Source organism: Gordonia lacunae (genome assembly GCF_002149015.1).
In the GTDB taxonomy this organism is placed as follows: Bacteria; Actinomycetota; Actinomycetes; order Mycobacteriales; family Mycobacteriaceae; genus Gordonia; species Gordonia lacunae.
The window spans coordinates 1-57,671 of record NZ_NGFO01000009.1 but is presented as its reverse complement, the minus strand read 5'-3'; the positions used below and the strand labels follow the sequence as shown (position 1 = coordinate 57,671).

General features: G+C 68.0%; 54 protein-coding genes and 1 tRNA gene (1 of these 55 running past the window's edge). 31 read left to right on the top strand and 24 right to left on the bottom strand.

The features are described 5' to 3' along the window. A protein-coding gene (locus tag CA982_RS09730; RefSeq protein WP_086535135.1) for a limonene-1,2-epoxide hydrolase family protein crosses the window boundary here: on the top strand, window positions 1–246 show its 3' portion. The gene continues 216 nt to the left of window position 1, outside the view; 246 of the gene's 462 nt are visible here — the last part of the coding sequence; its start codon lies off the left edge, out of view; the stop codon is at window positions 244–246. A 16-nt stretch (window positions 247–262) separates the two neighbouring features. On the opposite strand, the gene arsC is transcribed toward CA982_RS09730, so the two are convergent. The 4 genes from arsC to CA982_RS09710 all read right to left on the bottom strand — a co-directional run bounded on the left by arsC (window position 263) and on the right by CA982_RS09710 (window position 3,886). After that, window positions 263–604, bottom strand: coding sequence for an arsenate reductase (glutaredoxin) (gene arsC / locus CA982_RS09725; protein ID WP_086535134.1), 342 nt, complete (start codon window positions 602–604; stop codon window positions 263–265). 99 nt (window positions 605–703) lie between these two features. After that, window positions 704–1,546 carry a catechol 1,2-dioxygenase gene (gene catA, locus CA982_RS09720; RefSeq protein WP_086535133.1) on the bottom strand — a complete coding sequence of 281 codons (843 nt, stop codon included), beginning with the start codon at window positions 1,544–1,546 and terminating at the stop codon, window positions 704–706. A gap of 52 nt (window positions 1,547–1,598) precedes the next feature. Beyond that, window positions 1,599–3,236: a 4-hydroxyphenylacetate 3-hydroxylase family protein gene (locus CA982_RS09715; RefSeq protein WP_086535229.1), complete on the bottom strand. Its 1,638-nt coding sequence runs from the start codon at window positions 3,234–3,236 to the stop codon at window positions 1,599–1,601. A 74-nt stretch (window positions 3,237–3,310) separates the two neighbouring features. Continuing rightward, window positions 3,311–3,886: a flavin reductase family protein gene (locus CA982_RS09710; protein ID WP_086535132.1), complete on the bottom strand. Its 576-nt coding sequence runs from the start codon at window positions 3,884–3,886 to the stop codon at window positions 3,311–3,313. Between the two features lie 274 nt (window positions 3,887–4,160). Between CA982_RS09710 and CA982_RS09705 the strand changes: the two genes are divergently transcribed. Then, window positions 4,161–5,093: an AraC family transcriptional regulator gene (locus tag CA982_RS09705; protein WP_462686311.1), complete on the top strand. Its 933-nt coding sequence runs from the start codon at window positions 4,161–4,163 to the stop codon at window positions 5,091–5,093. A gap of 201 nt (window positions 5,094–5,294) precedes the next feature. Here the strand turns inward: CA982_RS09705 and CA982_RS09700 are convergent, their stop codons facing one another. Together CA982_RS09700 and glmU are read right to left on the bottom strand one after the other, a co-directional pair. Beyond that, a complete protein-coding gene (locus CA982_RS09700; RefSeq protein ID WP_086535130.1) occupies window positions 5,295–6,272 on the bottom strand; it encodes a ribose-phosphate diphosphokinase in 978 nt (325 codons plus the stop codon). 57 nt (window positions 6,273–6,329) lie between these two features. Next, window positions 6,330–7,790, bottom strand: coding sequence for a bifunctional UDP-N-acetylglucosamine diphosphorylase/glucosamine-1-phosphate N-acetyltransferase GlmU (gene glmU / locus CA982_RS09695; protein ID WP_086535228.1), 1,461 nt, complete (start codon window positions 7,788–7,790; stop codon window positions 6,330–6,332). A 327-nt stretch (window positions 7,791–8,117) separates the two neighbouring features. Here glmU and fabG point away from each other — a divergent pair, with 327 nt between their 5' ends. Together fabG and CA982_RS09685 are read left to right on the top strand one after the other, a co-directional pair. After that, window positions 8,118–8,873 (top strand): 3-oxoacyl-ACP reductase FabG, encoded by a 756-nt coding sequence (gene fabG, locus CA982_RS09690; protein WP_086535129.1) that lies wholly within the window; start codon window positions 8,118–8,120, stop codon window positions 8,871–8,873. A 114-nt stretch (window positions 8,874–8,987) separates the two neighbouring features. Beyond that, a tRNA-Gln gene (locus CA982_RS09685) sits at window positions 8,988–9,059 on the top strand. Window positions 9,060–9,124: 65 nt separating this feature from the next. On the opposite strand, the gene CA982_RS09680 is transcribed toward CA982_RS09685, so the two are convergent. After that, a complete protein-coding gene (locus tag CA982_RS09680; protein ID WP_086535128.1) occupies window positions 9,125–10,465 on the bottom strand; it encodes an NtaA/DmoA family FMN-dependent monooxygenase in 1,341 nt (446 codons plus the stop codon). After that, window positions 10,462–11,634: an LLM class flavin-dependent oxidoreductase gene (locus CA982_RS09675; RefSeq protein ID WP_086535127.1), complete on the bottom strand. Its 1,173-nt coding sequence runs from the start codon at window positions 11,632–11,634 to the stop codon at window positions 10,462–10,464. The genes CA982_RS09680 and CA982_RS09675 overlap by 4 nt, the downstream gene beginning before the upstream one ends. A gap of 188 nt (window positions 11,635–11,822) precedes the next feature. On the opposite strand from CA982_RS09675, the gene CA982_RS09670 reads away from it, so the two are divergent. From CA982_RS09670 to CA982_RS09660, 3 genes are all read left to right on the top strand, one after another. Next, a complete protein-coding gene (locus CA982_RS09670) occupies window positions 11,823–12,983 on the top strand; it encodes an LLM class flavin-dependent oxidoreductase (protein WP_244176193.1) in 1,161 nt (386 codons plus the stop codon). Window position 12,984: 1 nt separating this feature from the next. After that, a complete protein-coding gene (locus tag CA982_RS09665) occupies window positions 12,985–13,179 on the top strand; it encodes a hypothetical protein (RefSeq protein ID WP_086535125.1) in 195 nt (64 codons plus the stop codon). 75 nt (window positions 13,180–13,254) lie between these two features. Beyond that, the gene (locus tag CA982_RS09660) at window positions 13,255–13,764 is read left to right on the top strand and encodes a pyridoxamine 5'-phosphate oxidase family protein (RefSeq protein ID WP_086535227.1); all 510 of its coding nucleotides are present in this window, start codon (window positions 13,255–13,257) and stop codon (window positions 13,762–13,764) included. 281 nt (window positions 13,765–14,045) lie between these two features. Here CA982_RS09660 and CA982_RS09650 read toward each other — a convergent pair whose 3' ends face one another. From CA982_RS09650 to CA982_RS09635, 4 genes are read right to left on the bottom strand one after another with little or no spacing between them, the layout of a single operon-like run. After that, window positions 14,046–15,056 (bottom strand): glycine betaine ABC transporter substrate-binding protein, encoded by a 1,011-nt coding sequence (locus tag CA982_RS09650; RefSeq protein ID WP_086535123.1) that lies wholly within the window; start codon window positions 15,054–15,056, stop codon window positions 14,046–14,048. Further along, window positions 15,053–15,871, bottom strand: a complete 819-nt coding sequence (locus CA982_RS09645) for an ABC transporter permease (protein ID WP_086535122.1) — start codon at window positions 15,869–15,871, stop codon at window positions 15,053–15,055. Before CA982_RS09645 ends, CA982_RS09650 begins: the two co-directional genes overlap by 4 nt. Then, window positions 15,868–17,199, bottom strand: coding sequence for an ATP-binding cassette domain-containing protein (locus tag CA982_RS09640; protein ID WP_086535121.1), 1,332 nt, complete (start codon window positions 17,197–17,199; stop codon window positions 15,868–15,870). Before CA982_RS09640 ends, CA982_RS09645 begins: the two co-directional genes overlap by 4 nt. Then, a complete protein-coding gene (locus CA982_RS09635) occupies window positions 17,196–17,840 on the bottom strand; it encodes an ABC transporter permease (RefSeq protein ID WP_086535120.1) in 645 nt (214 codons plus the stop codon). Before CA982_RS09635 ends, CA982_RS09640 begins: the two co-directional genes overlap by 4 nt. Window positions 17,841–17,975: 135 nt before the next feature. Here CA982_RS09635 and CA982_RS09630 point away from each other — a divergent pair, with 135 nt between their 5' ends. The 3 genes from CA982_RS09630 (at window position 17,976) to CA982_RS09620 (ending at window position 21,047) form a co-directional block, all read left to right on the top strand. Then, window positions 17,976–18,626: a vitamin K epoxide reductase family protein gene (locus tag CA982_RS09630; protein WP_086535119.1), complete on the top strand. Its 651-nt coding sequence runs from the start codon at window positions 17,976–17,978 to the stop codon at window positions 18,624–18,626. Between the two features lie 20 nt (window positions 18,627–18,646). Beyond that, window positions 18,647–19,348, top strand: a complete 702-nt coding sequence (locus CA982_RS09625) for a TetR/AcrR family transcriptional regulator (RefSeq protein WP_086535118.1) — start codon at window positions 18,647–18,649, stop codon at window positions 19,346–19,348. 115 nt (window positions 19,349–19,463) lie between these two features. Next, window positions 19,464–21,047, top strand: a complete 1,584-nt coding sequence (locus CA982_RS09620) for a cation:proton antiporter family protein (RefSeq protein WP_086535117.1) — start codon at window positions 19,464–19,466, stop codon at window positions 21,045–21,047. Window positions 21,048–21,086: 39 nt separating this feature from the next. Here the strand turns inward: CA982_RS09620 and CA982_RS09615 are convergent, their stop codons facing one another. After that, window positions 21,087–21,662: a GNAT family N-acetyltransferase gene (locus CA982_RS09615; protein WP_086535116.1), complete on the bottom strand. Its 576-nt coding sequence runs from the start codon at window positions 21,660–21,662 to the stop codon at window positions 21,087–21,089. Between the two features lie 90 nt (window positions 21,663–21,752). Between CA982_RS09615 and mfd the strand changes: the two genes are divergently transcribed. Both mfd and CA982_RS09605 read left to right on the top strand, forming a co-directional pair. Next, window positions 21,753–25,334 carry a transcription-repair coupling factor gene (gene mfd / locus CA982_RS09610; protein ID WP_086535115.1) on the top strand — a complete coding sequence of 1,194 codons (3,582 nt, stop codon included), beginning with the start codon at window positions 21,753–21,755 and terminating at the stop codon, window positions 25,332–25,334. Window positions 25,335–25,460: 126 nt separating this feature from the next. After that, window positions 25,461–26,369, top strand: coding sequence for a nucleoside triphosphate pyrophosphohydrolase (locus CA982_RS09605; RefSeq protein WP_086535114.1), 909 nt, complete (start codon window positions 25,461–25,463; stop codon window positions 26,367–26,369). A 151-nt stretch (window positions 26,370–26,520) separates the two neighbouring features. On the opposite strand, the gene CA982_RS09600 is transcribed toward CA982_RS09605, so the two are convergent. The 3 genes from CA982_RS09600 to CA982_RS09590 are packed head-to-tail and all read right to left on the bottom strand — an operon-like array spanning window position 26,521 to window position 30,076. Further along, complete coding sequence (locus tag CA982_RS09600; RefSeq protein ID WP_086535113.1) at window positions 26,521–27,855, bottom strand: amidohydrolase family protein; 1,335 nt, start codon at window positions 27,853–27,855, stop codon at window positions 26,521–26,523. Next, window positions 27,852–28,856 carry an isopenicillin N synthase family dioxygenase gene (locus CA982_RS09595; RefSeq protein ID WP_086535112.1) on the bottom strand — a complete coding sequence of 335 codons (1,005 nt, stop codon included), beginning with the start codon at window positions 28,854–28,856 and terminating at the stop codon, window positions 27,852–27,854. The genes CA982_RS09600 and CA982_RS09595 overlap by 4 nt, the downstream gene beginning before the upstream one ends. Window positions 28,857–28,897: 41 nt before the next feature. Continuing rightward, on the bottom strand, window positions 28,898–30,076 hold the full coding sequence (locus CA982_RS09590) for a nitrate ABC transporter substrate-binding protein (protein ID WP_086535111.1): 1,179 nt from the start codon (window positions 30,074–30,076) through the stop codon (window positions 28,898–28,900). Window positions 30,077–30,374: 298 nt separating this feature from the next. Between CA982_RS09590 and CA982_RS09585 the strand changes: the two genes are divergently transcribed. From CA982_RS09585 to CA982_RS09570, 4 genes are read left to right on the top strand one after another with little or no spacing between them, the layout of a single operon-like run. Next, window positions 30,375–31,154, top strand: coding sequence for an ABC transporter ATP-binding protein (locus CA982_RS09585; RefSeq protein ID WP_086535110.1), 780 nt, complete (start codon window positions 30,375–30,377; stop codon window positions 31,152–31,154). Beyond that, the gene (locus CA982_RS09580; protein WP_208617922.1) at window positions 31,151–32,035 is read left to right on the top strand and encodes an ABC transporter permease; all 885 of its coding nucleotides are present in this window, start codon (window positions 31,151–31,153) and stop codon (window positions 32,033–32,035) included. The genes CA982_RS09585 and CA982_RS09580 overlap by 4 nt, the downstream gene beginning before the upstream one ends. A 48-nt stretch (window positions 32,036–32,083) precedes the next feature. After that, entirely contained in the window at window positions 32,084–33,115 is a 1,032-nt protein-coding gene (locus tag CA982_RS09575) for an isopenicillin N synthase family dioxygenase (RefSeq protein ID WP_086535109.1), read from the top strand. A gap of 51 nt (window positions 33,116–33,166) precedes the next feature. Beyond that, on the top strand, window positions 33,167–33,817 hold the full coding sequence (locus CA982_RS09570) for a GntR family transcriptional regulator (protein ID WP_086535108.1): 651 nt from the start codon (window positions 33,167–33,169) through the stop codon (window positions 33,815–33,817). A 21-nt stretch (window positions 33,818–33,838) separates the two neighbouring features. On the opposite strand, the gene efeB is transcribed toward CA982_RS09570, so the two are convergent. Genes efeB through efeU form a run of 3 tightly spaced genes read right to left on the bottom strand, consistent with a single transcriptional unit; the run spans window position 33,839 to window position 37,265 of the window. Next, window positions 33,839–35,164, bottom strand: a complete 1,326-nt coding sequence (gene efeB, locus CA982_RS09565; RefSeq protein ID WP_086535107.1) for an iron uptake transporter deferrochelatase/peroxidase subunit — start codon at window positions 35,162–35,164, stop codon at window positions 33,839–33,841. Next, window positions 35,161–36,369 (bottom strand): iron uptake system protein EfeO, encoded by a 1,209-nt coding sequence (gene efeO, locus CA982_RS09560; RefSeq protein ID WP_086535106.1) that lies wholly within the window; start codon window positions 36,367–36,369, stop codon window positions 35,161–35,163. Before efeO ends, efeB begins: the two co-directional genes overlap by 4 nt. Further along, window positions 36,366–37,265 carry an iron uptake transporter permease EfeU gene (gene efeU / locus CA982_RS09555; RefSeq protein WP_086535225.1) on the bottom strand — a complete coding sequence of 300 codons (900 nt, stop codon included), beginning with the start codon at window positions 37,263–37,265 and terminating at the stop codon, window positions 36,366–36,368. The genes efeO and efeU overlap by 4 nt, the downstream gene beginning before the upstream one ends. 320 nt (window positions 37,266–37,585) lie before the next feature. Here efeU and CA982_RS09550 point away from each other — a divergent pair, with 320 nt between their 5' ends. From CA982_RS09550 to CA982_RS26680, 11 genes are all read left to right on the top strand, one after another. Then, a complete protein-coding gene (locus CA982_RS09550) occupies window positions 37,586–38,992 on the top strand; it encodes a sulfatase family protein (protein ID WP_086535105.1) in 1,407 nt (468 codons plus the stop codon). Between the two features lie 142 nt (window positions 38,993–39,134). Beyond that, window positions 39,135–39,944 (top strand): trehalose 2-sulfotransferase, encoded by an 810-nt coding sequence (gene stf0 / locus CA982_RS09545; RefSeq protein WP_086535104.1) that lies wholly within the window; start codon window positions 39,135–39,137, stop codon window positions 39,942–39,944. Next, complete coding sequence (gene cysD / locus CA982_RS09540) at window positions 39,941–40,930, top strand: sulfate adenylyltransferase subunit CysD (protein ID WP_425269063.1); 990 nt, start codon at window positions 39,941–39,943, stop codon at window positions 40,928–40,930. Before stf0 ends, cysD begins: the two co-directional genes overlap by 4 nt. Next, complete coding sequence (cysC, locus tag CA982_RS09535) at window positions 40,930–42,852, top strand: adenylyl-sulfate kinase (RefSeq protein WP_086535103.1); 1,923 nt, start codon at window positions 40,930–40,932, stop codon at window positions 42,850–42,852. The genes cysD and cysC overlap by 1 nt, the downstream gene beginning before the upstream one ends. After that, window positions 42,849–43,778: a formylglycine-generating enzyme family protein gene (locus CA982_RS09530; protein WP_086535102.1), complete on the top strand. Its 930-nt coding sequence runs from the start codon at window positions 42,849–42,851 to the stop codon at window positions 43,776–43,778. The genes cysC and CA982_RS09530 overlap by 4 nt, the downstream gene beginning before the upstream one ends. A 307-nt stretch (window positions 43,779–44,085) precedes the next feature. Beyond that, complete coding sequence (locus tag CA982_RS09525) at window positions 44,086–44,874, top strand: lytic transglycosylase domain-containing protein (RefSeq protein WP_086535101.1); 789 nt, start codon at window positions 44,086–44,088, stop codon at window positions 44,872–44,874. Window positions 44,875–45,058: 184 nt separating this feature from the next. Then, window positions 45,059–46,342: a phosphopyruvate hydratase gene (eno, locus tag CA982_RS09520; RefSeq protein ID WP_086535100.1), complete on the top strand. Its 1,284-nt coding sequence runs from the start codon at window positions 45,059–45,061 to the stop codon at window positions 46,340–46,342. Window positions 46,343–46,354: 12 nt separating this feature from the next. Then, on the top strand, window positions 46,355–47,026 hold the full coding sequence (locus tag CA982_RS09515; protein WP_086535099.1) for a septum formation initiator family protein: 672 nt from the start codon (window positions 46,355–46,357) through the stop codon (window positions 47,024–47,026). Beyond that, window positions 47,023–47,577, top strand: a complete 555-nt coding sequence (locus CA982_RS09510; protein WP_086535098.1) for a DUF501 domain-containing protein — start codon at window positions 47,023–47,025, stop codon at window positions 47,575–47,577. Before CA982_RS09515 ends, CA982_RS09510 begins: the two co-directional genes overlap by 4 nt. After that, window positions 47,574–48,521, top strand: coding sequence for a Ppx/GppA phosphatase family protein (locus tag CA982_RS09505; protein ID WP_086535097.1), 948 nt, complete (start codon window positions 47,574–47,576; stop codon window positions 48,519–48,521). Before CA982_RS09510 ends, CA982_RS09505 begins: the two co-directional genes overlap by 4 nt. 30 nt (window positions 48,522–48,551) lie before the next feature. Continuing rightward, window positions 48,552–48,728, top strand: coding sequence for a hypothetical protein (locus CA982_RS26680; protein WP_167383349.1), 177 nt, complete (start codon window positions 48,552–48,554; stop codon window positions 48,726–48,728). Between the two features lie 81 nt (window positions 48,729–48,809). Here CA982_RS26680 and CA982_RS09500 read toward each other — a convergent pair whose 3' ends face one another. From CA982_RS09500 to CA982_RS09485, 4 genes are all read right to left on the bottom strand, one after another. Further along, window positions 48,810–49,307 (bottom strand): DUF4395 domain-containing protein, encoded by a 498-nt coding sequence (locus CA982_RS09500; protein WP_086535096.1) that lies wholly within the window; start codon window positions 49,305–49,307, stop codon window positions 48,810–48,812. 102 nt (window positions 49,308–49,409) lie between these two features. Further along, on the bottom strand, window positions 49,410–49,898 hold the full coding sequence (locus tag CA982_RS09495) for a hypothetical protein (RefSeq protein WP_086535095.1): 489 nt from the start codon (window positions 49,896–49,898) through the stop codon (window positions 49,410–49,412). 105 nt (window positions 49,899–50,003) lie between these two features. Then, entirely contained in the window at window positions 50,004–51,218 is a 1,215-nt protein-coding gene (locus CA982_RS09490; RefSeq protein WP_086535094.1) for a fatty acid desaturase family protein, read from the bottom strand. A 70-nt stretch (window positions 51,219–51,288) separates the two neighbouring features. Then, window positions 51,289–52,410, bottom strand: a complete 1,122-nt coding sequence (locus tag CA982_RS09485) for a ferredoxin reductase (RefSeq protein ID WP_086535093.1) — start codon at window positions 52,408–52,410, stop codon at window positions 51,289–51,291. A gap of 160 nt (window positions 52,411–52,570) precedes the next feature. Here CA982_RS09485 and CA982_RS09480 point away from each other — a divergent pair, with 160 nt between their 5' ends. From CA982_RS09480 to CA982_RS09465, 4 genes are all read left to right on the top strand, one after another. Then, entirely contained in the window at window positions 52,571–53,233 is a 663-nt protein-coding gene (locus CA982_RS09480; RefSeq protein WP_086535223.1) for a TetR family transcriptional regulator, read from the top strand. Window positions 53,234–53,425: 192 nt separating this feature from the next. Continuing rightward, a complete protein-coding gene (locus CA982_RS09475; RefSeq protein ID WP_086535092.1) occupies window positions 53,426–54,604 on the top strand; it encodes an LLM class flavin-dependent oxidoreductase in 1,179 nt (392 codons plus the stop codon). Between the two features lie 52 nt (window positions 54,605–54,656). Then, entirely contained in the window at window positions 54,657–55,769 is a 1,113-nt protein-coding gene (gene sfnG / locus CA982_RS09470; protein WP_086535091.1) for a dimethylsulfone monooxygenase SfnG, read from the top strand. After that, entirely contained in the window at window positions 55,766–57,034 is a 1,269-nt protein-coding gene (locus CA982_RS09465; protein WP_086535090.1) for an SfnB family sulfur acquisition oxidoreductase, read from the top strand. The genes sfnG and CA982_RS09465 overlap by 4 nt, the downstream gene beginning before the upstream one ends. Window positions 57,035–57,044: 10 nt before the next feature. Here the strand turns inward: CA982_RS09465 and CA982_RS09460 are convergent. Continuing rightward, window positions 57,045–57,671: TerD family protein (locus CA982_RS09460; protein WP_144066012.1), on the bottom strand; the 627-nt coding region annotated here is incomplete at its 5' end.

Genomic DNA, 57,671 nt, shown 5'->3' with positions numbered 1-57,671 from the left:
GCCGACGACTCCGGTGTGGTGCTGACCGAGCGGGTCGACGAACTCCGATTCGGCCGGCTGCACCTGCAGTTCTGGGTGTGCGGTCGCTTCGAGGTGCGCGAGGGCCGGATCACGGTGTGGCGCGACTACTTCGACTACTTCGACATGACGAAGGCGCTCGTCCGCGGGGTCGTGGCCCTGGCCGTGCCCTCGGTGCAAAAGCCGTTGCCCGCGCCGGCGGTCTCGGCCCGGCCCGCGACCGCCTGACCCGGCCGCTGCCGGGTCAGAGGATCTCGTCGAGTTTGTCGATGGGTCGCGGGATGCGAGCGCCCTTGGCGGTCACGACGATCGGGCGTTCGACGAGGATCGGGTGCTCGACCATCGCGTCGAGGATCTGATCGTCGGTGGCCGAGGCGAGATCGAGCTCCTTGTAGAGGGCCTCGCGTGTGCGGACCGCCTGTGTGGGTGTGACCCCGGCGTCGGCGAACAGCTCGACGAGTTGCTCGCGGCTGTACGGCTCGTCGAGATACTTGACGACGGTCGGCTCGATCCCGGCGTCGCGGAGTGCCTGCAGCGCCTTCCGCGAGGTCGAACACTTCGGGTTGTGATAGATCGTCGCGTCCACGGATCACACGGTACCCCGCCGGACCGCAGCGGTGCCCGAACGTCCGGTGCCGCGCCCCCGGTCCGGATGCAGACCGGGGCCGCGGCACCGGGATCGTCGCTACTCGGGATCGAGAACGAAGTCGTACCGGACGCAATTGCGCCCCGCCGCATCGGGTTTCGGGTCGAGGAGAAGTTCGGGCTTGGTGGCGGAGGCGACGTCGCTGTCGAGCCAGTCGCCGCCCTGGAAGTACAGCTGGGTGATGATCGGGTGCCGCCGGTGCGCGGCCACCCGTAGGTGCAGGTGGGCAGGACGCCACGGGTGCCAGCCCGCCGCTTCGATGAACTTGCCCGTCGGCCCGTCGGTCGGGATCTGATACGGGGCGGGCTGGATCGTGGTGATCTCGTAGCGGCCGTCACCGTCGGTGACGACGGTCCCGCGTAGGTTCCACTCCGGGAGGTGCGGCGCGAAGCCCGAGTAGTAACCCTCCGCGTCGGCATGCCAGATCTCGATCGTCGCCGCCGGGAGCGGAGTGCCGTCCAGACCGGTCACCTGCCCGTGCAACACCAGCGGGGTCTGCCGGGCGTCCCGACCGCGCATCGGCAGCGTGCACCGCGCGGGCAACAGCGGGGCATCGGGGAGATAGTAGGGGCCCTCGATACTGCCCTTGGAGCCCTGATACTTCCGGGAGTTCACCTCCTCGATGTCGTGTTCGACGAACACGTCGAGCAGCAGCGGCCATTCGCCGCCTGCGCCGACGTCGATCAGCCACTGCTTGAGCACGCGGTACTCGTCATAGGTGATCTCGTACTTGTCGATCAGTGCGCTGAAACCGGCAAAGGCCTCGGTGGCGATGGCCGACAGCCGTTCCGGGGAGGTGTCCGCGGTGACGCGCAGGTCGGTGAAGTTCTTCGTCGCCGCGCTGCCGGAACCGGCCGCGGTCGGACTCTCGATGGTGGTCATGGTGTGTCCTCGTGCTGGATCAGATGGGGGTGGACTGGGCGGGACGGCATGGTCACCGGTTGCCGAAGTAGCTGACGTCGTCGTTGCCGAAGAGGTCGGGCACCGTCCAGCCGTCGAGGTCGTATTCGGAGAGGCACTGTTCGGCGAGACCCTTCATCTGCGTTGCCGTGCCCCGGTTCTCGGCGAACATGAGCAGTTCGGCCTTGACGCCCTCGTGGTTGCCGGCATAGTTGCGCTCGTACAGTTCGTGACGTCCGCCGAACTCGCTGCCGATCGAATCCCACAGTGCCTTCATCACCTTCACGCGGTCGACGGCGACGATGCCGTCGGACCCGCGGACGTACTTGTCCAGGTACGGCCGCACATGGGGGCTCTTGAAGTCGGCGGCGCTCGAGGGCAGGTAGATCAGGCCCGACGCCACGTCCTGCTCGATGATCTCCTTGACGCGGGGATAGCCCTGCTGGGCGAACATGCGGTAGGTGAGCCCGTACTCCAGCTGCGGGATGACGGTGTCACCGATCCACGGTTCGGGGTTGTGGACCATGGCATCGGTGAGGGACCAGAACAGATTTCGCCATCCGATGACCTCACCGACGCGGGTCTGGACGCCGCGGAATCCGCCGGCGCCGGTGCAGTCGAGTGCCTTCATGAGCAGGCCGGCGATGAAGTCGAGTTTCACCGCGAGGCGGGTGCAACCCTGCAGGGTGAAGCGGGGGAGGAAGCCGGATTGCGGGAAGAAGGAGTTGATCTTGTCGACGTCGCCGTACATGAAGACGTTCTCCCAGGGCACGAGAACCTTGTCGAACACGAAGATCGTGTCGTTCTCGTCCATCCGGCTCGACAGCGGGTAGTCGAACGGTGTGCCCATCACCGCGGCCTGCTGCGTGTAGGACGAGCGGCAGATGAGCTTCACCCCGGGCGCGTCCATCGGAACGGTGCAGATCAGCGCGAACTGCTTCTTCTTGATGGGCAGTCCGTAATGGGAGATGAAGTTGTAGTTGGTGATCGCCGAACCGGTGGCGACGACCTTGGCTCCCGACACGATCAGGCCGGCGTCGGTCTCCTTCTCCACCTTCATGAACACGTCTCCGACCTCGTCCGGCGGCAGCTGGCGGTCGACCGGCGGGTTGATGATCGCGTGGTTCCAATACAGGACCTTCTCCTGCGATTCCCGGTACCAGCGCTCGGCATTGGCCTGGAACGGGGCGTACAACTCCGAGTTCGCATGCAGGGTGCCGAGGAAGCTGGCCTTGTAGTCGGGGCTGCGGCCCATCCAGCCATAGGTCATCCGCGCCCAGGTCGCGATCGCGTCGCGGTCCTTCACCAGGTCCGCCGACGACTTCGGTGCCCGGAAGAACGGCATGGTGACGCCGCCGTTGCCGGTGTCGGTCGGGGCGGTCACCGCGTCGGCGGTCGCCGGATCGTGCATCGCATCGTAGAGTCGCGCGGTCATCCGGATCGGGTTACGGAAGGCCTCGTGAGTGGTCACATCCGCGACACGCTCACCGTTGAGCCAGATCTCGCGGTCGTCACGCAACGACTCGATGTACTCGTCACCGGTCATCGGACGGGTCGCGAACGTCTCGGTCCGGTTGGCCTCGGAGTCGGCGGCCACGTTGACCTTGGTGCGGTCGATGCCGGCGGAAGCGGCGTCGGGCTCGGTGTCGGGGAAGATGTCGGTCGCGGTCATGGTGATCCTCATTCGTGTTGTGGGACGGTCGTTCTCAGATGGTCAGGGCTGGCTGGGGTGAGATCCCCGGTGGCTCAGGCCGATGCCGCGACGGGCACCGGGACGCAGCTCGGGGTGAAGCGGGCACTCGCGTCGAACCACCGGCTGTGCGGGTCGTCGAGGCTGCCGCAGTACGCGGCCGATCCGGAGCGATCGCCGAGCTCATGGAAGGTGCTGCGGTAGAACAGGAGCGGCTCGGCGGAGCTGTCCACCACGGCATCGACGATCTCGCCGATGTAGATGATGTGGTCGCCGCCGTCGTACGACGCCCACGGCGAGCAGATGAGCGTCGCCGCGTTACCCGACAGCGCTGGCACGAGCCACTGCGATGACCATTCGGGGCCGGGGCTCTGCGGCTTGCCCGCGAAGTGCATCGCGGTGTCGAGCTGGTCGGACGCCAGGATGTTCACCGCGAACGGGGCGTCATCCAGGTAACCGCAGGCCTTGGACTTGCGGGTCAGGGTCACCTGGCACAGGCGTGGTTCCAGGGAGATCGCGGTGAATGCGGTCACCGTCGCGCCGTGGGCCTCGCCGTCGGCGTTGGCGCAGGTGATGACCGTGACACCGCTCGCGAATTGACCGAAGATGTTCCGCATCGCTCGTTGGTCCATGGGGATCAGCTCCTCAATGCTCGGCACCGGTTGTGGGTCTGGGACGCGGTGCGTGGTTGCTGTGGCAGCGAATCTATGACCGCGGTCACAGATCGTCGATCCGCATTGCGAAGCGGCGATCCGTATTGCGCAGGGGATGAAATGCAGGCCGCCATGGCGATGGGAAGTGATGACCGTCACAGCTAGGGTGGACGTCGTGAGGGTTGTATCGACGCCTGTTCCGGGGGATGGCCAGGCATCCGTCCCGGGCCGTGACTCGTCGGCAAGACGGGTGGTGAGCTCGGGAAATGCCGACTGGGACGAAGTCCACGAGGTCGTCGCCGATGCCTACTTCCCGCACGAGCTGAGGCCCCTGTCGCGAGATGATGCGTCGCACTACCGGCTGGAGTCCGCGGCGATCGGATCGACGGTGCTCGCGCGTATCGGCTTCGGCGCCGACGTGTCCATCGACTCCGATCACCCGGGCGCGTGGGGGATCAACATCCCGCTGTCGGGAAGTCTGTCGTCGATCACGGAGGGTCGGGAGATCGTGTCGGAGCCGGGCCAGGCCACGCTGAACCCGCCCGATACGCCGACACGGATCACCAACTGGAGCCGGTCGTGCGAGATCATCGGCTTCAAGGTGGAGCGGGACTATCTGCAGCGTGAGATCGACCGCATCGCGGGCCGGCCGGGGCGGTCACTCACGCGCCAGCTCGATCTCCGTTCGGGCGCGGGCGCGGAGTGGCTGGGCCTGTTGCGGTCGGCCCGCCAGCAGGTGGCCCAGTCGGAGAATGTGTTGCTGCGCAACGAGAGAATGGCCGAACAGCTCGGCGGCATGCTCACCACCGCTCTGGTGCTGGCCGCGCTACCGGAGTCCGAGGACGCCCTCGCGGGCACACGGCCGCGCACGGTGAAGCGGGTGATAGACGCGATTCACGTCGATCCGGCGCATCCGTGGACGGTCGGTGAGCTGGCCGAGATCGGCTGCGTCAGCGCCCGGCGCCTGCAGCAGGGTTTCCGCGAATGTGTCGGGATGAGTCCGATGGAGTACCTGCTCGACGTCCGGCTCGAGTGCATCCACAACGATCTGCTGGCCGGGGGCGCCTCGACGATCACCGATGTCGCCACGCGGTGGGGTGTTCTGCACACCGGCCGCTTCGCCGCGGCCTACCGCCGCAAGTACGGTGTGGCGCCGTCGGAGACGAAACGGATGGCGGGTGGCTGAGTCGCGAGGACTTCGAGCGACCGCCCCTGCTCCGTGAGGTGCGAGCGAAGCGAGCCACGAAGGGTCTCGCAAGGCGTCTCACCGAGCCCTTCGTGGCTCGTCGCTAGCGCTCCTCGCACCTCAGGGAGCGGTAGGGCCTGGTCGCGAGCTGAATGTCCCAGGGCGGTACAGCGAACGCTTCTCGCCGGGGAGCCGGACCCGTCAGGCAATACCGTCGAACAGGCTTGTGACAGAACCGTTCTCGAAGACCTCACGGATCGTCTGCGCGAGTAGTGGGGCGATGGAGAGGACGGTGAGGTTCTCGAAGCGCTTCTCGGGCGGGATCGGCAGGGTGTCGGTGGCGATGACCTCCTTGGCGCCGCAGCTCGCGAGACGCTCGGCCGCGGGGTCGGAGAACACGCCGTGGGTGGTGGCGATGATGACGTCGCCCGCACCGGCGTCCTTGAGGACCCGCACGGCGCCGGCGATGGTGCCGCCGGTGTCGATCATGTCGTCGATCAGGATGCAGGTGCGCCCTTCCACCTCGCCCACCACGCGATTGGACTTGACCTGGTTGGGCACGAGCGGATCACGCGTCTTGTGGATGAACGCCAGGGGCGCGCCACCGAGCGTGTCGGCCCACTTCTCCGCGACACGCACGCGACCGGAGTCCGGGGAGACCACGGCGATGTTGTCGGTTCCGTAGTTGTCGCGGATGTACTCGGCGAGCTGGCCGAGTGCGTGCATGTGGTCGACGGGTCCGTCGAAGAAGCCCTGGATCTGGTCGGTGTGCAGGTCGACGGTGATGATCCGGTCGGCGCCCGCGGTCTTGAGCAGATCGGCGATGAGGCGGGCCGAGATGGGCTCGCGTCCGCGATGCTTCTTGTCCTGGCGGGCATAGGGATAGAACGGCAGGATCACGCTGATGCGCTTCGCCGAGCCGCGCTTGAGGGCGTCGATCATGATGAGCGCCTCCATGACCCACTGGTTCAGCGGGTACGGGCAGCTCTGCAGGACGAAGGCGTCCGATCCGCGGACCGACTCCTCGAAGCGGACGAACAGCTCGCCGTTGGCGAAGTCGCGCGCGGTCTGCGGCGTGACCTTGATGCCCAGTTCATCGGCGACTGCTTCGGCGAGTTCGGGATGGGCACGACCAGAGAACAGCATCAGGTTCTTCTGGTTGTCAGTGGTCCAGGTCATGAAAACTCTTCTGTTCGTGTCGTTTCGGATCTGCAGGGTCGAGCGCGGGTCGGGGTGTCAGGCCGTCCCGGAGTCGTTCTCGCGAGCGTCGAGGGCCGCGCGCGCCGCCGCGGTGTCGGGGCGCTTGCGCACGACCCAGTCCTCGATGACGCGTTGTTCTCCCGCCGAGACCGCGAGGGCCCCCGGCGGTACATCTTGCCGCACGACGGTTCCGGCGCCGGTGTACGCCCCGTCGCCGACGGTGACCGGGGCGACGAACATGTTGTCCGAGCCCGTGCGGCAGTGGTCGCCGATCACCGTGCGGTGCTTGGCGACACCGTCGTAGTTGACGAAGACGCTCGACGCGCCGACGTTGGAGTGCTTGCCGATGGTGGCGTCGCCGACATAGGTGAGGTGCGGGATCTTCGACCCCTCGCCGATGGTCGCGTTCTTGGTCTCGACGAAGGTGCCGATCTTGCCCGCGACCCCGAGCGCCGTCCCGGGTCGGAGGTAGGCGAACGGACCGACGGTGGCGTCGGCGCCGATGACCGCGTCGCTTCCGTGCGTCCGGATCACCTGCGCACCCGCGCCGACGGTGACATCGGTGAGGGTGGTGTCGGGTCCGATCACGGTGTCGGTGGAGATATGGGTGCGGCCGTGCAACTGTGTGCCCGGCCGGATCTGCGCGTCGGGCTCGATGGTGACGTCGATGTCGATCCACGTGGTGGCCGGGTCGACGACGGTCACCCCGTCGAGCTGATGGCGACGGATGATGCGCCGGTTCAGTTCGGCGCCGAGCGCGGAGAGCTGAGCGCGGTCGTTGCAGCCGGCCACGAGTACCGGATCGGCGACCGTGTGGCCACGGACCGCGCGGCCCTCGCCGCGGGCGATCTCGACGATGTCGGTGAGGTAGTACTCGCCCTGCACGTTGTCCGTCGACAACTTCGACAGACCGACGCGCAGTGCGGCGGCGTCGAAGGCGTACACGCCGGCGTTCACCTCGGTGATCGCGCGCTGCTCGGGGGTCGCGTCCTTGTGTTCGACGATCGCCGCGACGGCGTCCCCGTCGCGGATGATGCGCCCGTATCCGGTCGGATCGTCGGCGACGAAGCTCGTCAGCGTCACGGCCGCCCCGCCGTCGGCGAGGTGGGTGTCCACGAGGGCGCGCAGGGTGTCGGCGTCGAGCAGGGGCACGTCGGCGGCGGTGACGATGACGGTGCCGTCGAAGTCGCCGGGGAGCGCGCTGAGTCCGACCCGGGCGGCGTCGCCGGTCCCGCGGGGCGAGTCCTGCTCGGCGATGCCGACCTCGACACCCAGGAGTGCGGCGACCTCGCCGATGGCCGTCGTGACCCGTTCGCGCTCGTGGCTGACGACCGCGACCAGGTGTTCGGGCCCGATGCCCGCCGCGCCGTGCAACGCGTGGCCGACGAGTGACCGTCCGCCGATGGTGTGGAGGATCTTCGGGGTCTTGGACTTCATGCGGGTACCGGCGCCCGCGGCCAGGACGATCACGGCCACGGATGGCGACGTTCCCGTCATCGAATGCCCACCCTCTTCCTGATCGGTGACTGCCACGATCATGTCTCCTCGACGGCGCCGGCGGGGGTCGCTGACCCGGCCCGCGGTCGCACGTCGGGTGCGATCCTACGCATCGGTGCCCCATGGCAGAAATGCAGCGCGCTGTTTGTGCCGGATCCTCCCGACCGGGCCTGATAGAACACATAGGGACCGCGAACGCCGAGCGATCAATCGGTAGATCCTGACGATGTCCCAGTGGATTGTCACGGACGGATCAGGGTGGGTGCGGCAGCGAGAACCATGCGCCGGAGATGTCCGGTTCGTGAAACGACCACACGGAGGTAGTGAATGAGCACGCAGAAGACGGCGATCGTCACCGGGGCCGCACGGGGGATCGGCGCGGCCGTGGCCAAGCGTCTGGCCGACGACGGACTGGCGGTGGCCGTCCTCGACCTCGACGCCGACGCCTGCGCCGATACGGTCAAGGCCATCACCGACGCCGGCGGCAAGGCCGTCGCGGTGGGCGCCGACGTGGCCGACGAGGCCTCGGTGAACGCTGCGGTGGACAAGGTCGTCGCCGAGCTCGGCAAGCCGACAGTGGTCGTCAACAACGCAGGCATCACGCGTGACAACCTGCTGTTCAAGATGACCGTCGACGATTGGGACGCCGTGATGGCCGTGCACCTGCGTGGTGCGTTCAACGTCACCAAGGCCGTGCAGAAGTACATGGTCGAGGCCGAGTGGGGACGCATCGTCAACCTGTCGAGCACGTCCGCGCTCGGCAACCGCGGTCAGGTCAACTACTCGGCGGCCAAGGCGGGCATGCAGGGATTCACCAAGACCCTCGCCATCGAACTCGGCCGGTTCGGCGTGACCGCCAACGCCATCGCGCCCGGGTTCATCGAGACCGAGATGACCGCCGCCACCGCCGAGCGCGTCGGCGTGCCCTTCGAGGACTTCAAGCGCGCCGCGGCGGGCCAGATCCCGGTCAACCGCGTCGGCGTGCCCGAGGACATCGCCCACACCGCGTCCTTCTTCATCAGCGAAGGTGCCGGCTTCGTGTCCGGGCAGGTCGTCTATGTGGCCGGCGGCCCGAAGGACTGATCGGTCCCGGACCCCGTTTTCGGCGACGCGATCCCGATCCGGAGTCGCGTCGTCGAAACGAGGTCGCGCCGACGTGGGTGCCGTGGTCCTGTGGCACAATCGTCAGCGCAGTGATCCGCCATGGTGTAATCGGCAACACTCCTGATTTTGGTTCAGGCATTCTAGGTTCGAGTCCTGGTGGCGGAGCTCATGAGTCGGGCCGCGGTCGCGGCCCGGAATGCTCCACGACGAGCGCCTGTCGCCGGCGACGGTCATCCCTCCGGACGCGCCAGCCCCAGATTGTCCCGCAGCGTGGTGCCCTCGTAGTCGGTGCGATACACGCCCAGTTCCTGCAGGACCGGCACCACCTCGTCGACGAACCGGTCGAGCCCGCCGGGCACGATGTGGGGTACCAGGATGAACCCGTCGGCGACGTCGGCCTGCACGAAGTCGTTGATCGTGTGCGCGATCGTCTGCGGCGATCCGACGAACGACTGGCGGCCGGTGACCTCGATGATCAGTTCGCGCGTGGTCAGGTTCTTCGCCACGGCCAGGTCGCGCCACTCGCGGGCGACGGCGACCGGGTCGCGGTGCATGCGCACGCTCGCGCGTCCCTTCGCGACCGTGTTCTCGCCCGGGACCGGATCCACCTGCGGCAGCGGACCGTCCGGGTCGTGGTCGGTGAGGTCGCGGTTCCACAACTGCTCCAGGAACTTGATCGCCGTCTGCCCGCTGACCTGTTGCAGGCGCACCTCGTGAGCGAGTTCGGCGGCCTGCGCGTCGGTGTCACCGACGACGAAGGTGGCGGCGGGTAGTACCAGGAGGTGCTCGGGTCGCCGGCCGTAGGTGGCGAGTCGTCGTTTGACGTCGGTGTAGAACGCTCGGCCGGCGTCGTAGGTGGCGTGCCGGGAGAAGATGGCGTCGGCGGTCGCGGCCGCGAACTCCCGGCCCTCATCGGAGTCCCCGGCCTGGAAGATGACCGGCCGCCCCTGTGGGGGACGAGGGGTGGGGAAGTGCCCGCGGATGTCGAACTGCGAACTCGTGAAGTCGAATTCACCCGCCTCGTGGCGCGCGAGGAACCGGCCGCTGTCGGCATCGGCGACGACGTCATCGTCGCGCCATGAGTCCCAGAGCGTCGCTGCGGCGGTGAGGAATTCCTGGGCGCGTGCGTACCGCTGGTCCTCGGGCAGGTAGCCGCCGCGACGGAAGTTCTCGCCGGTGAACTCGTCCCACGACGTCACCACATTCCAGGCCGCGCGTCCGGCGGACAGATGGTCGAGGGTGGCGAACTGCCGTGCGACGTCGACGGGTTCGTTGAAGGTCGAGTTGATCGTGCCGGTCAGGCCGAGGTGGGTGGTCACCGCGGCCAGGGCGGACAGAACCGTGAACGTGTCCGGTCGTCCGACCACGTCGAGGTCGTAGATCAGCCCGTTCTGCTCGCGGAGCCGCAGTCCTTCGGCGAGGAAGAAGAAGTCGAACTTCCCGCGTTCGGCGGTCTGTGCGAGATGGACGAACGAGTCGAACTCGATCTGGCTGCCCGACGCCGGATCGCTCCACACCGTGGTGTTGTTGACCCCGGGGAAGTGCGCGGCGAGATGCACCTGCTTGGTCATGCGACACCGGCCTTTCTCGTGGCGAAGCGATTGGACGGACGGTCCAGGCCGAGGTGACCGCGCAGCGTCGGCTCGGTGTACCCGGAACGGAAGAGTTTGCGGCGCTGCAGCTCCGGTACGAGCTCCTGAGTGATCGCGCCCAGGTCCTCGGACAGGGCGGCCGGGTGCAGCCGAATGCCGCTGATGCCCTCCACGGCTGCCCAGCGCTCGATCTCGTCGGCGAGTCCGGTCGGTGTGCCGGTGAACACCGCACTGTCGGGGGTGAACGGTTCACCGGCCCAGTCGTCGAGCTGCGCCCGGCGTCCTTCCGCATCCGCGCCCGACCGCGCGAGCACGACGAACAGGTCGACGAACAGCAGTGCCGGGTCGGCGATCTCGCGACCGGCGTCGGAATGCGCGGCACCCACGGCGGTGACCGCTCGGACGGCGTCGTCGACATCGCGGGGGCTGATGAACCCGACATCGGCACCCCGCCCGATCACCCGCAGGTCGGTGGGATGTGCGCCGGTCGCGGCGATGACCGGCCGTCCCTGCGGCGGGCGCGGGGTGATGGCGGGGCCCCGCACCGAGAAGTGGTCCCCGGCGAAGTCGATGTAGTGCAGCTTGTCGCGGTCGACGAAGCGACCCGTTGCGACGTCGCGGATCTCGGCGTCGTCCTCCCACGAGTCCCAGAGCAGTCCGAGCACCGTCGCGAAGTCGAGGGCCTCCGACGCGAGATCGGCGAGCACTGCCGGGTCGTCGGGAAATCGCCGCCGGCCGAACAACGCGGCCTCGTCCGGGTCCGCCGTGGTGCGCAACACGACTCCGGCACGGCCGTTGCTCACGTAGTCGAGGGTCGCGATCGCCTTCGACACGTGGAACGGCTCGGTGTGGGTGGCGGTTGCGGTCGGGATCAGGCCGATCGAACGGGTCGTCGGTGCCAGACGCGAGGCGAGCAGCACCGCGTCCAGACCCCCGGTCGCCCGGTCGGTGCGGGGGCGCCCGCGGTGCAGGGCGAACGAATCCGCCAGGGTCACGAAGTCGAGCAGACCGGCTTCGGCCTCCGCGACACGACGCTGCCAATGCGCCGCCGTCGTCAGGTCGTGTGCCCGGGCCCCGGGTGCCCGCCATGCGCCCGGATGCGATCCCGAACCGTCCAGCGCCACGGCGACATGCACGTGGTCGGCCATCGAGCCTCCCTCGGTTGTGTTCGTCGAAAGTCTGTCTTCCGTCTCGAACGGTGACGGGGTGACCGAGGATTCCGGGGGCCGGGCATCGGATCGCGGTGGGCCAAACCCTTTCGAAATCCCGCCGGCCACGCTTCGGTGATCAGGATGAGGTGTGTTCGGCGTGAGACCGGAGATGGTCGGAGAGAGGTGTGACGGGAGTGGAAGAAGCGCGCCGCACCACACCGATCCCGCTGTCCGTGCTCGACCTCGCCCCGGTGACCGAGGGAAGTGACGCCGCGACAGCAGTGCGTCGCAGCGTCGCGCTGGCCCAGCATGCCGAACGTCTGGGGTACCGGCGGTTCTGGCTCGCCGAACATCATTTCGTCGCGGTCGCCAGTTCGTCGACGGCCACTCTCATCGGGCTGGTGGCCGGCGCGACCGAGTCCATCCGCGTGGGGTCGGCGGCGGTGCAGAGCGGGTTACACACCCCGGTGTCGATCGTGGAGGCATTCGGGACGATCGACGCCCTGTACCCCGGCCGACTGGACTTGGGCCTCGGTAGGTCCGCTCAACGTCGCACCGAGCTGTCGACTGCCGACCGGCAACCCACACCCCGCGAGCCGGCACCCCGACAGCCCGACCAGATCGTCGACGGTCTGCTCATCCCGACGCCGTTCCCCGTCGAGTCGATCCTGACCGCGCCGCGGGTCGTCGCCGCGTTCGAGGCGTCGCAGTTCGACGGTGCGTCACCGCCGGACTTCGACGACGCGGTCGGCGACGTCCTCGCACTCCTGGCCGGCGACTTCGACCACCACGACGTCGCACTGACCGCGGTGCCCGGACGTGGTGCGGACGTCGCGGTCTGGATCTTCGGGAGCAGCAAGGGGCAGAGCGCCCAGACCGCGGGTGCTCGTGGCCTGCCGTTCGTCGCGAACTATCACGTCAGCCCGAGTACGGTCCTCGAGGCCGTCGAGGCGTATCGCAGCGCGTTCCGTCCGTCGTCGGTCCTGGCCGATCCCTATGTCGTCGTATCCGCGGATGTCGTTGTCGCCGAGGACGAACCGACCGCACGTCACCGCGCGTCCACCTACGGACACTGGGTGCATGGCATCCGGAGTGGGGCGGGCGCGCAACCGTATCCGGACCCGGACACAGCGCGTCCCCTCGATGACGATGAACGCGTTCTCGTCGACGACCGGGTGCGTACACAGTTCGTCGGTGATCCCGAGACCGTCGTGGACGGGCTGCGCACACTCGCCCGGGTGACCGGCGCCGACGAGTTGCTGGTCACCAGCGTCACGCACGACTTCGACCATCGCTTGGCGTCGCACGAATTACTCGCCGCCGCTTGGGGATTGCGAGGACAGTGACATGACCGGTTTCGCGGCAGCGGATTTCGGGCGACGCGCAGGTGTGCGGGCGTCGTGGAACGCCTTGGTCGCCGGTATCAGACGCCGCGTCGACATCGATCTCCTCGCCGCCGGCGCGGCTCTCCATCCCGAGGCGCCGCCGCTCGGTCTGCCCCTCGAGACAGCAAGAACGGTCGGGCACGGACAGCCCTCGTAGCCGGTTTCCGGTGGCACCATGGGATTCCTCGGCGACGACGGTCGTCGCCCGCGAACAGCCACGAGGATGACCACGATGTACGAGACCCCGGATGAACTCGCCGAACTCCAGACGCTTCTCGACGCGTCCCTGTCCCGATCGACCGAGCACCTGCGTTCCATCATCAACACCGAGAACACCGTCGACGCATCACGATTGGCCGAGATCCTGACGGGCATGCGTGTGCTGGCACTGTCGACCGTGACCGCGACGGGTGAACCGCGGATCAGTGCCGTCGACGGACACTTCCTCCACGGAAAATGGGTCTTCGGTACGGCGCGTTCCGCCGCGAAGGCCCGCCACCTCCAGGCACGTCCGGCCGCCAGCGCCGCGCACATCCAGGGCGAAGAGCTCGGGGTGTTCGCCCACGGGACAGTCGAGATCCTCAACCCGATCGACGGTGACCGCGCCGACGATTGGCCGGAGTTGGTGGCGCACTTCAAGCAGACCTACGGCGACGACGCGTTCGACTGGGACCTGGAGGTCATCTACTTCCGATTGCACCCGCACTGGATGACGGTGTACGCCCCGAACCCATCTCGTTGACCGGGCGTCGAATCTCGTTGACTGGGCGTCGAATCTCGTTGACTGGGCGGCGAAATTCGTCGACTGTGCGTGGTCCCAGATCGGCTCGGCTCTCGGAACTGAGCGAGCGGACGAACCAGGCGCCCAGTCGACGAAAACGGACGCACGGTCGACGGAAACGGACGCACAGTCGACGAAAGCGGACGCACGGTCGACGGAAACGGACGCACGGTCGACAGGATCGGACGCCCAGTCGACGGAAACGGACGCCCAGTCGACGGAAGCGGACGCCCAGTCGACGGTCAGTCCACCGGGACGATGAAACCCTCGTCCTTCAGCCAGTCGTAGGCGACGTCGGCGGGGTCGGCACCGTCGATGTCGATGAGCCCGTTGAGTTCCTGCATGAGTTCATCGGTCAGCTTCGCCGACACCGGTGCCATGAGTTCGGCGATCTCCGGGTTGGCCTCGTTGACCCCGGTGCTCACCACGAGGCAGCCGCTGTAGGGCAGGAAGAACTTCTTGTCGTCCTCCAGGACGACGAGATCGAGGTTCTTGATCCGGCCGTCGGTCGAGTACACCATGCCGAAGTTGCAGGGTTCGCTGCGCGCGGTCGAGGTGTAGACCACGCCGGAATCCATGGTGGTCACGTTGCCCTTGGGGACTCCGCCGGGGGCGTCGAGCGGGATGTCGTAGGCCTTCAGCATCGGGATGAAACCGTCGGCGCGCGAGAGGAACTCGTCATTGATGCAGAACGTTCGCTCGGACTCGGGCAGCTTCGCGATGTCGGACATCTTGGTGACGTTCAGTCGCTTCGCCGTCGGCGACGAGGCGGCGAAGGCGTAGGTGTTGTTGAACGACGAAGGCGGCAACCATTCCACACCGTTGGCCCGTTCGGCGTCGCGGACGCGTTCGTAGAGTTCCTGCGGGTCGGAGATGGTCTCCGTCTCGCCGAGATAGGTCTGCCACGCGGTGCCGGTGTATTCCCAGACGATGTCGGCGTCGCCGTTGAGGACCGCCTGCCGGGACGACATCGAACCCGGCGCGTTGGTGAGGTCGTCGACGTCGGCTCCGGCGGCTGCCAGATAGGTCGCGGTGATCTTGCCCAGCAGGACCTGCTCGGTGAAGTTCTTGGACGTGACCGCGACCGAGGTCCCCTCGAGCGGACGCTCCCCGCCGGGAAGCGACGCCGGACGGAATGTCCCGGATGAACTGACCAGCCCGCACGCCGACAAGGTCAGCACCAGGGCGGCCGACGCGGCCAGGAGCGCGAGTGCGCGTGAGCGGGACCGGGACGAGAACGGCCGAGTCATCATGCGATCCCCCGTGGTGTCGCGGCGAGTTCGACGAGGCGACCGAGCCAGTCGATCGTCATGGCGAGCAAGGCGACCAGGATCGCGCCCGAGACCAGCAGCTTCGGCAGGAACAGCGTGATGCCGGTGGTGATGAGCGTGCCCAGGCTGTTTGCGCCGATGAACGTGCTGAGGGTGGCGGTACCGACCAGGATGACCAGTGCGGTCCGGACGCCGTTGAGGATGACCGGAACGGCGAGGGGGAGCTCGACCTGGACGAGGGTTCGGACGGCGGACAGGCCGATGCCCCGGGAGGCCTCGACCGTCCGCTGGTCCACCTGCCGCAGTCCGACGATGGTGTTCTGCAGGATCGGGAGCACCGCGTAGACGACCAGACCGACGATGGCGGTGTTGAATCCGGTGCCGAGCCAGAAGGTGAACAGCACCAGGAGTCCGATCGCCGGTGCCGCCTGCCCGATGTTGGCGATGTTGATCGCGATGGGGTTCAGCCATCGCAGAGACGGCCGGGTGAGTGCGATCCCCAGCGGGATGGCGATCAGGACGACGATGACCGTCGCGACGAGCGTCAGCTGGATGTGATCGAGGATGGTGGCGCGCAGCGCGGGCCACGACATCGACGCGCTCTCCGTGGTGGTGAACGTCGTGTTCGCGTACCAGATGACGAAACCGACGCCGACGACCACGATCACCAGCGGCTCGAACCAGACGTCGATCGGGATCCGGGCGAGGCGCCGCCGAAAGCCGTTCGGGACCGATTCCGGTGCAGGTGCTTTCGCGGTCTCGGTGATCCTCGCCTCCTCGGCGATGAAACCCGTCACCGGTCCGCACTCGTCTCGGGGGCGCCGACCGCGGCGGTTCCGGTGCCCGGGTTGGTGTCCCCGGCGCCGGGCTCGTCGTCGGCGGCGACGACCGGGGTCTCGACGGGGGCCGATCCCTCGGCGTGGTCGAGGTAGCCGCCGTGATCGTCGTCGTCGCGCACCGTCGCGAGCTGTCCGCGGATCGCCTCCATCACCGACGCGATGTTCAGGGCACCGACGACCGCGCCGCGTCCGTCGGTCACGAGAACGCCGCCCTGGCTGGTCGCGAGCATCGAGTCGAGGGCGTCGTTCAGCGTCGAGGACTTGGCGACGACGGGGAGCCGGTGATCGAGGTAGTCCGAGACCTCCGGCTTGGCGCGGATCTCCTCGACCGACGGCCAGGCGCGCGGGCGGCCGTGCTGATCGACCACGGCGACCCAGTCCTCGCCGGCCGCCTTCGCCCGTGCCACCACTGCTCCGGACGCTTCCCCGACCTGGGCGGTGATGACGTCGCGGAAGTCGACGTCGCGGACGCGGGTCAGGGTCAGGTGGGCGAGGGTCGCGCCCGAGCCCACGAACTCTTCGACGAAGGGGCTCGCCGGATTGGCGAGGATCTCCTCCGGGGGAGCGAATTGCTCGATGTGGCCGCCCTCGGAGAGGATCAGCACCTTGTCGCCGAGTTTGGTCGCTTCCTCGAAGTCGTGGGTGACGATGACGATGGTCTTGGCCAGCTCGTGCTGGATCGCGATCAGTTTGTCCTGCAAGCGTGCCCGGGTGATCGGGTCGACGGCGCCGAACGGCTCGTCCATCAGGAGGACCGGCGGGTCGGCGGCGAGGGCGCGGGCGACGCCCACGCGCTGCTGCTGGCCGCCGGACATGTCCTTCGGGAGGCGGTCGGCGAAGGTCGCGGCGTCGAGGCCGACGAGGTCGAGCAGGTACTCGGTGCGTTCGGCGATGCGCTTCTTGTCCCAGTTAAGAATCCGGGGGATGGCGCCGATGTTCTTGCTCACCGACCAGTGCGGGAAGAGTCCGCCGGACTGGATGACGTAGCCGATGGACTGACGCAACTTGTCCGGGTTCTCCGCGGTGACGTCGCGCCCGCCGATGTAGATGCGCCCCTCGGTGGGTTCGATGAGGCGGTTGATCATCTTCAGGGTCGTCGTCTTGCCGCATCCGGAGGGGCCGACGAAGGCGACGATGTCGCCGGCGTCGATCTCGAGGTCGAGGCGTGCGACCGCCGGCGTGGTGGTTCCGCGGTACCGCTTCACCACACCGTCGAGCCGGATGGACTCGCCGGTGACGTTGCGGTTGTTGCCGTTCGGCGCGGAGGAGGTGGCGGTGTCGGTCATGAGAGTCCCTTGGAGATGGTGAGTCGGCCGAGCAGAACCAGCAGAGCGTCGAAGATGAGGGCGATGATGACGATCAGAATCGTTCCGGCGAGCGCCATCTCGAGAGCGTTGGCACCACCCAGGCGGGAAAGCCCGTTGAAGATCAGCGATCCCAGGCCGGGCCCGAGAACGTAGGCGACGATCGCCGCGACACCGACGATCATCTGGGTCGACACGCGGATTCCGGTCAGGATCACCGGCCACGCGATCGGCAATTCGACGGTGAGCAGGATCCGCCACCTCGAAAGACCGATACCGCGGGCGGATTCGACGACGGACGGCGGCACGGAGCGCAAGCCGACCACCGCGTTGCCGATGACCGGCAGGGTGGCGAAGAAGGCGAGCATCAGAAACGACGGCGTCACACCGAGTCCGAAGGGCACGATCAACAACGCGAGCAGGGCCAGCGACGGAATGGTCAGCGCCACACGGCTCGACGTCAGTGTCAGTGCGCTCGCCAGGGGGAGTCGGTAGACGACGGCGGCGATGACAATGGCCACGGCCGTACCCACGAGCACTGTCTGGAACGACAGTGACGCGTGCTGATAGGTCAGAAAAGTGAGTGATCGTGCGTTCTCGCTGAGGTAATCCCACAATTGCACTGTCGGTGTCCCATCCCCGGTGTCTGGCTCGACATTACGCACGGATGAACGCAACTGCCGACATTTGGACCGATCCAGTGTGACTTTCCGGCGCCGCGGGTCGAACTCCGCCCGCGGGGGTGCCATCCTGGACGGGTGAGTGAGAGTGCGCTGACCAGCTCGGAGGCCGAGCCCGACGACGATCGGGCCCACCTGGCCGAGGCCGTGCGTTCGTGGACGCGGATCGTCGCCTGGTTGCTGACCGTCGGCGGGGCCATCGGGTTCGTCGCGGCGTTCGTGCTGACGGTGGAACGATTCGAACTGGCCGCCGACCCCGACTACGTGCCGTCCTGCAACTTCAATCCCGTGCTGAGCTGTGGTTCGGTGATGGCCGAGCCGCAGGCGGCGCTCTTCGGCTTCCCCAATCCGTTGCTCGGCATCGCCGGTTTCGCGGTCGCGGTCACCACCGGGATGGCGTTGCTGGCCGGAGCCCGCCTCGCGGGGTGGTACTGGGCTGGGCTGCAGGTCGGGGTCACCGCCGCCATGGTGTTCATCGGGTGGCTCATCTACTCGAGTCTCTACTCGATCGGAGCGCTGTGCCCCTACTGCATGGTGGTGTGGGCGGTCACCCTGCCGATCTTCGTCATCGTCAGTGTGCGGAACGCGCATGCGAGTGGTCTCACCGCGCGTTCGCGCCTTGCCCTGGTCCTCGCACGCAACCACGCACCGATCCTCGTCGTGGCCGTCGGACTCGTGATCGTGCTGATCGCGGTGCGTTTCTGGTCGTACTGGTCGAGCCTGTACTGAACACCTCTACGCTGGGGGCCATGGCTATCGGGCGTCCAGCGGAGGGTTCGGCCGAGGTGCAGCGCGCGCCCCGGGCGCGGATGACCGGCGCACAACGCCGGTTGCAGCTCATCGAAGTCGCTCGCGGACTGTTCGCCGAGCGCGGCTTCGAGGGCACGTCGATCGAGGAGATCGCACAGCGGGCCGGCGTATCGAAGCCGATCGTCTACGAGCACTTCGGTGGCAAGGAGGGGTTGTACGCGGTCGTCGTCGACCGCGAGATGGAGACCCTGCTCGAGATGGTCACCTCATCGCTGTCGAAGAACCGGTCGCTGTACCGCATCCAGCAGGTCGCGCTCGCACTGTTGACGTACATGGAGGAGCGCACGGACGGTTTCCGCATCCTGGTCCGCGGGGACAGCACCGCCGGGACCGGTGAGACGGCGACGTACTCGAGTCTCCTGAACGACGCGATCAGTCAGGTCGAGCACATCCTGGCCAACGACTTCGAACGGCGCGGATTCGATCCGGCACTCGCTCCGCTCTACGCCCAGGCGCTGGTCGGGATGGTGTCGGTCACCGCGCAGTGGTGGCTCGACGTGCGCGAGCCGTCGAAGGAGGTCGTGGCGGCCCACCTGGTCAACCTGTGCTGGAACGGTCTCACGCGGCTCGAGCCCGATCCCGCGCTCGTCGGACCGGACTACGTCGAATCGCTGAAGCGGACAAGGGTCGACGACGCCTGACCCGCACGCATCTATTGTTGATTCACTCTGCGTCTCCCGGCCGGAAGGATCAACCGATGTCGATTCCGTGTGGCGCTGACCGGCCGAACTCCGCTCGCCGCTGAGGCCGCCGGAGATGGAGACCGTCGGCATCTACCTGGTCGTCATCTTCGGCTGCGGTTTCCTCGCGCGCGTGGCGCACCTGCCGACCCTGGTCGGCTACCTCGCCGCCGGATTCATCTTGCACGCACCGGGAATCGACGAACTGCCGATCGTCGACACGATGGCCGAACTGGGTGTCACCATCCTGCTGTTCACCATCGGACTGAAACTCGATGTACGGATGCTGCTCCGGCGCGAGGTGGTCGTCACCACCGGGGTGAACCTCCTCGTCATCCTCGGTCTCACGATGGGCTTCCTCGGCATCCTGGGGGCGGTCGGTGTGCCCATGCTTGCCGGCGAGGACTGGGAGACGCTCGCGCTGTTGGGTTTTGCGCTGTCCTTCTCGAGTACGGTGTTCGTCGTCCAGGTACTGGACGAGCGCTCCGAGTCACACTCGCTGTACGGCCGGATCGCCATCGGTGTCCTCGTCCTCCAGGACATCGTCGCCGTCGTCTACCTCACCGCGATGCAGGGTGAACCGCCCAGCCCGTGGGCGCTGGCCCTTCTGCTGTTGATCCCCGGTGCGTGGATCGTCCGCCGGCTGTGGAACATGCTCGGTCACGGTGAGCTGCAAACCCTGTTCGGGATCGTGATGGCCCTCGTACCGGGTTACTGGCTCTTCGAATCCGTCGGTGTGAAAGGCGATTTCGGCGCGATGATCGTCGGGGTCCTGCTGGCGTCGCATCCGCGAGCAGGGGAGTTGTCGCGCACGCTGTTCGGGCTCCGTGAACTGCTCCTGGTCGGCTTCTTCGTGTCGATCGGGCTGCACGTCACGCCCACGACCGAAACGGTTCTGCTCGGCCTGCTCCTGATCGTCCTCCTGCCGTTCGAGGGCGCGGTGTACACGCTGGTCCTGTCCCTGTTCGGCCTGCGTCGCCGGACGTCGATCCTGACCGGACTCGCCTTGGCGAACTTCTCGGAGTTCGGGCTGATCGTGATCGCGACCGGGGTGGGAGCGGGGATCATCGGTGCGGACTGGCTGGTGGTGACATCGGTGGCGGTCGCGGGGAGCTTCGTGTTCTCCACCCTGCTCAATCGCCGCGGTTCCGGCCTGGTGACCCGGTTGTCGGCGTTCGTCCCGACCACGGCCGCGGCCCGCAGGCACCCCGACGACGCCCCGATCGTGCTGGCACCGGCGCGGGTGCTCGTCCTCGGAATGGGCCGCGTCGGGCACTCGGTGTACGAGCGGTTGGCCGACGAATACGGGCTTTCGGTGATCGGCGTGGAGAACGACCCGCTCAAGGCGAGCGAACTGGCCGGGCGCGGCGTCCGCGTGCTCGACGCCGACGCCACCGAGACCGACTTCTGGGACCGCGCCGTCGGCGTCCACGAGCTCGAACTGCTGGTCCTGGCGATGCCCTTCCACGGCTCGAATCTGGTGGCGCTCGAGCGGATCGAGGAACTCGGCGTCACCGGGACGGTGGCCGTGGTCGCGCAATACGACGACGAACGCGACGAACTGCTCCAGCGCGGCGCCGATGTGGCGTTCCACATCTACGAGGGCACCGGTGTCGGGCTCGCCGACGCGGCGGCCGAGGCCGCCGGGCTGGATCGGTGACGTCCGCGGCGAACCCGCGGGAGCCCGGGTCGCCCGCCGTCAGCCGTCGGTGCCGGCGGGGGCGTCGCCGTCCGGCCACAGGTCCTTCTGCATGTAGACACAGTCGATCCACTGCTCGGCCTTGTGGCCGATGGCGCGCAGACGGCCCACCTCGTCGAAGCCGAACCGCCGGTGCAGTGCGATCGACCCGTCACCACCCGTCGCGGCGATGACCGCGACGATCTGGCGGACGTTGTCCGGGTTCGCGCGTTCGAGCAACGCCGCCATGAGCGCGGTACCGATCCCGCGTCCGCCCTGACCGGGCCGGACATAGATGGAGTCCTCGGTCGACAGGTCGTAGGCGGGCATCGTCCGGAAGGTCCCGAGGTAGGCGTAGCCGACGACTCGCTCGACGCCGTCGTCGACCGCGCGTGCCACCACGAAGGGCCGGCCCGCGGCCGTGATCGCGGCGTGCTTGGCCTGCCACTGGGCCAGGGACGGGACCAGATAGTCGAAGGTCGCGACGGTGTTCTGCACGTAGTGGGCGTAGATGTCGGCAACGGCCTCGCAGTCGTCGATCGTGGCGTCGGTCACCCGGATCGGGGTCGCTGGTGCCTCGGGTACGCGCTCGCTCATGCCGACGAGGGTAGGACAGCTGCGCCGACTGCGAGAACTCCTGCTGACCGGGCGGGGACCGGCGGATCGTCGACCCATAGAATCGACGGAGTGTCGACGCAGTCTGCTCTGTCCGGTCTGGCCGCGCTCGCGTGTGCGGACAAGTCCTTCCGCGAGGTGCACACGCACCGGAACGAGCGTCGGCTGGACATCACCGCACCCGACGCCGCACGGCCGTTCCTCGTCTCGTGCCTGGTCGCCGGTGCCGAGTCCCCGCTCCTCGTCGTGTCGGCCAACGGCCGCGAGGCCGACGATCTGACCGCCGAACTCGCCGAGCTCCTCGACGATGCCGACGCCGTCGCGCAGTTCCCGTCGTGGGAGACACTGCCGCACGAGCGCCTGTCCCCGAGCGCGGACACCGTGGGCCAGCGACTCGCCGTGTTGCACCGCCTCGCCAACCCGGGCGACACCCCGTTGCGGGTCGTCGTGACCACCGTTCGCTCTCTCGTCCAGCCGATGGCCCCCGGGCTCGGCGACGTCGCGACCGTGACCTTGCGCGAGGGCATCGAGGTCGACTTCGACGCGCTGCTGTCGCAGCTCGTCGAGATGGCCTACGAGCGCGTCGACATGGTCGGGCGCCGCGGCGAATTCGCGGTGCGCGGCGGCATTCTCGACGTGTTCCCGACCACCGCGGACCATCCGGTGCGCGTGGAGTTCTGGGGCGACGAGATCACCGAGATGCGCGCGTTCTCGGTCGCCGACCAGCGCAGTCAGCCCGAGGTCGAGACCAGCGAGGTCCGGATCCACCCCTGCCGTGAGCTGCTCCTGACCGAGAAGGTCCGCACGCGCGCCGGCGATCTGGCGGTGAGCAACGCCGACGACCCGACCCTCGCCGAGATGCTCGGCAAGCTCGCCGAGGGCATTCCGGTCGAGGGGATGGAGGCGCTGATCCCCGCGCTCGTCGACGGTGGCATGCAGTTGCTGACCGAGGTGGTGCCCGACGGCACCCGGGTGCTCATCCTCGACCCGGAGAAGGTGCGGACCCGTGCCTCGGACCTGTCGAAGACGGGTGCGGAGTTCCTCGAGGCGTCGTGGACCGCGGCCGCCATGGGCGCCGGCGCCCCGATCGACGGCAGGTCCTCGGCAAGCCTCGGCATCGATCTGCAGGCCAGCGCGTACCGCCCGCTCGACGAGGTGCGGACAGCGACGCTCGACGCCGGACGTCGCTGGTGGACGCTGAGTCCGCTCGCGACCGGCAGCGGTGACGAACTCGAACTCGACCTGGCCCCCGGCCCCGCACCTCGGGGCGACGACCGCGAGATCGCGGCGACCTTCGCGCAGTTGCGCGCGCACGTCTCGGACGGCAAGACCGCGGCGATCGTGGTGGCGGGCAAGGGTACCGCGCAGCGCGTCGCAGAGCGGCTGTCCGACGCCGAGGTGCCGCACGTGATCGCCGAACCCGGGCACCGTCCGGAGCCCGGTGAGGTCACCGTGTTCTGCGCCCCGCTGCGCGCCGGGATCGTATGTCCCGATGCGGGACTCGTCGTGGTGGCCGAAGCCGACCTCACCGGTACGCGGGTCGCCAACGTCCGGGACGGCCGGCGCCTGCCGGCCAAGCGGCGCAACCAGGTCGATCCGCTCGCCCTGGCCGCGGGCGACCTCGTGGTGCACGACCAGCACGGCATCGGCAAGTTCGTCGAGATGATCGAACGGACCGTCTCCGGTGCCCGGCGTGAGTACCTCGTGCTGGAGTACGCCTCGAGCAAACGTGGGCAGCCGGCCGACCGGCTGTATGTACCGATGGATGCGCTCGACCAGCTCTCCCGCTATGTGGGCGGCGAACAGCCGTCGCTGTCGAAGCTCGGCGGGTCGGACTGGCAGAACACGAAGCGCAAGGCGCGCAAGGCCGTTCGTGAGATCGCCGGCGAGCTCGTCCAACTCTACGCCGCCCGCCACGCCGCGCCCGGACACGCATTCGGTCCCGACACGCCGTGGCAGCAGGAGATGGAAGACGCTTTCGACTTCACCGAGACCGTGGATCAGCTCACGGTCATCGCCGAGGTCAAGGCCGACATGGAGCGGGCGGTCCCGATGGACCGCGTCGTGGTCGGCGACGTCGGTTACGGCAAGACCGAGATCGCGGTCCGCGCCGCCTTCAAGGCCGTGCAGGACGGCAAGCAGGTCGCTGTCCTCGTCCCGACGACCATTCTGGCGCAACAACATCTGCAGACCTTCACCGAGCGGATGAGCGGATTCCCGGTGCGGGTGCGCGGCCTGTCGCGGTTCACCGACGCCAAGGAATCCCGCGAGATCACCCAGGCGATGTCCAAGGGCGAGGTGGATGTCGTCATCGGTACCCACCGCCTCCTGCAGACCGGGATCGTCTGGAAAGACCTCGGACTCGTCATCGTCGACGAAGAGCAGCGCTTCGGTGTGGAGCACAAGGAGCACATCAAGTCGCTGCGCACCCACGTCGACGTGCTGACGATGTCGGCGACCCCGATCCCGCGCACACTCGAGATGTCGATGGCCGGCATCCGGGAGATGTCGACGATCCTCACCCCGCCCGAGGAACGGCATCCGGTCCTGACCTACGTCGGCGCCTATGCGCCCAAACAGGTCGCCGCCGCCATCCGTCGCGAACTGCTGCGCGACGGCCAGGTGTTCTACGTGCACAACCGCGTCTCGACCATCGACAAGATGGCCAAGGACATCGCCGCGATGGTTCCGGAGGCGAGAGTCGTCGTCGCACACGGTCAGATGGGCGAGGACCAGCTCGAACGAACGGTGTCGGGGTTCTGGAATCGCGAGTACGACGTGCTGGTCTGCACGACGATCATCGAGACGGGCCTGGACATCTCGAACGCCAACACCCTGATCGTCGACCGTGCCGAGAACCTCGGTCTCTCGCAGCTGCACCAGCTGCGCGGTCGCGTCGGCCGAAGTCGTGAGCGTGGGTACGCGTACCTGCTCTACAGTCCCGACCGGCCGCTCACGGAGACCGCGTACGACCGGCTAGCGACGATCGCGCAGAACAACGAGCTCGGCGCGGGCATGGCGGTGGCACTGAAGGATCTCGAGTTGCGCGGCGCCGGAAATGTGTTGGGCGCCGAGCAGTCCGGACACGTGGCCGGTGTCGGATTCGATCTCTACGTTCGTCTGGTCGGCGAGGCGGTGGAGGCGTATCGCGCTGCCGCGGACGGGAAACCGGTCGAATCACGCGAGACGGGGGAGGTGCGCATCGATCTGCCCGTCGACGCGCACATCCCGGTCGAGTACGTCGACTCCGATCGCCTGCGCCTCGAGGCGTACCGCAAGCTCGCGTCGGCGACCGACGACGCCGCGGTGGACTCGGTCCTCGTCGAACTCAATGACCGGTACGGTCCGCCGCCGGTGGAGACCACTCGCCTCGCGTCGATCGCCCGGCTGCGGTTGCGGTGCCGGGAGCGGGGGATCGCCGAGATCGGCCTCGCCGGTCAGGGCGTCAAGATCTCGCCGTTGTCGCTGCTCGACAGCGAGCAGGTCCGGCTGCGTCGCCTGTACTCCTCGGCCACCTATCGGGCGACCACATCGGTGGTCACGCTGCCGATCCCGCGCACCGGAGGCGTCGGATCGGCGCGTCTGCGCGACGACGAGCTGATCGAGTACCTGACGACGTTCCTCACCCAGCTGCGACCGGAGCCGCTCGGATGAGCCGCTGACACCACCCGTCCGGGCCGGGCGGAGGACGATGGATCATCGTTGACACTCCACGGAGCCCTCCCGGAGTGGGGGATGAGTTGATCGAGACGGCGGGGGTCGAGAAAGGGCGTACGACGAATGACGGTGGTGCTGCTGGATCCGGCACGGCCAGACCTGATCCCCATCCGCGCGCGCAGATGTCTGTCCGGACCGGTGCGGGTGACCGAGGACGTGCCGGCGGCGATGCTGTGGGAGTTCGACTCCGTGGAACCGGTGTTCGACGAGACGACCGCCACGCCCGGGTCGGTGCTCGTCAGCACCGACCCCGACCATCCGCTCGTCCGCGCACGTATCGAGCGCGGTGAGGAGGTCATCGCCGCGCCGAGCGTTGCGGGAACGGCGCTGCTGGAGTCCGTGGCGCTGATGGACACCTTGCGGCGGAACGGGCCGTGGGAGAGCACGCAGACGCACCACTCGCTGCGCCGCTATCTGCTCGAAGAGGTCTACGAGCTCCTCGACGCCATCGAGGCCGGCGACCCCGTCGAGCTCCGCGAAGAACTCGGAGATCTACTGCTGCAGGTGCTGTTCCATGCGCGGATCGCCGCCGACGATCCCGCCGCCCCGTTCGACATCGACGATGTCGCCCGCAGTTTCACCGCCAAGGTCTCGGGCCGTACCCCCGGTGTGCTGTCCGGGGCCCACTCGGACCTCCAGACGCAGATCCGGGAATGGGAAGAACGCAAGGCAGCCGAGAAGCGCCGCGGTTCGGTGCTCGACGGGGTGGCGACCACCCAGCCCGCTCTCGCGCTGCTGCAGAAGGTGCTCGAACGGCTCACCGCGGCGCACTATCCCGTCGACACCATCCCGGCGGAGACTCTCACCGTGACGGTGACCGCAGGTGACGACAGCGTCGAGGCGCAGGCGCGAGACCGCGCGCTCGCGTTGATGGCCGACGTACGGGCGGCCGAGAAGCGCGCTGCCGAGCGGGGCGTGACTCTCGACTCGCCGGAGGCATGGGCAGCCGTCCTCGACGAGAACCCGGCCTGACCAGCTCCCCGATCGCTGCGAGCAAGGAACGGTCAGCGCACAGTCGACGGAATCGGCTGCACAGTCGACGGAATCGGCTGCACAGTCGGCGAAATGTGCTGCACAGTCGACGAAATCGGCTGCACAGTCGACGATCTGGTCGTTCCTCGACTCAGACGGCCAGCGCGGCCAGCTGTTCGGTGAACTCCGCCTCGTCGACCCTGGTGTTGCGTCCGTCCTCGACGAGGATCTCGCCGCCGACCATCACCGTGTCGACGATGGACCTCGACCCGGTGGTGAGCAACGATGCACCGGGATCGCGAACGGGGAGCGTGGCGTAGTCGCGATCGAAGCGCACCAGGGTCAGGTCCGCCGGTCCACCCACCGTGACCCCGCCGACCACCGGCGGCAGACCGAGGGCCGAGTTGGCTCCGCCGCAGGCGATGTCGAGCATCTCGGCGTAGCCGAGGAGGTCGGCGCGTCGATGGACGGCGCGCTGGAGGTAGGCGGCGATACGCAGTGTCGTCATCATGTCCTGGGTGTCGTTGCTCGCGGCGCCGTCGACACCCAGGCCGACGGCGAGTCCGCGTTCCAGCATCGCCGGTACCGGGGCCACCCCGCTTCCCAGCCGCATGTTCGACAACGGGTTGTGCGACACCGCGACACCCCGGGCTGCCAGGGTCCGCCGGCCGGCGTCGTCGAGCTCGACGCAGTGGACGGCGAGGACCCGGTCCCACAGGAAACCGTTCCGGTCCAGGTGGTCGACAGCTCCGAACCCGGTGTGTTGCAGACACATCTGCTCGTCGGTGCGGGTCTCGAGCAGGTGGATCGACACCGTCAGGTCGCGGTCCTCGGCGAACTGGCGGATCGTCCGCATCCCGGCATCGGTGACCGACCTGGGGTTGGGTACCGCCAGCGCCATCGAGATCCGGGACCCGGCGACCTCGTTCCGAAGGTGATCGACGTGCTCGAGAACCTCGCCGAGTGGCTGCATGAGCCGCGGCTCGAACCCCCACTTGCGGGTCGGGTCGGGCCGATCCGCGATCCCGCGGCCCAGGATCGCGCGGATCCCGGTGTCGCGCAACGCCCGGACGACGGCATCATGCACGTCGGCTGACGTATGCGGCCACATGTGTTCGACCACCGTCGTCGTGCCCGACCGCAACAGCTCGAGACAGGCGGACACGGCGGCGAGGTAGGCCCGCTCGGGCGTGATGGCCACGGACTCCTCACCCACGGCGAGCAGCCATTCGAGCAGCGGTGTGCACTCGGCGACACCGCGCATGAGCGTCTGCTGGAGATGGGTGTGGGTGTTGACGAACCCGGGGATCACGTATCCGCCGGTGCCCGCACCCGGACGGGTGGTCGGTTCGACCGAGCTGACCACGCCGTCGACGATGTTGATGTCGCAGTGCGATCGCCATGCGCCGGCGGTGTAGACCGTGACGTCGCGGAAGGCCGGGGCCGCCGTGGTGGCGGCGGCCCCGGACGAGTGCGCGTCCCTCACTTCGCGAAGTTCGCGGCGATGCGCTGGGCGAGATAGTCGGCAGCGGTGATCGGCGGGTAGGTCCCGCCGGCGCTCTCGATCAGCACATCGGAGTTCGCCTGTGCGAAGTACGCGAGCGTGTACCGCGGACCGGTGTACTCACCCCGGCGGGGAGCCCGCACGCGGTGGAAGTTCGACGGCAACCGGTCGTCGGACCAGCGCATCAGCATGTCACCGATGTTGCAGGTGATGGCGTCGTCGGACGGTTCGACCGACGTCCAGGCCTGGCCGTCGGCCTCGGCCCCCGGCAGCACCTGGAGGCCGCCCTGTCCGGACCGCTGGAACAGCAGGGTCAGCGCGTCGAAGTCGGTGTGTGCGCCTGCGCGCCAGCTGTTCTCGGTCTCCAGTAGCTCCTCGGGGAACGCATAGTAGTGCAGCAGCCGCAGGGTGCTCTGGTAGGTGTCCGACGAGGGGTCGTGCGCCCTCGTGAAGAAATCCTGCTCGAGACCGAGGCGCTCGGCGAAACGGCTGAGCAGGGTCATTGCCAGCGACCAGCACCGGTGCTCGAAATCCTCGATGGTGGCCCGGAATCCGGCCAGCTCGTCCTCGGTGGGCCACAAGCCCTCCATGCGGGGGCGGGTGAACTGGTAGGACTCCTTCTGGTCCGGGGTCCCGATGGACGGGCGGACCTGGGTGCGGTACTCCCAGCCGGCGTTCTGTCCCTTCTTGAGCGGGTACTTCTCCTTGACGTCGCGGGGCAGTGCGAAGAACCGGGCGGACATGTCGAACGCGTGGTCCACCGCCACCAGGTCGATACCGTGGTCGATCACCTGGAAGAAGCCGATGTCGGTTGCAGCCGACCAGAGTTGATCGGCGATCTCGTCGCGGCGGTTGTCCAGGTCGGCCAGGCTGATGCGACGGATCTCCCGGGCGGTGGTCTCGGTGCCCAACCCGCCCATCCGGCGTTCGCGGTCGAGTTCGGCCATGTCGGCCGGTGAGTGCAGGGGGGTGGTCTCGGTCATCGTGGTCCTCACTTGATCGTTGATGATGCTGACACGACGGGTCAGCGGATCTGCTCGCTGATGAACTGGGTCGTGAACAACTGGTCGGCGGGCAGCGAAGGCGGGAGGTCGGCGCCGCCGGCGTTCAGGATCGGCACGAGGTCGTTGATCACGTTCTGCGCCTTGACCATGTCGTAACTGCCGTAGACGCCGTCAGCGCCCGGGGCGATGACCGCGCGGTCCTTGAGCAGCCCCGCCGAGTACGCCGCCTCGCCGGCCGAATAGGGCGTGAAGGAGACGTCCTGGGCGACCCAGTCGACGATGGTGGCGTTGACGGCGTCGGGCGCGGCCACGTAGTCCTTGCCGGTCTGCTGGATCATCGGGACCAGCTTCGCCAGGCACGGCGACATCTCCGCGACGTCATCCGCGCGCACCGAGACGTTCGACGCATACACGTCGTATCCGGCGTCCTTCACCATCGCGTAAGCGACCGGCTTGTTCCACGACGGGGTCTCGTTCTCGTAGGTGTAGGGCTCGGAGTTCGCGAAGCCCTGCTGGGTGATGGTCGGATCGCCGACGAAACGGGCCGGTGCACCGTCGTAACTGGTGTCGAGCTGGCGCTGCTCGAGCAGACCCTTGGCCACCAGCCACTGCGGGAAGATCTGATCCTTGGACACCACCACGCTCGCATCGGACCTGCCGATGTCGGCGATCGTCTTGACGTCCGGGTGCGACGCGGGGTCCCACATGATGATCGACGGGTTGTACTGGAGCAGCGGCGTCACCCCGACGACGCGTTGGTCCTTGGCCGCGGAGATCATCTGATCGCCGTGAACGAGGCCGAGGTGGATGGAGTCGTCGGAGTACATCGCCGACGGGACCGACTGGAATCCGATCGCGGGACCGCCTGCGCGCAACGTGATGTCGACACCGGTGTCCATACCGTCGAAGGCGAGCGGCCCGGAGACCGACTTGTTGTCGGTGTCGACGGTGTACCCGGGGCCGAGGAGTCCGATGACCCCGGCCATGTCGGACTGTGGTTGCCACTGCAGTTGGATCACGACGTTGTCGGGACACGTTCCGGCAAGGGAGGATTCGGCGGGTGCCGGCGGCAGGCTCGACGCCGCGGTGTCGTCGGACCCGGAGCTCGAACATCCGGCCAGAACGGCCGCGCAGAGGGTCGCCGCCGTGACCGCGGCCAGACGCGAGTGGCGGGTACGGAACGGTGGGTGAGAAGTCATGGGATCTCCTGGACTGAGGCCGGTCGTTCGCGACACATTCGCGATCTACATGTGAAAGCTAGGTGGCCGTCTCGGATTCCGCCAGCCGGGGCCCAGCGCAGTCTCAGCGTCCTGGGTATGGTCGAAAAACAACTGTGAACTGCACTGATGACCCCGATTGAGAAAGTGTGCCGGGGGTTGATTCCCGGTGCCGGTGACGCAGTGTTTACACGACGTCATCGGACTGAAATACATGTAACCAATCATGGTGAAGCAGATAGATGCTGGTGATTACATGTAGCAAGGACGGAAAGGTCGCATGAAACTCTACGACACCGTGAACGACGTAGATGCGCGTCATCTCACCAAGGATGTCGTCGCCTCCGTCTCCGGGGTGACCAAGCGATTCGACTCCGGGACCCGGGCGCTGGACCGTGTGGACCTCGACGTGCGCACCGGCGACTTCGTGGCGGTCGTGGGACCGTCGGGATGCGGCAAGTCCACGCTGCTCCGGATGGTCGCGGGACTCGAGAAGCCCACGGACGGAAGCGTGGCGCTCGCCACGGAGTCGGTCGGGTTCATCTTCCAGGAGCCCACCCTCCTGGCCTGGCGCAGCGTGCGGGGCAATGTCGAAGTCTGCGCCGAGATCGCGCGACTGCCGCGGGGAGAGCGCAGGCGCCGGGCGCAGGCTGCGATCGATGCGGTCGGTCTCACCGGGTTCGAGTCGCAACTGCCGCGCATGTTGTCGGGCGGCATGAAGATGCGTGCCTCGCTGGCCCGGGCGCTGACCTCCGAGCCCGAATTGTTGCTCCTCGACGAACCTTTCGGCGCTCTCGATGAGATGACGCGGCTCGACATGCAATCCGAGTTGCAACGGCTCTACGCCGAACGCCGGTTCACCGCGATGTTCATCACGCACTCGGTGTCCGAAGCGGTCTTCCTCGCCAACCGGGTGATCGTGATGTCCGCACGCCCCGGGCGAATCGTCGCCGACATCGCCATCGACTTCGCTCACCCCCGCCACCCTGATCTGCGTTATGACCGCCGCTTCACCGACCATGTCGCCGAGATCTCCGAAACTCTCCGAGGTGCACGATGACCACTGCCGCCCGATCTCGCCCCGCCACCGGCGTGCAACCAGGGCCTGTCCCACCGTCCGGGTCTGCCGGGGGATCGGCCACGCCGTCCGAGAAGGGCGTTGCGCGCCGGATCGCGGCAGCCGTCGTGCGATACGGTGCCCCACCGGTGCTGTCGCTCGCCGTCGGGATCGCCGCCTGGTACGCGGTCAGCTATCTGATCCTCAGTCCGGCACGGCGATTCCTGCTGCCACCCCCGCACACCGTGCTCGTCGAGTCGCTGCTGGACCCCGATCACGTGGGGCCCATGCTCGATGCGCTGTGGGTCACCGCCAAGGTGTGCTTCGTCGGCTTCGCCTTCGCCGCGCTCATCGGCGTGTCCATCGGGGTCCTGATGAGCCGGGGTTCCTTCATGGAGCGGGCGATCTACCCCTGGGCCGTTGTGCTACAGGTGATCCCGGTCCTCGCGATCGTCCCGCTGATCGGGCTCTGGTTCGGTTACGGGATGGTCGCCCGCACGATCGTGTGCGTGATCATCGCCATCTTCCCGATCATCGCCAACACGCACTTCGGTCTCGTGTCGGTCGACAAGTCGTCGCAGGAATTGTTCACCCTGTCCAAGGCGACGCCGGTGCAACGTCTGCTGATGCTCGAGTTCCCGTCGGCGCTGCCGTCGATGATGACCGGGTTCCGCACGGCTTCGGGACTGGTCGTGGTCGGCGCGATCATCGGAGACATGTTCTTCGCCAAGGGAGAACCCGGAATCGGAACCCTGCTCGACATCTACCGGGCCCGCCTGCAATCCGACGATCTGATCGCGGCGATCGTGCTGGCGTCGGTGTTCGGCATCCTCGTCTTCGGCGTCTTCAGCATCCTGACCGCCGCCGTGAACCGCCGTCGCTGAGTGCGAATCACGCTCAGTCCCAACAACAATTCTCACCCCGGAGGGCCCATGTTCACCGTTCCCACCATCGACATCTCGCCCTATCTCGACCCGGACAGTTCGGCTGCGGACCGGGACCGGGTGGCGCGCGCCCTCGACGACGCCTGCAGCGGAGTCGGTTTCGTCCAGGTCGTCGGCCACGGCATCGCACCGGACGTCATCGACGCCCTGACCGCGGCGCTCGACGAGTTCTACGCGCTACCACTCGACGTGAAGAAGAAGTACGCCCGGCCGGGTCAGAACCGTGGCTACAGCCCCCCGAAGAGCGAATCGCTGAGCATGAGTCTCGGTGTCGCGGCGGCCAACCAGATGAACGACTTCTACGAGGCGTTCACCGTCGGCTCGGAAGGTTCCTGGTTCCCGGGTCTGGACCTGCCGGAGTCCAGCTACCCGACGAACACGTGGCCGGACGCGGCGCCGGGCTTCCGCGGTGCCGTCGAGGACTGGTTCGGCGCCGCGCGCGACCTCTCCCGAGTTCTGCTCACCGCGTTCACCGATGCGCTCGGTCTGCCTCCCGGCCATTTCGACACGATGACCGACCACTCCATCGACGCGCTCAAGCTCAACAACTACACACTGCCCGAGGGGGAGATCGAACTCGCCGGAGAGCTGACCGGAATGGGTGCGCACACCGACTTCGGCATCCTCACCGTGCTGTGGGCCGACCAGGTGCCCGGACTCCAGGTCCTCGATCACGAGGGGCGATGGCACGACGTTGCACCCGCCGACGGGGCATTGCTGGTCAACCTCGGGGATGCCATGGCGCGGTGGACGAACGACCGGTGGCGTTCGACCGTGCACCGCGTCGATCCGCCGGTCGTCGACGGCCGGATCCTCCGTCGCCGGTCGGCGGCCTTCTTCTTCGACGGCAACGCCGACGCCGTCATCGAGACGCTGCCCGGGTGCGCCCGCACCGATCACCCCGGATATCCACCGATCACGGTCGCCGAGAACATCAATGCGAAACTGGCCGGGATGAAGAGCGGCGTCGCACCCGCCGGAGCCGATCGCGAGGCGCAGCGTGTGATGGCGGCGGGGTGATGCCGGCCGGGATGATGCTCGCTGGGCCACGGCCTTCTACCCTGGGACGTCATGACCGGTAACGGAGACGACGGGGCCCTGCTCGTGCAGTCGGTCCTGCGCCGCATACGAGACGAGATCTTCGACGGCACCCTCGCACCCGGTGCCTCGCTCTCGGTTCCCGGCCTGGCCGCTCGACTGGACGTGTCGCGCAGTCCGGTTCGGGAGGCGGTCCAGCAACTCGTGATGGACGGCCTGGCCGTCTACACCCCGCGCGTCGGGGCCAAGGTCGCGGTGCTCGACGACGCGATGCTGCGGCACGTCTTCGAGGTCCGCGAGGTTCTCGACGGTCTCGCCGCCCGTCAGGCGACCGTCCGGGTGACGCGCGCCGAACTGGCGGGCCTGTGGGAGCGGGTCCGTGAACAGGAGCGGTTGCTGGACACCGATCCCGACCACCGACGCGACGCCGAACTCGACCTCGACTTCCACACCGCGGTCCGGTCGCTGTCGGGCAATGCGCCGCTGTGCGATGCCCTGCTGAAACTCGACACCCAGTCACACCTGTACCGGTCCGACATGTGGTCGCACGAGGACAACCGCCGGCATGCCGTGACCGAACACCGCCGGATCATCGCGGCGCTGGAGGCCGGCGACGCCGACGAGGCGGACCGGGCCGCGCGAGCCCACGCCGCCGGGGTGCTCGTCCGCCTGCTCCGGACATGAGGGCGCACCTGTTGTGCCTCCTCAGTCGAAGAGTCGCTGCCCCCACCATTCGTCCGGGCCCAGCCCGGGCGGTATCGCGAAGACCGACGACCCGTTCGGGATGAGGTATTCGGTCATCGCGTCCTTGCGGGACAGGGCATGTTGCATCGGGACGAACTGGCGTCCGGTGTCGCGGTTGAACGCGATGAAGAACAGGCCTGCGTCGAGATGTCCGAAGCCGTCGGAGCCGTCGGTGAAGTTGTATCCGCGCCGGAGGATCCGGACGCCTCCGAGGTTGTCGGGATGCGCGAGCCGGATGTGGGCGTCGCGGGGGATGACCGGTGTGCGGCCGGAGGTGACCGCGAAGTCGGGTGTGTCGAACTCGTCGGTCTGTCCCAGCGGTGCGCCGGCCGCTTTCGTGCGGCCGATGATCTGCTCCTGTTCGAGCAGGTGGGCGCGGTCCCAGGGTTCGATGTCCATCCGGATCCGTCGGGCGACGAGGTAGGTACCGCCGGTCATCCAGTGGGCGGCCGGCGGGTTGTCCTCGGCGCCGACCCACACCCAGCGATCGAGTAATTCGGTGTCCTCGGCCCGGAGGTTGTTGGTTCCGTCCTTGAATCCGAACAGGTTTCGCGGCGTCGACTGCGACTGGGTGGTCGACGAGGTGCGGCCGAAGCCGAGTTGGGACCAGCGCACCGCGGCCACGCCGAAGGCCATGCGGGCCAGGTTGCGGATCGCGTGGACCGCGACCTGGGGATCGTCGGCGCATGCCTGGATGCAGATGTCGCCGTAGGACCGTGCCGGTTCGATCTTCTCCGCCGCGAAACCGGGGAGATCCTGCAGGGCAGCTGGTTTACGGTCGCCGATACCGAACCGGTCGGGGCGGTCAGGGTCGGCGGCGCTGGGACCGAACAGTCCGGGGCCGAACCCGATGGTGAGGGTGAGGTTCGCGGCACCGAGGCCGAGCGCCTCGCCGGTGTCGGCCGGCGGCGTGTAGTCACCGAGCCCGGTCGCGCCGTCGTCGACGGTCTCCTCACCTCGGGTCATCCGTTCGGCGGCCGAGGTCCAGCGCCGCAGCATCGCGATGAGGTCGTCCCGGGAGTCGGTGACGACGTCGAAACTGGCGAAGTGCAGCCGGTCCTGGGCCGCGGTGGTGATGCCTGCCTGGTGTTCGCCGCGGAACTCGACGACCTGCGCGGGTGGCGACTGCGACGATGCCGAGGCCCGACCGAGGGCGACCCCGCCCGCGGCGACGACCAGTCCGGCGCCGGCGCCGCCGATCACCGCGCGACGGGAAAAGCCGCGCCGTGGGGACCGGGGTGGGGCATCGGTGTCGATGTCGCGCGGGTCGGGGGTCCGATCGTTCACTGTGCCAGCACGATCCCGGGAACCTGCGACAGTGTCGCCGACAGCGCGTCGATCTGGTTGGACATCTCCTTGCGCTGATCTGCGGAGACCTCGGTGTAGGACACGTACCCGTCGCCGGAGCGGTAGGTGTTCACCGAGTCGCGCACCGTGGCGAACTGGGCGGTGATGGTGTCCATCAGTTTCGGGTCCTTCGCCGAGATGATCGGCTGCAGCGTCGCGATCGCGGTCTCCGAGCCGTCGAGGTTGCCGGCGAAGTCCCACAGGTCGGTGTGGGAGTACCGGTCTTCCTCGCCGTCGATCTTGGTGGCGGCGACCTCGTCGATGAGCGCCTGGGGGCCCTTCACGAACGACCCGGTCTCGAACTCGAACCCGGGTGCGTTGACCTCGTCGCGGAGCTTGGTCACGTCGGCGAGCAGCTGGTCGGCGACCGGCGCGATCGTCTGCGGATTGTCGGTGGCGGCCGCGTTCTGTGCGTCGGCCGGACTGATCTGGCCGGGCGCATCGCCGATCTCGGCCGGCTGCGGCGGCCACAGGAAACGTTCGATGCGGTGGAAGCCGGTGAACGGCTGGGCGCCGTCCTCGGTGTCGTCCCATCGCATGTCGATGGCGGGGTCGAGGTCGGGGAAGGACTCGGCGACGGGTTCGATGCGCTCGTACGGAGTGCGCGCGAGTCCGAACTGGGCGCGGGCGGCGTCGAGGTCGCCCGCCTTGACACTGCCGACGAAGGCGGTCACCTGCGCGTGCAGGGTGTTGAGCTGGTTGCGTACGTATTCGAGGTACTGGCCCTTCGCGGCGGTCACGTCCGCGGGCACATCGGCCTTCTCCTTGCGCTCGCCGCCGACGGTGAGTTCTGTGCGGATGCCGGTCCCGACCATCCCGGGCTTGCACGCCACGGTGTACGTGCCGGGTTCGACGATCTCGACGCTGAGGTTGCCCGACAGTCCGGGACCGATGTTCTCGACCTCGCCGAGGACGCGGTTGTTGGTGCCGTACACGTAGAACTCGGTGACCTTGTCGCCGGAGTTGGTGACGGCGAAATCGACGTTGCCGGTGGTCGCCTCACTGCTCGCGAGGTCGCACGCATCGTTGGTGGACGTGACCGTGATCGCACCGTCCGAGGTGGCCTTCTGGGTACAGCCGGCCAGCAGCACGGGCAACACGAGTGCCGCGGCCGCGCCGGCGGCCATCACGGTTCTGCGATTCACTGAGGGTTCCTTTCGGTTGCCGATTCCGCGGATGCGGAGTTCTGCGTGGTCGTTGAATCCGGCGCGGGGGTGCCGGCGGGGGAGGCTTCGGGAGCCGGGCTCAGTTGCCGCCGGCAGAAGATCGTCAGCACGACGGCCACGTAGGCGATCCAGGCGACGACCTGCAGGACGGTGGGGTCGGGACGGAAGTTGAAGATGCCGCCGAGCACGGTGCCGTACCAGGACGACGCGTCGTAACCCCCGGAGATGTCGAAGGCGACGGCTCCGTGTCCGGGCAGCCACCCGACCGTCTGGAGGGCGCCGACGCCGTACGTGAGGATCCCGGCCGCCACGAAGATGAGGAAGATGCCGGTGTAGATGAAGAACAACCGCAGATCGAGTCGGATCGCGCCGTGGTAGATCAGCACGGTCAGCGCCACCGCGGCCACGACCCCCAGCAGCAGGCCGATCAAGGGCCACAATCCGCCGGAAACGCTCTCGGCGTAGCCGACCATCAGCAGTGCGGTCTCGAACCCCTCCCGCCCGACGGCGAGGAACGCCAGTCCCATCACCGAGGCCCGGCCGGCGACGAGCGCACGCGACATCCCGCTCTTGAGGTCGGCGGAGATGTGCCGGGCGGCTTTGCTCATCCACAGCACCATGAACGTGACGATGACGACCGCGACCAGCGAGGCGATCCCGGCGATGGTCTCGGCCGCCAGCGGGGTCATGGTGGACGTGCCGAAGTGGATCACCAAGAACACCACGACGACCATGGCCACCGCGGCGGCCACACCCGTCCAGATCCATTTGAGCGCATCTCGTCGGCCGGTCTTGACCACGTAGGCGACGAGGACCATGACCACGATGCCGGTTTCGAGCCCTTCGCGTAGTCCGATCAAGCCGCTGCCGAACATCTGCGTGAACGTCGAGGGCGCGTCGCTCGCTGCTGCGAACAGGCGGCCGTCCGATACGACCAGTGTCACGAAGCCATCCCTCCCGATGCTGTCGGCGCCGCAGGTTCGCTGAGCCTAACCACACCGAAGGTTAGACCCGAAAGAGCATCCGGCATAGGGCATATGGGCTCATGCGGCCGCCGGAGCACGCGGAATCGGTCCCGGCCAGGACTTTTGCGCACACTGATTTGATGTCGGCTGGCTGTGCGGTGGGCGGATTGTCGGAATCGGTCCGAGCGGGTGGGGCCCGGGACGGGAATCGTCTGCGTCATCATGGACGGATGGTCTCTTCACCCGATGCCGCGCGCCGCGACAACGTGATCCTGGTGCACTGGCACGATCTCGGTCGCCATCTGCGGTGTTATGGCGCCGATGGCGTCGAGAGTCCCGTTCTCGACGACCTCGCCGCGTCGGGTATCCGGTTCGCCGACGCGCACGCGACGGCGCCACTGTGCTCGCCCGCCCGGGGTTCCCTGTTCACCGGGCGCTACCCGCACGGCAACGGGCTCGTCGGCCTCGCCCACCACGGGTTCGAGTACTTCCCGGATGTGCAGACGCTTCCGGCGCTTCTCGCCGACGCCGGCTACCGCTCAGCCCTCTTCGGCATGCAACACGAGAGTGCGGACCCCGGCCGGCTCGGATTCGACTCGGTGGACGTGTCGGACTCGCGATGCGACTACGTGGTGGATCAGTCTCAGGACTGGTTACGGCGTCATGCCCACGACGATCGGCCGTTCTTTCTGACCGCGGGCTTCTTCGAGACGCATCGCCCCTACCCGGCCGACGAGTACAAACCCGCCGACACCAGCACGATCGCCGTACCCGGCTTCCTGCCGGACACCGAGGATGTCCGCGACGACCTGGCGGGCCTGCACGGCTCGATCACCAAGGCCGACGCCGCCGTGGGCCGGTTACTCGACACCGTGGCCGAACTCGGCCTCGAGGATTCCACCTGGATCGTGTTCGTCACCGACCACGGTCTGGCGTTCCCGCGCGCCAAGTCGACGCTGTACGCCGAGGGCACCGGGGTGGCGCTGATCATGCGGCCGCCGGCCCGGCGCGGCATCGCACCGACGGTGTACGACGACCTGTTCTCCGGGGTGGACCTCACACCGACACTCCTGGAGCTGGTGGGTCTGGACATCCCGGGGGCCGTGGACGGTGACTCGCACGCCGCGGCGATCGCGGGGGCGACGGACGTCACCGTCCGGACCGAGGTGTTCACCGAGAAGACCTACCACGATGCGTTCGATCCGATCCGGGCCGTGCGCACCAAGGATTTCAGCTACATCGAGAACTACGCGGCGCGACCGGCGCTCCTCCTCCCGCTCGACATCGCCGACAGCTTGTCCGCCCGATCTCTGGATCAGCAAGACGTGCAACGGGATCGGTCTCGCGTCGAACTCTACGACCTGCGTTCCGATCCTCATGAGCGCAACAATGTTGCCGACGATCCGTCCTACGCCCGGGTGCGTTCCGATCTCGCGCGAGCGCTGGCGGACTGGCGTGCACGCACCGGTGACGAACTGCCCGACGACGCCACCGGAACGGCGATCGCGCAGGCGTTCATGGATGCGTTCCACGCCAAGGCGGCGCAGGTGGCGGGCAAGGAGGAGGCGTTGCCGTCGCGGCGTCCGCTGGGTGCCCGGCGCGAACTCGCCGGCGAGATCACGTCGGGCGAGCGCTGAGCGGCGCGCCCGCGAGAACTCCTCATCTCGGACACCGCGGTCCGCCCCCGGCACAGCGCGGTCCCGGTGTCAATGGTTTCGACCTTCATGCGCGTAAAAGGCCAGCTTGCGGTGGTTTTTCGGCTCGCTAGACTCATCGTTCATGTCAGTGACGTCCTCATCGGGACCGGCAAACTATCTGGTGTGCGCGAGCCAGCGCAGCGGCAGCACACTGCTGGTGGAATCTCTCGCCACCACCGGCGTCGCGGGTCGTCCGGAGGAGTTCTTCCAGTACTTTCCCGACTCGTCTCAGGCCCCGCAGCCGCGTGAATGGTTCGCCGGAGTCGCCGATCCCGCCATCCTCGAACTCCTCGATCCACTCGATCCCGGGGTGGTCGACACCCGCGATTCGGCGACGTGGCGCTCGGACGTCCGGGACGCGGGACGCACCCCCAATGGGGTGTGGGGTGGCAAGTTGATGTGGAACCAGACGCCGCTGCTGATCTCGCGCAGCCGCATCGCCTCGGGTGCCCTGCGCGATGCCGTCCGGTGGCTGTTCGACGGGACCGACCCGCTGTACGTCCACGTGTATCGCGATGATGTTGTGCCGCAGGCGGTGTCGATGTGGCGCGCAGTGCAGACCCGCGTGTGGCGCCACGATGGCTCGGACACCGACGAGCACGACGACGCGGTCTACCACGCACGCGGTATCGCGCACCTCGCCGGCATCCTCGTCGACCAGGAACGACAATGGCGCGACTGGTTTGCCGCCGAGGGGATCGAACCGCTGGAGATCGAGTTCCGCGACCTGGTCAACGATCCCACGAAGGCGACCGCGCGGGTGCTGGAGAAGATCGGGCAGGACCCGGAGCTGGCGCCCCCGCCACCGCTGAAGCCACAGTCCAATTCGCGGTCCAAGGAGTGGGCCCGACGCTATCGAGACGACGCCGAACGGAACGGATATCCACTGTGACCGCTGTAGACGAGAGCTCGCTCGATCGGGCGCCCGCCGGCCGGGACCATCCCGGCGACGGCGGCGACTTCGACCATGTGACCGCCATCCGGGTGCTGGAGGCCGAGGCGGTGCACATCATCCGCGAGGTCGTCGCCGAACTGGAACGGCCGGTGCTGCTGTTCTCCGGCGGAAAAGATTCCATCGTCCTGCTCCGTCTGGCCGAGAAGGCTTTTCGGCCCGCGCCGTTGCCCTTCCCGATCATGCACGTCGACACCGGGCACAATTTCGACGAGGTGATCGAGTTCCGTGACCGTCGGGTCGCGCCGACCGCGGAGAACCCCGAGGGCATCGACCTCATCGTCGCCTCGGTCCAGGAGTCCATCGACTCGGGACGAGTTGCCGAGTCCACCGACCCGTCGGGTTCGCGGAACCGCCTGCAGACGCGGACCCTGCTCGACGCACTCGAGAAGGGTGGATTCGACGCCGCGTTCGGCGGTGCCCGTCGCGACGAGGAGCGCGCCCGCGCCAAGGAGCGCATCTTCAGTTTCCGCGACGAGTTCGGCCAATGGGATCCCCGCGCGCAGCGGCCCGAGCCGTGGTCGCTGTACAACGGCCGGATCCGCCGTGGGGAATCGGTGCGCGTGTTCCCGCTGTCGAACTGGACCGAGACCGACATCTGGCGCTACATCGAGCTCGAGGACCTCGAACTCCCGTCGATCTATTTCGCCGCCGAGCGCGAAGTGTTCGACCGGGACGGCATCCTGCTCTCGGTCTCGGAACATTCTCGCCCCCGCGAGGGCGACGAGGTCCGGACCGAATGGGTGCGGTACCGCACGGTCGGCGATCTCACGATCACCGGCGCCGTCCGGTCCACGGCGACCACGATCTCGGAGATCATCGCCGAGATCAGCGAATCCACCGTCTCCGAACGCGGGGAAACCCGCGCCGATGATCGCACCTCCAGTGCCGCCATGGAAGACCGCAAGCGCGAAGGGTATTTCTGATGACTCTCACCTCTCCGCAACCGGTCGTCCCCGGTGGCGACCAGACCGGTACGGCCGCACGGCAATTCCTGCGCATCGCCACCGCGGGCAGCGTCGACGACGGCAAGTCGACGCTGATCGGCCGGATTCTGCACGACACCGGCAGTCTGCCGACCGACCACCTCGCCGCGGTCACCGACGGCGACGGTGACGTCGACCTGGCCGCCCTCTCCGACGGTCTCCGCGCCGAACGGGAACAGGGCATCACGATCGACGTGGCCTACCGCTTCTTCTCCACGCCCACACGCAGTTACGTCCTCGCCGACACACCCGGACACGAGCGGTACACCCGCAACATGTTCACCGGGGCATCCAACGCGCACGTCGCGATCCTGCTCGTCGACGCCCGGCACGGGCTGCTCCGCCAGACCCGCCGGCACGCGCGGATTGCGACACTCGTCGGTGTGCCGCACGTCATCGCGGCGGTCAACAAGATCGACCTCGTCGACTACTCGGAGCACCGTTTCGACGAGATCCGCGCCGAGCTGGCCGAACTCGCGGTGCAACTCGGGATCGGGGAGATCCCCGCGATCCCGGTGGCCGCCAAGCACGGGGACAACGTCGTGCACCGCTCGTCGAACACCCCGTGGTACTCCGGGCCGACCCTGCTGGAGTATCTCGAGGACGTCGAGCTGCACGCGCCCGCGCCGGTGACCGAGGAACTGCGCCTCCCGATCCAGTGGGTGTCGCGTCCCAGCGAGTCGAACCGGCGTACCTACACCGGCCGGCTCGCCTCCGGAACACTGCGTGTCGGTGACGAGATCGTCGTGCTGCCGTCGGGCAGCCGGACGACCGTGTCCGCGCTGGACACCCTCGACCCCGCGAGAGACGTTGCGGTGGCGCCGCTCTCGGTGGGAATTCAGATCGCCGACGACATCGACATCGGGCGCGGCGACATCATCGTCAGCGGCGCACCGGGAGCGCATGTGCCGGTCCTCGCGCGGGAGATCGACGCACACGTGTGCTGGCTGTCGAACTCCCCGCTGCGTGCCGGTGACCGCGTCGCGCTCAAGCACGGCCCATCGTCGGTGCGTGCGACCGTCCAATCGCTCGAGCGGCGCCTCGACCCCGACACCCTCATCGAGCACGTCGCGCCAGGCGAACTCGTACTCAACGACATCGGCACCGTCACACTGCGGACATCGTCGGTGGTCCCTGCGGACCCCTATGCGAGCAACCGCGACACCGGCGCGTTCATCCTCATCGACGAGGCGTCCAACGACACTGTCGGCGCGGGGACGATCCTCGAACCGCGAGAGGTCGTCCCCGGCAAGGCGACCCGCAACGACATCAAGTGGCACCCGAGTTCACTGGCCCGAGCGGAACGATGGGCGCACACCGAACAGCGGGGTGCCACGGTGTGGCTCACCGGTCTGCCGGCGTCGGGCAAGTCCACGGTCGCCGTCGCTCTCGAACGGGCCGTCGTCAGCCGCGGGCGCGTCGCCTATCTGCTCGACGGTGACAACATCCGGCACGGGATCTCCGACGATCTCGGCTTCTCGGCCGGTGACCGGGCGGAGAACATCCGGCGCGTCGGACACGTCGCCCGACTCTTCGCCGACGCGGGGGTCATCGCCATCGCGTCCATGGTCTCGCCGCTGCGTTCCGACCGGGAGATCGCCCGCGAACTCCACCGCGCCGCCGACCTCGACTTCATCGAGGTCCACGTGTCGACGCCGGTCACCGAGTGCGAACGCCGTGACCCCAAGGGGCTCTACGAACGTGCCCGCCGCGGCGAACTGCGCGGACTCACCGGCATCGACGCGCCCTACGAGAGTCCCGAGAACCCCGATCTGCGATTCGACACCACCGGCGCGGACATCGACCGGCTGGCGTCGCTGATCCTCGGTGCCCTGATGGATCGCGGCATCATGGCGGGGTGAGTTGCTGTCATCCCCCGGGACCCGCCCACGACGACGCGGGTGGGTCGGGTCCGCACGTCGAACGGACAGGTGGCGGGTCTGGGCCGCACCTCGTCGACGTCGCAGACATCCCGGCCGGGATCTTCGCCATGGGCGATGCCTTCGACGAGGGTTATCGCACCGACGGTGAGACGCCCGTGCACGAGGTCGAGCTCAGCGCGTTCGCCATCGACACCACCGCGGTGACCAACGCCGCGTTCGCGTCCTTCGTGGCGGCGACCGGTCACCGGACCGACGCCGAGACCTTCGGCGGGTCCGCGGTCTTCCACACCTACGCGACCGCGCGCGGCGAGCCGGTGCCCGGCACCCCGTGGTGGCTGGCGGTGGCCGGCGCATCGTGGCGTCGCCCGGCCGGACCGGGCAGCACCCTCGACGGCCTGGCGGATCATCCCGTCGTCCACGTCAGCCACCGGGATGCCCAGGCCTACTGCGACTGGGCCGGGCGTGCCCTGCCCACCGAGGCGCAGTGGGAGTACGCGGCCCGGGGCGGACTGCGCGGGGCACGCTACCCGTGGGGCGACGCGCCGCCCACCGCAGACGATCCACGCTGCAACATCTTCCGGGGCGATTTCCCCGACGAGCCGACCGGCCCGGTCGGTACGACCTCCGTCCGGGCCTTCGAACCCAACGGTCACGGCCTGTACCAATGCGCCGGCAACGTCTGGGAATGGTGCGCCGACAGGTTCAGCGCCCGGTACTACCGCGTGGCCGATCGCACCGATCCGCAGGGGCCGGCCCGGGGGAGCGCACGCGTCCTCCGGGGCGGCAGCCACCTGTGCCACGACTCGTACTGTCACCGCTACCGGGTCGCCGCGCGATCGCACAACACGCCGGAGTCGACGGCGAGCAACATCGGATTCCGGACCGTGGGGCCCCGCGTCGGCTGACCGGCGCCCGGCGTCCGTCTCAACGGGCCCGCTCGCTGCGCTCCCGGCGCCCGGGTGTGATCGGGCCCGCTCGCTGCGCTCCCGGCGCCCGGGTGTGATCGGGCCCGCTCGCTCCGCTCCCGGCGCCCGGGTGTCATCGGGCCCGCTCGCTGCGCTCCCGGCGCCCGGGAACCGAACTCTGCCGCGATCAGTTGACCCAACAGACTGTGTGTTGATCTTCGGGAGACCCGATCGGCTGTGCGATCGTGGTCCCCTCGGGCGGTCCGCCCGGGAAACCACCCCCGACCGGGACAGGAGCAAGGCAGGAATGCGTGTGGAGGGCCGGGATGCGGCGCGTCGGGAATCGAGGCGGCCGATCTCGTGGAAGAACGGCCTCGTCGCCTCGACGGTGGCGATCGCGTCGTCGGTGCTGCTGGCCGGGTGCATCGATCTGCCGTCGCTGAGCAGGCCGGACATCCCGGAGGGCATCCCGCCGGGGGCGGGCGTACCCCAGCCCTACATCGACATCAACGCGCCCGGGCGGACCGCGACCAAGATGCACGACTGGGCGGTGCCGATCTCGGAGTCCACCGGTATCCCGATCATCTCGCTACAGGCGTACGGCAACGCCGCCGAGATCCAGCGTCAGCAGCACCCCGAGTGCGGCATCGCCTGGACTACGCTCGCCGGTATCGCCGGCGTCGAGAGCAAACACGGCCGGTACCGGGGATCGGAGGTGGCTGACAACGGAGACGTCAGCCCACCCATCCGCGGCGCCAAACTCGACGGCACCCGCGGGAACATGGAGATCCGCGACACCGACGGCGGCGAGCTCGACGGGGACCCCACCCACGACCGCGCGATGGGGCCGTTCCAGTTCATCCCCGAGACGTGGAAGCGCTACGGAGTCGACGCCAACGGTGACGGCGTTCCCGACCCGGACAACATCGACGACGCCGCCCTGTCGGCGGCCCGCTACCTCTGCGTCTCCGCCGGCAACGACATGACGAATCCGGAGGGCTGGGAGAAGGCCGTGCGGACCTACAACAACTCGATGGCGTATGTCCTGGACGTGCGCGATCACGCCAACGCCTACTCGATCAACGTCCGCTTCTGACCGCCGCCGGGAACGGTCGCGCCGGTTGCGCCGACCTTGTCACGTGCGGCTTCGGCGCAGCCACTAGGCTCTTGCGTATCGGCCGGCACCAGAACCGGCCGTCGTCGGCGTAGGCGGCCCCGTCGGAGGACTCGCCTCCTGGGATATCGCCGACGAACTCGTCCACCGAGATTGGGGTGCAACCGTGGCAATCATCGAGCAGGTAGGTGCGCGTGAGATTCTCGATTCGCGGGGCAACCCGACGGTCGAGGTCGAGGTCGTCCTGGACGACGGCACCTTCACCCGTGCCGCCGTGCCGTCCGGTGCGTCGACAGGCGAACACGAGGCCGTCGAACTGCGCGACGGTGGCGAGCGGTACCTGGGCAAGGGCGTCACCAAGGCCGTCGAAGGTGTCCTCGGAGACCTGGCCCCGGCTGTGATCGGGATCGAGGCCGAGGAACAGCGCCTCGTGGACCAGGCGCTGCTCGACTGCGACGGCACCCCCGACAAGAGCCGCATCGGCGCCAACGCGCTGCTCGGTGTCTCGCTCGCGGTCGCCAAGGGCGCCGCCGAATCGGCCGGATTGCCGCTGTTCCGCTACATCGGCGGACCCAATGCCCACATCCTGCCCGTGCCGATGATGAACATCATCAACGGCGGCGAGCACGCCGACAACGGCATCGACTTCCAGGAATTCATGATCGCTCCGGTCGGTGCGCCGACCTTCAAGGAAGCGCTGCGCTGCGGCGCCGAGGTCTACCACGCGCTGAAGTCCGTGTTGCACAAGCAGGGCCTCAACACCGCACTGGGTGACGAGGGCGGTTTCGCCCCGGACCTGCCGAACACCGAGGCCGCGATCGCGGTCATCGGCGAGGCGGTCGGCAAGGCCGGCTACAACTTCGGCCGTGACGTCGTGATCGCACTCGACGCCGCGTCGACCGAGTTCTTCGCCAACGGCGCCTACAAGCTCGAGGGCAAGGAGTTCGGCGCCGACGAGATGGTGTCGTTCTACGAGAAGCTCATCACCGACTTCCCGATCGTCTCGATCGAGGACGGCCTCGCCGAGGACGATTGGGACGGCTGGGCCAAGCTGACCGAGTCGATCGGCGATCGGGTGCAGCTCGTCGGTGACGACCTGTTCGTGACCAATCCCGAGCGTCTCGAGGAGGGGATCTCCAAGGGCATCGCGAACGCGCTGCTCGTGAAGGTGAACCAGATCGGCACCCTGACCGAGACCCTCGACGCCGTCGCGCTGGCGCACAACAACGGCTACAAGACGATGATGAGCCATCGGTCGGGAGAGACCGAGGACACCACCATCGCCGACCTCGCGGTCGCCTGCAGCTGTGGACAGATCAAGACCGGCGCCCCGGCCCGTTCGGAGCGCGTCGCGAAGTACAACCAGCTGCTGCGCATCGAGGAAGGACTCGGCGACGCGGCACGGTACGCGGGCGACCTCGCCTTCCCGCGTTTCTCGTTTGGTTCGTGATTAGCTGTCTGCATGGCTTCGCAGCGACGTCACCGCGGTGACGGGCGTCAGCGTGGGCGCGATCGTCGGGTAGACGCGCGCTCACGCGAACGCGCCCGTCGCACGCGGCGGCACGCTCGCCCGACGCAGCCGGTGACACCGGACGACGTGGTCGAGGCCGGCGAGCAGGAGGCTCACACCGACCCTGCCCCGCCGACCGCCGACGACACGGATGCCGGCACCCCTCGCGTCGAGCGGGAACGGTCGCCGCGGAACCGGCGCCGCCCCGCCCGCGGCGGACTCGGTGCACGCCTGCGCGGAATCGAGATGACTCCCGCGAGCCTCGCGACGCTCGTGATCACGGTCGTCGTGGTGTGCGTCGTGGCGTTGACCCTAGCGATGCCGCTCCGGACGTACTTCAGCCAGCGGTCGGAATTCCGCCAGCTGACCGCGTCGAACGAACAGTTGCGACGCGAGGTCGCGGACTATCAGCAGAAGGTCAACGAGCAGAACGATCCCGCCTACATCGAGGCCCAGGCGCGGACGCGTCTGCAGTTCGTCAAACCAGGAGAGATCCCGCTCGTGATGTTGTTCCCCGCCGACGAGGCGCGGCGCGAGGCCGCCGAACGTGCTGAGGAGCGTGCCCGCGCCCCGTGGTACGGAAACCTCTGGGACACCTTGTCGACCCCGCCCGGCGCGCAGTGAGCACCTCCGACCACAACGTCTCCGCGGAGGACCTCGCGACGGTGGCAGCGCAGCTCGGTCGCGAACCACGCGGGGTCCTCGAGATCAGCTATCGCACGCCCGATGGCAGGCCCGCCGTGGTCAAGACGGCGCCCCGGCTGCCCGACGGCACCCCGTTCCCGACCCTCTACTACCTGACCGATCCGCGTCTGACCGCTGAGGCCAGTCGTCAGGAGTCGGCCGGGGTGATGAAGGGGATGACCGCGCGCCTGCACGACGACCCGCAACTCGCCGCCGCGTATCGCCGTGCGCACGAGGACTACCTCGCCGAGCGCGACGCGATCGAACCCCTCGGAACCGATTTCACCGGCGGGGGCATGCCCGATCGGGTGAAGTGCCTCCACGTCCTGATCGCGCATTCGCTGGCGAAGGGACCCGGACTCAACCCCCTCGGCGACGAGGCGGTGGCGCTCGCGGCCGCGAACGGGTTGCGCGGCACCGCGATCCCGGCAGAGTGGCCCGAGCCGGCCGAGCCGGCCGAGCCGGCCGAGCCCACGGGGAACGGCGGATGAGCGTCGTCGGCGCCGTGGATTGCGGCACCAACTCGATCCGTCTGCTCGTGGCCGAGTCGGGCCCCGACGGGCGTCTGGTCGACCTCCATCGTGAGATGCGCGTCGTCCGACTGGGATACGGCGTGGATGCGACCGGGATGTTCGCCCCGGAGTCCATCGAGCGGACGCGAGTCGCCCTGAGCGACTATGTCGACACGATGGAGGCGCTCGGCGTCGAGAAGGTGCGGATGGTCGCCACGTCCGCGACCCGCGACGCGGCCAACCGCGACGAGTTCTTCGCCATGACCGCCGATCTGCTCGGCTGCGTGGTCACGGGTGCGATCGCCGAGGTCATCACCGGCGACGAGGAGGCGCGGCTGTCGTTCCGCGGCGCCGTCGGCGAATTGGATTCGGCGGCCGGGCCGTTCGTGGTGACCGATCTCGGCGGTGGGTCGACCGAGGTGGTCCTCGGCGACACCGGCGGTGTGCGCGCGGCGTACTCGGCCGACATCGGATGCGTCCGTCTGACGGAGCGGGCGTTGCCGTCGGACCCGCCGACCCCGGGGGAACTGGCCGAGGCGACCGAGTTCGCCCGCGCACGTCTTGCCGAGGCGTTCGCCGTGGTGCCGGTCGAGGAAGCCCGCACGTGGGTCGGCGTCGCCGGGACGATGACGACCCTGGCCGCGATCGGCGCCGGCCTACCCGACTACGACTCCGAGAAGATCCACCTGTCGACGATCTCGCTGCCCGAACTCGATCGGGTCTGCCGGAACCTGATCGGTATGACACGCGCCGATCGCGCGGCCCTGGGCCCGATGCACCCCGGCCGCGTCGATGTGATCGGCGGTGGCTCGCTGGTGACGCTCGAGCTCGCCCGAGTGCTGTCCGAACGGGCCGGCATCACCGAACTGGTCGTGAGCGAACACGACATCCTCGACGGAATCGCGATGGGAATCCTCGACTGAGTGCCCGGTACCCCGGTTACCATGCGACACATGGCATATAACCTGCGTTGCCCCTGCGGCGAGTCCATCACGGCTCTCGAGACCGACTTCGTCCCGGCTGTCCAGGCCCACCTCGCGGCCGAGCACCCCGGCCGCGACTACACCGAGACCGAGATCATGATGATGGCCATGACGGTTCCAGACCGCTCGGTGAAGTCCGACGACTGAACCGGCCACTTCCACGACGAACGGCCGTGCCCACCACCTCGCGAGGCGGTGGGCACGGCCATCAGTGGTGAACGAGCGGCGCTAGACGGCAGCCGGGTTGCGGAGCGAGATGTTGTTGCACGCCTCGCAGACGGACTCCGGGATGACGCCGCGGCGCTGCAGGAATCCGAAGATCGTGCATCCAAGGCAGAAGCCGAAGACGGATTCGAGAGTCGCCGCCGCGATCAGGACGCCCGTGGTGATCTGAGCGGCCAGGCCGTAGCCGAGCAGGCTCAACACGAAGGCGGTGCCGCTGACGACGAGTCCGATCGTCTGCGCGAACCGCTTGGGCGGCCCGGGTACCAACTTCTCCTTACGGACGACCTTCGGCACGAGGACGCGCACCGAGAGCTGCCCGAACGGGGACAGAGTGGGACCCGACGCCACCCGCAGGACGAATCCGAGAGCCAAGATCCCGTACAGCACCGGAGTGTTCACCGCGACCGCGATGATCGCCAGGACGACGACGAGTCCCGCGGTGGTGCGCGCGGCATAGTCGTTGACCGGGTTCGGGAACGTGAGTACCGAGCGCACCGACATCGGGCGACAACCTCCGAGAGAGCAGGGACAACCGCCGACCAAGGTACGTGCGGTCGTCGTTTCGGGCAACGATTGTGCCCAGCGTGATCCGATCAGGCGGGGTCAGGACCCCGCGGTCGGATCCATACGCGGCTCCGAGGCCGCGACATCACGCGGATCGTCGACGTCCGGCTCGTCCTTGTCGGTCTCACCGCCGTCGGAGGCGAGTTCGGCCTCCCGGGAGACCTCGCCCTCCTGATCGATCCCGGCCTGTTCGCCGACATCGATGCGGTCGGGGAGTTCATCCATGTCCACTCCGGTCACCTCTCTCGCCTGTTCGGACTCGGCATACGGATCCGTGGGGTCGACCTCGGTGGACGCGTCCGCGAACTCGGCATCGATGATGCCGAACGCGTCGTCCGACCGCGCGTCGGCCTTGGCCTTGCGGGCCGCCTCGCGCATCTCGAACCCGTCGGTCACGATCTCGCCGATCTCACGGGTCACGCCCGCGACGGCGCCGGTGATGATCGTCGCGATCCGGCCGACGTGCGTGGCCGTGGACTCGATCAGTTCCTGGAACAGATCCTTGTTGCGTTCGATGCTGTCGACCATCGCTGCGGGAATCCCCCTGCACTTGGTTGCGGCTGTGTCGGTTGCGGTGTGAACCTCAATCGGTGTGCCCAGAGACTACCCCCGGGGCACACCGATCAAACAGCATCAGGCGACCGACACCGGCTTCTCGCGCTCGACGATGACCGTCAGATCGTCGTCGTCCCGGGTCATCCAGTTGGGGAGCGACAGCTTGGCGATCTTCTTCCAGGTCGACGCGAGCTGGTGGCTCAGGGAGCCGGTGTTGTAGGGCAGCCCATAGCGCTCGCAGATCTCCTGGACTTCCGCGGACATCTCGGGGTAGCGGCTGGCCGGGATGTCGGGGAACAGATGGTGCTCGATCTGGTGGGACAGGTTGCCGCTCATGATGTGGAACAGCGGGCTCCCGGTGATGTTCGCCGAACCGAGCATCTGCCGCAGGTACCACTGGCCACGGGTCTCGTTCTGGCATTCCTCGGACGTGAATGTCTGGGCGCCGGTGGGGAAGTGGCCGCAGAAGATGATCGAGTAGGTCCACACGTTGCGCACGAGGTTCGCCGTCGCGTTACCGATGAGGGTCGGGACGAACAGCGGACCGGTGAGCGCCGGGAACACCACATAGTCCTTCAGGACCTGACGACCGGCCTTGCGCCACATGCCCTTCACGAGGCCCTTGATGTCGCTCCACTTGCGCTTGCCGGTGATGACGTTCTCGGCTTCGAGGTCGTGCAGCATGACACCCCACTCGAACAGCAGCATCAGCGCGGTCGCGTACCCGAGGTTCCCCAGGTAGTAGGGGTTCCACTTCTGGTCGCGGGCCATGCGCAGGATGCCGTAACCGATGTCGCGGTCCTCACCGAGGATGTTGGTGAAGGTGTGGTGCAGGTAGTTGTGGCTGTGCTTCCACTGGTCGGCCGGACAGACGGTGTCCCACTCGAATTCGCGGGAGTTGTAGGTGTCCTCACGCATCCAGTCGTACTGGCCGTGCATGACGTTGTGGCCGATCTCCATGTTGTCGAGGATCTTCGACACCGAGAGGGCGCCGACCGCGGCGATCCACGCCGGCGGGAAGAACCCGAGATACATGAGTGCGCGTCCGCCGATCTCGAAGCCGCGCTGGGCGCGGATCACCGAGTAGAGGTAGTCGCGGTCCTTCTGGCCGAGGTCGGCCACGATGCGGGCGCGCAGGGCATCGAGGTCCTGCCCGAGCGCTTCGACCTGCTCGTAGGACAGGACGACGGTGTTGGGGTCGTCCGCGACGTTCTGGTCGGCGCCGACGCGATGCAGCGCGGGCAGGTTGTCACCGATCGTGGTCTCGACGTCACGGCTGATGTCGATGGTCATGGCAATGCCTCCTTCACGGAGAGGAGATGTGGCTGGGGAGGGTGGATCTGGGGGTGTCAGCTCGCGGACATCAGATCTCGATGTCGACGGAGCCGACCGGGGCGCTGATGCACAACTGGATCTGGGTGTCGGACTCGTCGTCGACCTCGCCGGTCAGGACGTTGCGGGTGCACCCGGACTTCTTCGTCGCGACACAGGAGAAGCAGATGCCCATCCGGCACCCGGATTCGGGTGTGAGTCCGGCGGCCTCGGCCTGGTCGAGGATCGGACGGCCGTCGTTGGCCGCCGATGTCCCCGAGGTGGAGAACGTGATCTCGCCCTCGACGGAGTCCGGGTCGACCGCCGGGACGACCGGAGCGAAGGCCTCACTGTGCAGCGGCTGCGAGATGTCGAGTTCGGCGTGCACTCGTGCGACCTCGTCCATCAGTGTGGCCGGCCCGCAGACGAAGACGTCGGCGTCGGACAGTCCGGGGACCCCCTCGAGGTGTGCGGCGGTGAAGTGTCCGTCGGCCTCCTCGCGGGTGTGGTGCAGGCGCAGATCGAACCGGGGATGCGCGGCGGCGAGCTCACGCAATTCGTCGCGGTAGGCGACGTCGGACGGCGTGCGTGCGTAATGCACGAACGTGATCGGTCCGGCGAACTGGCGAGAGACGAGTGTTCTGGCCATTGAGAGTACAGGTGTAATCCCACTGCCGCCGCTGACGAAGACCGCCGACGTCGGGTCGGTCTCCGGGAGCACGAAGTCACCACTCGCGGCAGACAGGCCGACGACGTCGCCGGCGCGGGCGTGCTCACGCAGATGAGTGGACACGAAGCCGTCGTCGTGGGCGGTGATAGTCAGTTCGATGTCGCCGTCGCTGCCCGCGGCGGCGTTGGCCGGGGAGAAGCAGCGAGTGTGCCGGACGCCGTCGATGACGACCTTGAGCTGCACGTACTGACCTGCTTCATGGCCCTGCCACTGCCGGGTCGGACGGATGGTGAGGCGGACGGTGCGCGACGTGGGACGCTCGACACGGGTGATCTCGCCGCGCAGATCGCGCCAGGTGATCATCGGGTCGAGCAGTTCGAGGTAGCGGTCGACCGGATGCGGCGACAGCGCTGCCTCGACGATCGAACCGACCAGGCGGCTCCACCGGCCGGAGGTGGGCTCGGCGTCGGCGCGGGTCTGGTCCTGGGGTGTGCGGATGCTCATGGGCTGGGCTCCGTTCGATGTATTTCGGTGTACATGTGTACACCGGTAAGTGTGACACGCGACGGCCGGTGATCGTCAAGTGTTGTTTCCTGTGACAGCGGTCACGACGCCGCTCGGCCTGTTCGGATCGCCCCTCGACGCGACGCATAGACTCGGGGGCGTGACACGCACGCGAGAGTCGGGCCGGCGCGACGCGCAGACGCGTGCGGACCGCAAGAACCAGACGCGCCAGGCGCTGCTGGACACCACGCGGTCACTGGTCGGTGAGCGCAGCTTCGGCAGCATCAGCCTCCGCGAGGTCGCTCGCGGTGCCGGGATCGTGCCGACTGCCTTCTATCGTCACTTCGCGTCGATGGAAGATCTCGGGGTCACCGTCGTCGAGGACTCGATGCGCGTCCTACGCCGGGCGCTGCGCGACGGGCGACGCGACCTGGCGGCGCGCGAGGCGCTGCCGACCGCGCAGAACTCGCTCGCGATCCTGCTGCGACATGTACGCGAGAACGAATCGCAGTTCCGGTTCCTGGTGCGGGAACAGCACGGCGGCATCGCCGAGATCCGGCGCGCGATCGACACCGAACTCCGGCTGTTCTCCAAAGAGCTCGCGATCGATCTCGCGCGTATCCCCGACCTGGCGCGGTGGCAGCCCGATGATCTCGAACTCGCGGCGGAGCTGATCGTCATCATCATGCTCACCGCCGTGGCCGATCTACTCGACGGGGAGTACCGCGGCCGTGGCGCGGAGCAGGAGATCGTCGAGCGCACCGAGCGGCAACTCGTGATGGTCTTCCTCGGCATGGGCCAGTGGCGCCCGTCGACCGACTGACCTGCGGGAATCCATCGTCTAGCTGGCCGGACCCGCGGTTGTCGATTTGCCCTCAGGGCGATTTCAACTGTGGTCCCTGGTCGTGATGGTGCCCGACACTGGGCCGAGACACCGTGGCGGCCCTCTCTGAGACGAGACTCGTGGCGGTGTCGTGCTCGCTTCATGCCGTCCTGACCGAAAGGTGCCCTCGCGGTGTCTCTGCATTTTCACTGGTTCCTGCCCACCTACGGCGACTCGCGCAACCTGATCGCCGGCGGACACGGCAGCCAGATGACGGGGGACCGCCCGGCCGATCTGCGATACCTCAAGCAACTCGCCGGTGCCGCCGAGGCCAACGGCTTCGAGGCGGTCCTGACGCCGGCGGGGCTGTGGTGTGAGGACGCCTGGCTGACCACGGCCGCACTGATCGACGCCACCGAGAGCCTCAAGTTCCTGGTGGCGTTCCGGCCCGGACTCATCTCGCCGACGCTGGCAGCGCAGATGGCCGCCACGTTCCAGTGGCATTCGCAGGGCCGTCTGCTGGTCAACGTCGTGACCGGCGGCGAGTCGAGTGAGCAGCGCGCCTTCGGCGACTTCCTGGCGAAGAACGCGCGGTACGAGCGCTGCGACGAGTACCTGGAGATCATCCGGCGGCTCTGGACCGAGGACGAGCCCGTCGACGTGGTCGGGAAGTACCTCCGCGTCGAAGGTGCGCAGCTCGGCCGCCGCCCCGATCCGACGCCGGAGATCTTCTTCGGCGGGTCCTCGCCGGCCGCAGGCGACGTCGCCGCCAAACACGCCGACACCTACCTCACCTGGGGTGAGCGCCCGGACGCGGTCGCCGAGAAGATCGCCTGGGTCAACGGCCTCGCCGCCGCGCAGGGCCGGGAGCTCTCCCACGGCATCCGGTTCCACGTGATCGCCCGCGAGACGTCCGAGCAGGCCTGGGCCGAGGCGGCGCGGCTGCTCGGCGCGCTCGATCCGGCGCAGGTCGCCACCGCTCAGCAGAATCTGGCGCGCTCGGAGTCCGAAGGGCAGCGGCGTATGTCCGAACTCCACGGCCGTGGAGCCGGTTTCGCCGACCACAACGATCCGCACTCGCTGGAGATCCACCCCGGCGTGTGGGCCGGGGTCGGATTGGTCCGTGGTGGTGCCGGTACCGCTCTGGTCGGTTCGTACGACGAGGTGGCCGCACTCATCGCCGAGTACGCCGCGCTCGGACTCGACCATTTCATCCTGTCCGGGTATCCGCACCTCGAAGAGGCGTATCACTTCGGCGACGGGGTCCGGCCCGCTCTCGCCCGGTTGGGTCTGCTCGACCCGGCGTCGGCCGGCCCGTCCGAAGCCGTGCGGACCGCGTTCCTGCCGCGCCTGCAGGCCGCATCATCCTGACCGACAACTCTTTTCACCCTCACCACGTCACCGACACCTCGCGGAGGTAGCCATGTCCACCGAGTCCATCGCGGATCAGATCAAGTTCGCCTACTGGGTGCCCAACGTCAGCGGCGGGCTGGTCACCAGCACCATCGAGCAGCGCACCGGCTGGGACTACGACTACAACGTCAAACTCGCGCAGACCGCCGAGAACAACGGGTTCGAGTACGCGTTGTCGCAGGTGCGATACGAGGCGAGCTACGGAGCCGAATACCAGCACGAGAGCACCAGTTTCAGCCTCGCCCTGCTGCTCGCCACCCAGCGGCTGAAGGTGATCGCGGCGGTGCACCCGGGACTCTGGCATCCGGCTGTGCTGGCCAAGCTCGGCGCGACCGCCGACCATCTGTCCAAGGGCCGCTTCGCGATCAACGTCGTGAGCGGCTGGTTCAAGGACGAGTTCACCCACCTCGGCGAGCCGTGGCTCGAGCACGACGAGCGGTACCGTCGCAGCGGCGAGTTCCTCGAGGTGATCCGCAAGATCTGGACCGAGGACGAGGTCGACTACCGCGGTGACTTCTACCGGATCCACGACTTCACGCTGAAGCCCAAGCCGCTCAACACCCCCGAGCGCCCGAATCCGGAGTTGTTCCAGGGCGGGAACTCGTCGGCCGCGCGCAACAACGGTGGGCGCTACGCGGATTGGTACTTCTCCAACGGCAAGGATTTCGACGGCGTCACCGAACAACTCGACGACCTCCGCGCCGTCGCACGCGCTCACCAGCGCGAGGTGAAGTTCGGGCTCAACGGCTTCATCATCGCGCGCGACACCGAGAAGGAGGCCCGGGACACCCTGCGTGAGATCGTCGAGAAGGCGAATCGTCCGGCGGTCGAGGGCTTCCGTGACGCCGTGCAGCAGGCGGGCAACTCCACCGGCGACAAGAAGGGTATGTGGGCCGACTCGTCGTTCGAGGACCTCGTCCAGTACAACGACGGATTCCGCACCCAGCTGATCGGCACCCCGGAACAGGTGGCCGAGCGCATCGTCGCCTACAAGCGACTGGGGGTCGACCTCATCCTGGGTGGATTCCTGCACTTCCAGGAGGAGATCGAGTACTTCGGCGAGAAGGTCCTTCCCCTGGTCCGCGAGATCGAGGGCGCCCAGACTCCTGCGGGAGTGGCGTGACCGCAGTGAGCCAGGGCCGACGGTCCGCCACGCGAATCGGGACCGACGCCGAGGCATTGTCCGTGGCCCGCGAACTGGCCGCGGAGTTCGCGGTGGGGGCGGCCGAACGGGACCGGGAACGGCGGTTGCCCCATGCCGAGATCGACCGGCTCTCGGAGTCGGGTCTGCTGGCGCTCACCGTCCCCGCCCGTTTCGGGGGTCTCGACGTGCGGCCCAGCGTGCTGACCGAGGTGGTGTCGATCCTGGCCGCGGCGGACGCGAGCATCGCGCAGATCCCGCACAGCCACTTCGTCTACCTCAATCTCGTCCGGCTCTCGGCAGGGCCGGCGTTGCAGGAGCGGATCTTCACCGACGTGCTCGCCGGCGGCCGGGTGGCCAACGCCCAGTCCGAGCGGGGTGGCAAGACCATCGCCGACATCTCGACGAGGTTGAGCCCGGTCGGTGAGGGATCCCCGACTCGATTCGTCCTCGACGGTGAGAAGTTCTATTGCACCGGATCGCTTTTCGCAGACACGCTCGCCGTCCTCGCGAAATCGGACGTCGCCGCCGGCGACCTCGCGCCCGCGGAGTACGTCGCGTTCATCCCGGCCGACGCCGACGGCGTGGAGATCGTCGATGACTGGGATGCCGTGGGGCAGCGCACGACCGGTTCGGGGACCGTCCGGTTCACCGGGGTGGAAGTGGGGGTCGAGGACCTGGTGGCGCGGGCACCGGCCACGTCCACACCCACCGGGTACGGGGCGTTCGCCCAGCTGCTCCATGTGGCGATCGATGTCGGTATCGCCCGCGGTGCGCTGCGCGAGGCGGCGGAGTTCGTACGCACCAAGTCACGGCCGTGGTTCGAGGCCGAGGTGGACCGCGCCGTCGACGATCCGCTCGTGGTCCAGCGGTTCGGCGAACTGGAGGTCGACGTGGCAACCGCCGAGGCAACTCTTGCGGTCGCCGGCCGTCGGGTCGACTCGGCCGTGGGTGCGGCGTCGGGGGAGTCGGGTCGCGCCGGCGTCGTCGACGCGTCGATCGCGGTCGCCGAGGCGTCGATCGCTGTCGCCACGGCCAAGACGGTCGCCGACCGGGTGGCTCCCTCGGTGGCGTCGGCGCTGTTCGAGGTGAGCGGAACCCGCAGTGCCGCGGCCGGGAGCGGTCTCGACCGCTACTGGCGTGACGCGCGCACCCATACGCTGCACGATCCCGTCCGGTGGAAGTACCAGCACATCGGTCGCTGGGTGCTGCGCGGCGAGGAACCGCCCCTGCACGGCGTGATCTGACCGATCGGTCTCAGAGGTATCTGCCGACGTGTGGTACGGCCTTCTTCGGTGTCTTCGCGTCGAAACCGTCGCCGATCGCGCGGAGCTTCCATTCGCCGCCGTCGCGGGAGATGACAGCCATCGCGACCGCGGTGAACGGCATCCCGCCCTTGAGCGTGTAGCGGGCCAGCTCGGCTGAGGTCGTCTCGTCGACGAGCCGGCAGTAGGCGTTCTCGATCTTCTCGAACGTGTGGCCCCGGTAGGACGTGACGATGAACATCAGCGCGTCGATCTGGGGTGGAACCGACTGCAGTGCAACGCGGATGACCTCATCGTCACCCTCGCCCTCACCGGTGAGGTTGTCCCCGGAATGCAGGATCGAACGGTTCTTGCTGTTGAGATGGCCGTAGTAGACGGTCTCCACGCACTTCCCACCCGAGAACATGAGCACCGAGGCGTCGAGATCGATCGAGCCGCCCCGGCCGAATCCGCCGCGCACCGGATCCCATCCCAATCCCATCTGGATGTCGGTGAGCGCCACGCCACCTTCCTTGCGGAGGGTGACCCGCTGCCCTTTGGCCAGGCTGACGGGCGCGCCCTTGCGGAGACWGATCTCCGGGGAGGACGGCGGGGGCGGAGGTGCCGCGGCGTGCTGCGG

Coding starts and splice junctions, on each gene's coding strand:
- catA (WP_086535133.1), bottom strand. CDS start 1,546: ATGACCACCATCGAGAGTCCGACCGCGGCCGGTTCCGGCAGCGCGGCG.
- CA982_RS09715 (WP_086535229.1), bottom strand. CDS start 3,236: ATGACCGCGACCGACATCTTCCCCGACACCGAGCCCGACGCCGCTTCC.
- CA982_RS09710 (WP_086535132.1), bottom strand. CDS start 3,886: ATGGACCAACGAGCGATGCGGAACATCTTCGGTCAATTCGCGAGCGGT.
- CA982_RS09700 (WP_086535130.1), bottom strand. CDS start 6,272: ATGACCTGGACCACTGACAACCAGAAGAACCTGATGCTGTTCTCTGGT.
- glmU (WP_086535228.1), bottom strand. CDS start 7,790: ATGACGGGAACGTCGCCATCCGTGGCCGTGATCGTCCTGGCCGCGGGC.
- fabG (WP_086535129.1), top strand. CDS start 8,118: ATGAGCACGCAGAAGACGGCGATCGTCACCGGGGCCGCACGGGGGATC.
- CA982_RS09680 (WP_086535128.1), bottom strand. CDS start 10,465: ATGACCAAGCAGGTGCATCTCGCCGCGCACTTCCCCGGGGTCAACAAC.
- CA982_RS09675 (WP_086535127.1), bottom strand. CDS start 11,634: ATGGCCGACCACGTGCATGTCGCCGTGGCGCTGGACGGTTCGGGATCG.
- CA982_RS09665 (WP_086535125.1), top strand. CDS start 12,985: ATGACCGGTTTCGCGGCAGCGGATTTCGGGCGACGCGCAGGTGTGCGG.
- CA982_RS09660 (WP_086535227.1), top strand. CDS start 13,255: ATGTACGAGACCCCGGATGAACTCGCCGAACTCCAGACGCTTCTCGAC.
- CA982_RS09650 (WP_086535123.1), bottom strand. CDS start 15,056: ATGATGACTCGGCCGTTCTCGTCCCGGTCCCGCTCACGCGCACTCGCG.
- CA982_RS09640 (WP_086535121.1), bottom strand. CDS start 17,199: ATGACCGACACCGCCACCTCCTCCGCGCCGAACGGCAACAACCGCAAC.
- CA982_RS09625 (WP_086535118.1), top strand. CDS start 18,647: ATGGCTATCGGGCGTCCAGCGGAGGGTTCGGCCGAGGTGCAGCGCGCG.
- CA982_RS09620 (WP_086535117.1), top strand. CDS start 19,464: ATGGAGACCGTCGGCATCTACCTGGTCGTCATCTTCGGCTGCGGTTTC.
- CA982_RS09615 (WP_086535116.1), bottom strand. CDS start 21,662: ATGAGCGAGCGCGTACCCGAGGCACCAGCGACCCCGATCCGGGTGACC.
- CA982_RS09605 (WP_086535114.1), top strand. CDS start 25,461: ATGACGGTGGTGCTGCTGGATCCGGCACGGCCAGACCTGATCCCCATC.
- CA982_RS09595 (WP_086535112.1), bottom strand. CDS start 28,856: ATGACCGAGACCACCCCCCTGCACTCACCGGCCGACATGGCCGAACTC.
- CA982_RS09590 (WP_086535111.1), bottom strand. CDS start 30,076: ATGACTTCTCACCCACCGTTCCGTACCCGCCACTCGCGTCTGGCCGCG.
- CA982_RS09585 (WP_086535110.1), top strand. CDS start 30,375: ATGAAACTCTACGACACCGTGAACGACGTAGATGCGCGTCATCTCACC.
- CA982_RS09580 (WP_208617922.1), top strand. CDS start 31,151: ATGACCACTGCCGCCCGATCTCGCCCCGCCACCGGCGTGCAACCAGGG.
- CA982_RS09575 (WP_086535109.1), top strand. CDS start 32,084: ATGTTCACCGTTCCCACCATCGACATCTCGCCCTATCTCGACCCGGAC.
- CA982_RS09570 (WP_086535108.1), top strand. CDS start 33,167: ATGACCGGTAACGGAGACGACGGGGCCCTGCTCGTGCAGTCGGTCCTG.
- efeU (WP_086535225.1), bottom strand. CDS start 37,265: ATGTTCGGCAGCGGCTTGATCGGACTACGCGAAGGGCTCGAAACCGGC.
- CA982_RS09550 (WP_086535105.1), top strand. CDS start 37,586: ATGGTCTCTTCACCCGATGCCGCGCGCCGCGACAACGTGATCCTGGTG.
- stf0 (WP_086535104.1), top strand. CDS start 39,135: ATGTCAGTGACGTCCTCATCGGGACCGGCAAACTATCTGGTGTGCGCG.
- cysC (WP_086535103.1), top strand. CDS start 40,930: ATGACTCTCACCTCTCCGCAACCGGTCGTCCCCGGTGGCGACCAGACC.
- CA982_RS09525 (WP_086535101.1), top strand. CDS start 44,086: ATGCGTGTGGAGGGCCGGGATGCGGCGCGTCGGGAATCGAGGCGGCCG.
- CA982_RS09515 (WP_086535099.1), top strand. CDS start 46,355: ATGGCTTCGCAGCGACGTCACCGCGGTGACGGGCGTCAGCGTGGGCGC.
- CA982_RS09505 (WP_086535097.1), top strand. CDS start 47,574: ATGAGCGTCGTCGGCGCCGTGGATTGCGGCACCAACTCGATCCGTCTG.
- CA982_RS26680 (WP_167383349.1), top strand. CDS start 48,552: ATGGCATATAACCTGCGTTGCCCCTGCGGCGAGTCCATCACGGCTCTC.
- CA982_RS09500 (WP_086535096.1), bottom strand. CDS start 49,307: ATGTCGGTGCGCTCGGTACTCACGTTCCCGAACCCGGTCAACGACTAT.
- CA982_RS09495 (WP_086535095.1), bottom strand. CDS start 49,898: ATGGTCGACAGCATCGAACGCAACAAGGATCTGTTCCAGGAACTGATC.
- CA982_RS09490 (WP_086535094.1), bottom strand. CDS start 51,218: ATGACCATCGACATCAGCCGTGACGTCGAGACCACGATCGGTGACAAC.
- CA982_RS09485 (WP_086535093.1), bottom strand. CDS start 52,410: ATGAGCATCCGCACACCCCAGGACCAGACCCGCGCCGACGCCGAGCCC.
- sfnG (WP_086535091.1), top strand. CDS start 54,657: ATGTCCACCGAGTCCATCGCGGATCAGATCAAGTTCGCCTACTGGGTG.